The sequence below is a fragment of the Staphylococcus sp. GDY8P45P genome (genome assembly GCF_017892745.1).
GTDB lineage: Bacteria > Bacillota > Bacilli > Staphylococcales > Staphylococcaceae > Staphylococcus > Staphylococcus cohnii.
The window spans coordinates 1-57671 of record NZ_JAESLS010000005.1 but is presented as its reverse complement, the minus strand read 5'-3'; the positions used below and the strand labels follow the sequence as shown (position 1 = coordinate 57671).

Annotated in this window: 52 protein-coding genes (1 of these 52 running past the window's edge); 20 read left to right on the top strand and 32 right to left on the bottom strand. The window is 32.2% G+C overall.

Annotation, left to right across the window (positions count from 1 at the left end; genetic code table 11):
* Positions 1–164: the 3' portion of a YjzD family protein gene (locus tag KA873_RS03795; protein WP_046208047.1), read on the top strand. It extends 31 nt beyond the left edge of the window; the window shows 164 of its 195 coding nt (coding positions 32–195); its start codon lies off the left edge, out of view; the stop codon is at positions 162–164.
* A 276-nt stretch (positions 165–440) separates the two neighbouring features.
* Here KA873_RS03795 and clpB read toward each other — a convergent pair whose 3' ends face one another.
* Positions 441–3050, bottom strand: coding sequence for an ATP-dependent chaperone ClpB (gene clpB, locus KA873_RS03790; RefSeq protein WP_107504546.1), 2610 nt, complete (start codon positions 3048–3050; stop codon positions 441–443).
* Positions 3051–3367: 317 nt separating this feature from the next.
* Here clpB and KA873_RS03785 point away from each other — a divergent pair, with 317 nt between their 5' ends.
* Positions 3368–3787, top strand: a complete 420-nt coding sequence (locus KA873_RS03785; protein ID WP_107504545.1) for a nuclear transport factor 2 family protein — start codon at positions 3368–3370, stop codon at positions 3785–3787.
* 275 nt (positions 3788–4062) lie between these two features.
* On the opposite strand, the gene KA873_RS03780 is transcribed toward KA873_RS03785, so the two are convergent.
* Positions 4063–5886 (bottom strand): acyltransferase family protein, encoded by a 1824-nt coding sequence (locus KA873_RS03780; RefSeq protein ID WP_107386142.1) that lies wholly within the window; start codon positions 5884–5886, stop codon positions 4063–4065.
* A gap of 231 nt (positions 5887–6117) precedes the next feature.
* Entirely contained in the window at positions 6118–6426 is a 309-nt protein-coding gene (locus tag KA873_RS03775) for a metal-sulfur cluster assembly factor (protein WP_019469047.1), read from the bottom strand.
* 113 nt (positions 6427–6539) lie between these two features.
* Here KA873_RS03775 and KA873_RS03770 point away from each other — a divergent pair, with 113 nt between their 5' ends.
* Positions 6540–7382, top strand: coding sequence for a Cof-type HAD-IIB family hydrolase (locus KA873_RS03770; RefSeq protein WP_107386141.1), 843 nt, complete (start codon positions 6540–6542; stop codon positions 7380–7382).
* 28 nt (positions 7383–7410) lie between these two features.
* Entirely contained in the window at positions 7411–8733 is a 1323-nt protein-coding gene (locus KA873_RS03765) for a CoA-disulfide reductase (protein WP_107504544.1), read from the top strand.
* A 279-nt stretch (positions 8734–9012) separates the two neighbouring features.
* Here the strand turns inward: KA873_RS03765 and KA873_RS03760 are convergent, their stop codons facing one another.
* The 9 genes from KA873_RS03760 to KA873_RS03720 form a co-directional block, all read right to left on the bottom strand.
* Positions 9013–9402 carry a YisL family protein gene (locus tag KA873_RS03760; protein WP_019469044.1) on the bottom strand — a complete coding sequence of 130 codons (390 nt, stop codon included), beginning with the start codon at positions 9400–9402 and terminating at the stop codon, positions 9013–9015.
* Positions 9403–9632: 230 nt separating this feature from the next.
* Positions 9633–10538 carry a fumarylacetoacetate hydrolase family protein gene (locus KA873_RS03755; protein WP_107504543.1) on the bottom strand — a complete coding sequence of 302 codons (906 nt, stop codon included), beginning with the start codon at positions 10536–10538 and terminating at the stop codon, positions 9633–9635.
* A gap of 120 nt (positions 10539–10658) precedes the next feature.
* Positions 10659–11798 (bottom strand): DUF418 domain-containing protein, encoded by a 1140-nt coding sequence (locus KA873_RS03750; protein ID WP_107504542.1) that lies wholly within the window; start codon positions 11796–11798, stop codon positions 10659–10661.
* Between the two features lie 25 nt (positions 11799–11823).
* Positions 11824–15495 carry a helicase-exonuclease AddAB subunit AddA gene (gene addA, locus KA873_RS03745; protein WP_107386137.1) on the bottom strand — a complete coding sequence of 1224 codons (3672 nt, stop codon included), beginning with the start codon at positions 15493–15495 and terminating at the stop codon, positions 11824–11826.
* On the bottom strand, positions 15492–18956 hold the full coding sequence (addB, locus tag KA873_RS03740; protein ID WP_107504541.1) for a helicase-exonuclease AddAB subunit AddB: 3465 nt from the start codon (positions 18954–18956) through the stop codon (positions 15492–15494). The genes addA and addB overlap by 4 nt, the downstream gene beginning before the upstream one ends.
* A 230-nt stretch (positions 18957–19186) precedes the next feature.
* Positions 19187–19759, bottom strand: coding sequence for a signal peptidase I (gene lepB, locus KA873_RS03735; RefSeq protein ID WP_107504540.1), 573 nt, complete (start codon positions 19757–19759; stop codon positions 19187–19189).
* Between the two features lie 18 nt (positions 19760–19777).
* The gene (gene lepB, locus KA873_RS03730; protein ID WP_107504539.1) at positions 19778–20296 is read right to left on the bottom strand and encodes a signal peptidase I; all 519 of its coding nucleotides are present in this window, start codon (positions 20294–20296) and stop codon (positions 19778–19780) included.
* 4 nt (positions 20297–20300) lie between these two features.
* Positions 20301–20876: a TVP38/TMEM64 family protein gene (locus tag KA873_RS03725; protein ID WP_107384477.1), complete on the bottom strand. Its 576-nt coding sequence runs from the start codon at positions 20874–20876 to the stop codon at positions 20301–20303.
* A 236-nt stretch (positions 20877–21112) separates the two neighbouring features.
* Positions 21113–22444, bottom strand: coding sequence for a glucose-6-phosphate isomerase (locus KA873_RS03720; protein WP_107386134.1), 1332 nt, complete (start codon positions 22442–22444; stop codon positions 21113–21115).
* Between the two features lie 354 nt (positions 22445–22798).
* Here KA873_RS03720 and KA873_RS03715 point away from each other — a divergent pair, with 354 nt between their 5' ends.
* The 6 genes from KA873_RS03715 to KA873_RS03690 all read left to right on the top strand — a co-directional run bounded on the left by KA873_RS03715 (position 22799) and on the right by KA873_RS03690 (position 29082).
* Positions 22799–24001, top strand: a complete 1203-nt coding sequence (locus KA873_RS03715; RefSeq protein ID WP_107384479.1) for an argininosuccinate synthase — start codon at positions 22799–22801, stop codon at positions 23999–24001.
* Positions 23994–25376 carry an argininosuccinate lyase gene (gene argH, locus KA873_RS03710; RefSeq protein WP_107504538.1) on the top strand — a complete coding sequence of 461 codons (1383 nt, stop codon included), beginning with the start codon at positions 23994–23996 and terminating at the stop codon, positions 25374–25376. The genes KA873_RS03715 and argH overlap by 8 nt, the downstream gene beginning before the upstream one ends.
* Positions 25377–25793: 417 nt before the next feature.
* On the top strand, positions 25794–26108 hold the full coding sequence (locus tag KA873_RS03705; RefSeq protein WP_107384482.1) for an ArsR/SmtB family transcription factor: 315 nt from the start codon (positions 25794–25796) through the stop codon (positions 26106–26108).
* A 2-nt stretch (positions 26109–26110) separates the two neighbouring features.
* Positions 26111–27400, top strand: coding sequence for an arsenite efflux transporter membrane subunit ArsB (gene arsB, locus KA873_RS03700; RefSeq protein WP_210140168.1), 1290 nt, complete (start codon positions 26111–26113; stop codon positions 27398–27400).
* 17 nt (positions 27401–27417) lie between these two features.
* Complete coding sequence (arsC, locus tag KA873_RS03695; RefSeq protein WP_210140167.1) at positions 27418–27813, top strand: arsenate reductase (thioredoxin); 396 nt, start codon at positions 27418–27420, stop codon at positions 27811–27813.
* 285 nt (positions 27814–28098) lie between these two features.
* Positions 28099–29082 carry a glycerophosphodiester phosphodiesterase gene (locus KA873_RS03690; protein ID WP_210140166.1) on the top strand — a complete coding sequence of 328 codons (984 nt, stop codon included), beginning with the start codon at positions 28099–28101 and terminating at the stop codon, positions 29080–29082.
* 66 nt (positions 29083–29148) lie between these two features.
* On the opposite strand, the gene KA873_RS03685 is transcribed toward KA873_RS03690, so the two are convergent.
* The 5 genes from KA873_RS03685 to KA873_RS03665 form a co-directional block, all read right to left on the bottom strand.
* A complete protein-coding gene (locus tag KA873_RS03685) occupies positions 29149–30393 on the bottom strand; it encodes a Glu/Leu/Phe/Val family dehydrogenase (protein ID WP_107384486.1) in 1245 nt (414 codons plus the stop codon).
* Between the two features lie 107 nt (positions 30394–30500).
* Positions 30501–31691, bottom strand: coding sequence for an ornithine--oxo-acid transaminase (locus KA873_RS03680; RefSeq protein WP_107386656.1), 1191 nt, complete (start codon positions 31689–31691; stop codon positions 30501–30503).
* Between the two features lie 564 nt (positions 31692–32255).
* Positions 32256–33389 carry an NADH-dependent flavin oxidoreductase gene (locus tag KA873_RS03675; RefSeq protein WP_107505430.1) on the bottom strand — a complete coding sequence of 378 codons (1134 nt, stop codon included), beginning with the start codon at positions 33387–33389 and terminating at the stop codon, positions 32256–32258.
* A 186-nt stretch (positions 33390–33575) separates the two neighbouring features.
* On the bottom strand, positions 33576–33977 hold the full coding sequence (gene ygs / locus KA873_RS03670) for a S1 domain-containing post-transcriptional regulator Ygs (protein WP_046208025.1): 402 nt from the start codon (positions 33975–33977) through the stop codon (positions 33576–33578).
* Between the two features lie 431 nt (positions 33978–34408).
* The gene (locus KA873_RS03665) at positions 34409–35005 is read right to left on the bottom strand and encodes a peptidylprolyl isomerase (RefSeq protein ID WP_107505098.1); all 597 of its coding nucleotides are present in this window, start codon (positions 35003–35005) and stop codon (positions 34409–34411) included.
* 67 nt (positions 35006–35072) lie between these two features.
* Here KA873_RS03665 and kapB point away from each other — a divergent pair, with 67 nt between their 5' ends.
* The 8 genes from kapB (at position 35073) to KA873_RS03625 (ending at position 41346) form a co-directional block, all read left to right on the top strand.
* Complete coding sequence (gene kapB, locus KA873_RS03660; RefSeq protein WP_107386489.1) at positions 35073–35453, top strand: sporulation phosphorelay system protein KapB; 381 nt, start codon at positions 35073–35075, stop codon at positions 35451–35453.
* 128 nt (positions 35454–35581) lie between these two features.
* Positions 35582–37999 (top strand): Na+/H+ antiporter subunit A, encoded by a 2418-nt coding sequence (locus KA873_RS03655; protein ID WP_107505099.1) that lies wholly within the window; start codon positions 35582–35584, stop codon positions 37997–37999.
* The gene (locus KA873_RS03650; protein WP_080760407.1) at positions 37980–38408 is read left to right on the top strand and encodes a Na(+)/H(+) antiporter subunit B; all 429 of its coding nucleotides are present in this window, start codon (positions 37980–37982) and stop codon (positions 38406–38408) included. The genes KA873_RS03655 and KA873_RS03650 overlap by 20 nt, the downstream gene beginning before the upstream one ends.
* On the top strand, positions 38408–38755 hold the full coding sequence (gene mnhC1 / locus KA873_RS03645; RefSeq protein ID WP_040030166.1) for a Na+/H+ antiporter Mnh1 subunit C: 348 nt from the start codon (positions 38408–38410) through the stop codon (positions 38753–38755). Before KA873_RS03650 ends, mnhC1 begins: the two co-directional genes overlap by 1 nt.
* Complete coding sequence (locus tag KA873_RS03640) at positions 38742–40238, top strand: Na+/H+ antiporter subunit D (protein WP_107386491.1); 1497 nt, start codon at positions 38742–38744, stop codon at positions 40236–40238. Before mnhC1 ends, KA873_RS03640 begins: the two co-directional genes overlap by 14 nt.
* A gap of 1 nt (position 40239) precedes the next feature.
* Positions 40240–40719 carry a Na+/H+ antiporter subunit E gene (locus KA873_RS03635; protein ID WP_107384606.1) on the top strand — a complete coding sequence of 160 codons (480 nt, stop codon included), beginning with the start codon at positions 40240–40242 and terminating at the stop codon, positions 40717–40719.
* On the top strand, positions 40719–41012 hold the full coding sequence (locus tag KA873_RS03630; protein ID WP_046208018.1) for a Na(+)/H(+) antiporter subunit F1: 294 nt from the start codon (positions 40719–40721) through the stop codon (positions 41010–41012). The genes KA873_RS03635 and KA873_RS03630 overlap by 1 nt, the downstream gene beginning before the upstream one ends.
* Entirely contained in the window at positions 40990–41346 is a 357-nt protein-coding gene (locus KA873_RS03625; protein WP_107386492.1) for a Na+/H+ antiporter subunit G1, read from the top strand. The genes KA873_RS03630 and KA873_RS03625 overlap by 23 nt, the downstream gene beginning before the upstream one ends.
* Before the next feature lie 981 nt (positions 41347–42327).
* On the opposite strand, the gene KA873_RS03620 is transcribed toward KA873_RS03625, so the two are convergent.
* From KA873_RS03620 to KA873_RS03595, 6 genes are all read right to left on the bottom strand, one after another.
* On the bottom strand, positions 42328–42708 hold the full coding sequence (locus KA873_RS03620) for a PaaI family thioesterase (protein ID WP_107384604.1): 381 nt from the start codon (positions 42706–42708) through the stop codon (positions 42328–42330).
* 30 nt (positions 42709–42738) lie between these two features.
* Positions 42739–44055 carry a Na+/H+ antiporter family protein gene (locus KA873_RS03615; protein WP_210140165.1) on the bottom strand — a complete coding sequence of 439 codons (1317 nt, stop codon included), beginning with the start codon at positions 44053–44055 and terminating at the stop codon, positions 42739–42741.
* A gap of 233 nt (positions 44056–44288) precedes the next feature.
* Positions 44289–45764 carry a M17 family metallopeptidase gene (locus tag KA873_RS03610; RefSeq protein ID WP_210140164.1) on the bottom strand — a complete coding sequence of 492 codons (1476 nt, stop codon included), beginning with the start codon at positions 45762–45764 and terminating at the stop codon, positions 44289–44291.
* Between the two features lie 183 nt (positions 45765–45947).
* Positions 45948–47156 carry an NAD(P)/FAD-dependent oxidoreductase gene (locus KA873_RS03605; protein ID WP_154409348.1) on the bottom strand — a complete coding sequence of 403 codons (1209 nt, stop codon included), beginning with the start codon at positions 47154–47156 and terminating at the stop codon, positions 45948–45950.
* A 236-nt stretch (positions 47157–47392) separates the two neighbouring features.
* Positions 47393–47752, bottom strand: coding sequence for a HesB/IscA family protein (locus KA873_RS03600; protein ID WP_107384600.1), 360 nt, complete (start codon positions 47750–47752; stop codon positions 47393–47395).
* A 13-nt stretch (positions 47753–47765) separates the two neighbouring features.
* Positions 47766–48002, bottom strand: coding sequence for a YuzB family protein (locus KA873_RS03595; RefSeq protein WP_019469672.1), 237 nt, complete (start codon positions 48000–48002; stop codon positions 47766–47768).
* 439 nt (positions 48003–48441) lie between these two features.
* On the opposite strand from KA873_RS03595, the gene KA873_RS03590 reads away from it, so the two are divergent.
* Positions 48442–49506: an NAD(P)/FAD-dependent oxidoreductase gene (locus tag KA873_RS03590; protein ID WP_107384599.1), complete on the top strand. Its 1065-nt coding sequence runs from the start codon at positions 48442–48444 to the stop codon at positions 49504–49506.
* Between the two features lie 91 nt (positions 49507–49597).
* Here KA873_RS03590 and KA873_RS03585 read toward each other — a convergent pair whose 3' ends face one another.
* Positions 49598–49909, bottom strand: a complete 312-nt coding sequence (locus tag KA873_RS03585; protein ID WP_107384598.1) for a YuzD family protein — start codon at positions 49907–49909, stop codon at positions 49598–49600.
* A gap of 106 nt (positions 49910–50015) precedes the next feature.
* Here KA873_RS03585 and KA873_RS03580 point away from each other — a divergent pair, with 106 nt between their 5' ends.
* Positions 50016–50258: a NifU family protein gene (locus tag KA873_RS03580; protein ID WP_019469675.1), complete on the top strand. Its 243-nt coding sequence runs from the start codon at positions 50016–50018 to the stop codon at positions 50256–50258.
* Between the two features lie 364 nt (positions 50259–50622).
* Here the strand turns inward: KA873_RS03580 and dltD are convergent, their stop codons facing one another.
* The 8 genes from dltD to KA873_RS03540 all read right to left on the bottom strand — a co-directional run bounded on the left by dltD (position 50623) and on the right by KA873_RS03540 (position 57489).
* Entirely contained in the window at positions 50623–51768 is a 1146-nt protein-coding gene (gene dltD, locus KA873_RS03575; RefSeq protein WP_210140163.1) for a D-alanyl-lipoteichoic acid biosynthesis protein DltD, read from the bottom strand.
* Positions 51765–52001: a D-alanine--poly(phosphoribitol) ligase subunit 2 gene (dltC, locus tag KA873_RS03570; RefSeq protein WP_107505385.1), complete on the bottom strand. Its 237-nt coding sequence runs from the start codon at positions 51999–52001 to the stop codon at positions 51765–51767. The genes dltD and dltC overlap by 4 nt, the downstream gene beginning before the upstream one ends.
* Positions 52002–52018: 17 nt before the next feature.
* On the bottom strand, positions 52019–53233 hold the full coding sequence (gene dltB, locus KA873_RS03565; RefSeq protein WP_210140162.1) for a D-alanyl-lipoteichoic acid biosynthesis protein DltB: 1215 nt from the start codon (positions 53231–53233) through the stop codon (positions 52019–52021).
* The gene (dltA, locus tag KA873_RS03560) at positions 53230–54693 is read right to left on the bottom strand and encodes a D-alanine--poly(phosphoribitol) ligase subunit DltA (RefSeq protein ID WP_210140161.1); all 1464 of its coding nucleotides are present in this window, start codon (positions 54691–54693) and stop codon (positions 53230–53232) included. Before dltA ends, dltB begins: the two co-directional genes overlap by 4 nt.
* A 14-nt stretch (positions 54694–54707) precedes the next feature.
* Positions 54708–54854 (bottom strand): teichoic acid D-Ala incorporation-associated protein DltX, encoded by a 147-nt coding sequence (locus KA873_RS03555; RefSeq protein WP_019469681.1) that lies wholly within the window; start codon positions 54852–54854, stop codon positions 54708–54710.
* A 444-nt stretch (positions 54855–55298) separates the two neighbouring features.
* Complete coding sequence (locus KA873_RS03550) at positions 55299–56258, bottom strand: 2-hydroxyacid dehydrogenase (RefSeq protein WP_107504617.1); 960 nt, start codon at positions 56256–56258, stop codon at positions 55299–55301.
* Between the two features lie 10 nt (positions 56259–56268).
* Positions 56269–57048, bottom strand: coding sequence for a TIGR01457 family HAD-type hydrolase (locus KA873_RS03545; protein ID WP_107386381.1), 780 nt, complete (start codon positions 57046–57048; stop codon positions 56269–56271).
* A 6-nt stretch (positions 57049–57054) separates the two neighbouring features.
* Positions 57055–57489: a DUF86 domain-containing protein gene (locus tag KA873_RS03540; RefSeq protein ID WP_107384281.1), complete on the bottom strand. Its 435-nt coding sequence runs from the start codon at positions 57487–57489 to the stop codon at positions 57055–57057.
* Positions 57490–57671 lie beyond the last annotated feature (182 nt).

Below are 57671 nucleotides of genomic sequence, written 5' to 3'. Positions count from 1 at the left end.
TTGTCTTATTACAAATGGTAAATTTCGTACTTAACAGTCTTTCAGGTGGGGGCGCACTTAATTTAATTACCCCTATTATTGGTGCTATTGTATTTACAATCATTGTCGTATTATTTGACTTGATTATTAAACCTTCAAAGCATGAGACGAAAGAACAACATTAAATTTTTATCACATACAAATAAAAAAGTTCAGAACGTAAAATACCTCGAACTAACAAAAAATGACAATTTCTNNAGAAATTGTCATTTTTTGTTACTACATCCTATCTCAAATGACCTATATGTCATGACGGTTTTGCATTGATACCATTTGTTAATTAGCACTCTGAACATTCAAAATTCTGAATTATTATAATAACAGCCCGTAAAAGAACTGCTTAGTTCACTTACGGGCTTATTTTATGAGAGTTGATATCTCAAGTACTATTTATTTTCAGTTTATATTATTTCTGGTCTGATTTCTTCAAATGTTAAACCATCATCTGATAAATCTATTTTTATTAACGTACCTTCTGGTAAATTCTCTCTAATCATTTTGCGTGCAAGTGGTGTTTCAATTTGTCTTTGAACAAATCTTTTTAGTGGTCTTGCACCAAATTGAGGTTCATATGCTTCCTCACCTAACCATGCTTTAGCTTTATCAGAAACGTCAATGGAAATACGTTGTTCCATCAATCTAATGTTTAATTGTGTTAAAATTTTATCAACAATTAAACTCATATCATTTACGGATAATGGTTTAAATAATACGATATCATCCATACGATTTATGATTTCTGGTTTGAAGTATTGGTTTAAACTATTCATTACTGATTTTTCTGTTGATTCAGTAATCACGCCTGTATCTTTTACATTTTCTAATAATATTTGTGAACCAATATTACTTGTCATGATAATAATAGTATTTTTGAAGTCTACTTCTCGTCCTTGTGAATCAGTTAAACGACCTTCTTCTAATATTTGTAACAACACATTAAACACATCTGAATGTGCTTTTTCTATTTCGTCTAACAAAATAACTGAATAAGGATTACGACGAACTGATTCTGTCAGTTGTCCACCCTCTTCATGTCCAACATAGCCGGGAGGGGCACCTATTAAGCGAGAGACAGAGTGTTTTTCCATATATTCACTCATATCAATACGAATCATATGTTTTTCTGAATCAAATAAAGTTGATGCTAATGATTTCGCTAATTCTGTTTTACCTACACCTGTTGGACCTAAGAATAAGAAGCTACCAATTGGTCTATTAGGATCTTTAATTCCAGCACGCGCTCTGACAACTGCATCAGCAACTAGATCTACAGCTTTATCTTGACCTACAACACGTTCATGAAGTATATCAGATAAGTTTAGGAGTTTCTCTCTTTCGGTTTCAACTAATTTTGATACTGGAATACCTGTCCAAGAACTAACAATATCGCCTATTTCTTCATCAGTAACAATTTCACGAATGATGCGATCATTTTCTTCACTTTGTTCATTTTGGAAAGCGTCTTCTAATTCACGTAATTCTTTTTCTAGTTGTGGAATTTTACCGTGCTGTAATTCAGCAGCTTTTTCTAAATTGTAGTTATTTTCAGCATCTTCTAAAGCTTTTCGATTTTCATCTAATTCTGAACGTTTCTCTTGCAGTTTAGCTATTTTTTCTTTTTCTTCTTCAACACGTGATTGAATAGAACTTTGTTTTTCCTTTTCGTTTGCTAGTTCCTCTTGTAACTCTTGCAAACGTTGTTTACTGGCATTATCAGATTCATTTTTCAATGCTGACTCTTCAATTTCTAACTGCATAACACGACGATTCACTTGATCCAATTCTGTTGGATTTGAGCCCATTTCAGTACGTATCGTCGCACATGCTTGGTCTACTAAATCTATTGCCTTATCTGGTAAAAATCGATCAGTAATATAACGGTCTGATAATTCAGCTGCTGCTACCAATGCTTTATCCTGTATACGAACACCGTGATATACTTCGTAACGTTCTTTTAAACCACGTAAAATAGAAATAGTATCTTCTACATTAGGTTCAGATACATTTACTTTTTGAAAACGACGTTCTAAAGCTGAATCTTTTTCAATATATTCTCTATATTCATTTAAAGTTGTCGCACCAATACAATGTAGCTCCCCACGAGCCAACATTGGTTTAAGCATATTACCTGCATCCATAGCACCTTCAGTTTTACCAGCACCTACAAGCATATGAATTTCATCAATAAACAAAATAATTCTTCCGTCTGATTCTTTGACTTCTTTAAGTACTGCTTTCAATCTTTCTTCGAATTCTCCACGATATTTTGCACCTGCTACAAGTGCGCTTAAGTCAAGTTCAAAAATTGTTTTATCTAACAGTGATTCTGGCACGTCTTTACGTACGATACGCTGCGCCAATCCTTCGACAATTGCTGTTTTACCGACACCAGGCTCACCTATCAAGACCGGGTTATTTTTGGTTTTTCTACTTAATATACGGATTGAATTACGAATTTCTTCGTCACGTCCAATGACAGGGTCCATATTACCTTGACGAACTTCTTCAACTAAATCACGCCCGTATTTTTCTAATGCTTCATAATTTGCTTCTGGATTTTGTGATGTCACGCGATTGCCTCCTCTAACTTTTTTTATAATTTCCTCTATTACTTCTTTTTTATTTTCTACAAATTGTTTGGTCGTATCATCTATATCCATAGCAGCTAATACGATATGTTCCATGGATATATATTCATCTTCATATTTTTTCATATAAGTTTCAGCTTTATTTAATAAATTGTTAGCATTTTGACTTATATATTGACCATATTGAATATTATCCCCTTGGACCGATGGATATTTTTTAAGTTTTTCTTTATATGATTGATCTAATTTTTCTGTATCAATATGCGCTCTATCGAAAATACTTTTAAATAAACTTTCATTTTCTGTTAATGCTGCTGATAATACAGCTTCAATTTCAATATTTTGATTTTCATTTGTTTTAGCTAATTCAATTGCATTCTGTAATGCACTTTGAACTGCATAGGTCATTTGATTTATATCCAAATTGATTCACCTCACCATTTAATGATTGATCAATAAAGTAAGTTTGACTTTGACTTTCTTTGACCTTATCTATATTATATTACGCTTCTTGACAAGAATCAACAATAAAGGGTTCGTTTTTCAATTATTTTTTAAAGTTTTGAACGCTTACCATATCATAACATTTGCCCAACACACATTTGTTAAAACATCCATATAGATTACATAAAAACTGTTAAATTAACAGCGATTTTTATACTTCCAACGATAGCACATATCTCATTACGTTAAAGTTATGTTAGCATTATTGTAAATATACAACAATGGAGGTTAAATATATGAATAATGTAATCAAAAGACCAACGCCGCCGTTTAATAAACAGACAGCTTTAGAAAAAGTGAAATTAGCGCAAGATGCATGGAATACCAGAGATCCTGAAAAAGTATGTCTTGCTTATACACAAGATTCACAATGGAGAAATCGTAGTGAGTTTTTTGAAGGTCGAGAAGCAATCAAATCCTTTTTATATAGAAAATGGCGCAAAGAACTTCACTACAAGTTGATGAAAGAATTATGGTGTTACACCGACAACCGTATTTCAGTTAGATTTGAGTATGAATGGTATGATGCCTCTACAAATCAATGGATGCGTACACACGGCAATGAACATTGGGAATTTAATAATAATGGCCTCATGACGAGAAGAGATATGAGTGCAAATGATTACCCAATCAATGAGCGTGATAGAAAATATTGAGTTCACTTTACCTAACAATTGCAACTCATAAATAATAAATACTTGTCATTTAATATATTCTCAACTTAATATGAGTACAGACATAGTACAAGGTTAGTAATATCGTTTCAAAACGCATAAAGACGATTGTGAATTTTCATTTAAAACACAAATAAATTCAAGCGAAAGTTTTTCGAAAAATTGTATCAATAACAAAGCAAACGCCAATTTCAATTGAAATTGGCGTTTGTGTATGATCAAACTACAATAATATCGTGTTTCTCTAACCTTCTGATTTATTTTGAATCGTTTGCTATATGTTTTAAAATCTCATCTGTTAATGCCTCTACACCTTTTGTTTCTAAATGAATACCATCTGGCGCAAAATATTCTGTATGATCTTCAGAGCGTTTGTACCAATCAATAAGCGTTACATTTTTATGTGCTTTAGCGGCATCTGCCATCAATTTATTCACGTGACCTTCATAACTTCTCGGAACGCGTGTATTCACTAAATAAATTTGTGCATTTCCGAATTTATTGATTAACGTATCTAATTGTTCTTTACTAAAGTCACCATTTGTACCTAGTTCTAGCACAATTTTATCGGAACTTTTATTATATGATTGATAGTGTTTTTCTACAAGTGGTGCAACATCATATAAATTACGTCCAACCTCACCATCAATTTTTGCGTTGGGCACCCTTTTTTTAAAATTTTCACCTATATCAACCATCACTGAGTCTCCAATAAGCAATGGTTTAATATTTGTATATACTTCTGATTTTGTTGTTTTTTTAGAATTTGATTTATCAAAAAAGTTTACTTCATCAATTGGTATAGGCCGCACTAATTGTTTATCAAATTCATCTGTTTTAAACGTTGTTTTTTTATCCGTAATCATATCTTTCCCTAATTTATCAAAGCTACCAGCTAAAACAAATAGGCTTGGAATCATAAATATTAACAAAATAGCTGTTCTTACTAATGGTAATTTTTTATTTAATTTTATAGAAAATGCTTTAAAACCTTCTTTTCTAAAAGGTGTTTCAATATAGCGATACGAGAGTTCAGCTAAAATGATTGTCAATATGATATCTAAAAAGTACACATAATTCGGTAATTGCCCAGCAACATAATATGAATGTACAAAACTAATAACTGGAAAATGCCATAAATACAAACTATAAGATCTCTTACCAATAATAACAAAAATAGGATTACCGATAACTTTAGCAAAATAACCTGATGGATGAACAGCACTCATTATGACAAATAACGTCATTGCAGATATTAAATAAAATCCACCGTTATAAATCCAATCACTATTATCATTAACTTTATAAAAAAGTAAAAGTAAGATAAAAATACCAAAAACACCAATACCATCTATGATATGCGTTAGTGTCTTTTGAGGATTTTTCTTCAACTTAAATGGCGGCCATAAAAACGCTAGTATAACACCCAATAACATTGTTTGAAGTCTCGTATCTGTACCAAAATAAACTCGAGAATGAGACATATGCGGTTGTGAAATGATAATCATCACAAGTAAAGAAATTAATGAAATTATCCAAAATATCAAAACAACATTGCGGTATTTTTTTAATGCTAATAAAAGGAATATAAAAAGGATTGGGAATACAATGTAAAATTGTTCTTCAATTGCTAAGGACCATAAATGTTTTAATGGCATAAAAGCAAATTGTTCAAAATAATTTACATCTGAAGCGATGTACCACCAATTAGAAAAATAAAAAATTGCTGCTATTGCATCCTTTTTTATATTAACAATTTCTTCTGGTTTTAATACCAATGTTGCTACTACTACAACAAATACTAAAGTTAGTACTGCAGGTATCAATCTTTTGAAACGTCGTACCCAAAAGTTTTTTAAATTAATTATCCCTGTTTCTTCATATTCTTTTAAAAGTAAGCTAGTAATTAAATATCCAGAAATAACAAAAAATGTATCAACACCTAAAAATCCACCAGTTAACCATTGCTTATTTAAATGGTAAATAATAATACCAATTACTGCAATTGCTCTTAAACCATCTAAACCAGGCATATAGCGCGTGTTACGTTTCACACGATTATTTTCAAGATTATTGTTCATTTCCCCACAAACTTTCCTAAAATTACGTAAACATCTAATTTATTCACCTAGCTATTGTAATATTAATGTAATACAACTGCAATTATTTTAATGAATTGAACGATAGAAATAAAAAATTTTAAAATAGCCTGACATAAAGCGTCCACATGTTTTCTAAAATTAAAAAAACTAGCTTAAGTTAGCAATACATATTCAAACGTATTGTTACTTAAACTAGTTATCTATCTTTTATTAACCTATGCCAAGCGCAATTTTAGCATAACGTGACATCATTTCTTTACTCCATGGCGGACTCCAAACAATATTTACTTCTGTATCTGAAATCTCAGGAATTTCTGCTAAGACCATTTTTACTTGGTTCATAATCTGTGGTCCAAGCGGACAACCCATAGAAGTTAATGTCATTTCCACTGTACATAAGCCTTCATCATCAACATCTACATTATATACTAAACCTAAGTTTACGATATCGATTCCTAACTCAGGGTCAATTACCATCTCTAAAGCATTTAGTATGCTATCTTTTAATCCTTCATCCATACATTTCACCTCTTCGTATTTAATCATACTAACAATATATCAAATATCTTACAAAACGCCAATAAAATGCTATGATATTCATACATCATTTATTAAATTTAAAGGAGATTTACATGAGTTCTTATTTAATTTGTTTAGACTTAGACGGAACACTGTTAAACGATGACAAGAAAATTACACCTTATACTAAAAAGGTTTTAACTACATTACAAAAGCAAGGACACAAACTAATGATAGCAACTGGCAGACCATACAGAGCCAGTCAAATTTATTATCATGAACTAAATATGAATACACCTGTAGTTAATTTTAATGGTGCTTTCGTGCATCATCCAAAAGATGATCATTTTAAAAATAAACATGAAGTACTAGATTTAGACTTATCACATGAGATTATTCAGTCACTAAACAACTTTGGTGTTTCCAATATTATTGCTGAAGTAAAAGATTATGTCTTTTTAAATAATTTTGACCAAAAATTATTTGATGGTTTTTCAATGGGAAACCCTAAAATAGAAACCGGCGATTTACTTAATTCTTTAAGTGAATCACCTACTTCAATTTTAGTCGAAGCTGAAGAGTTTATGATTCCTAGAATTAAGCAAATGCTTACACGTTTCTATGCTGAAAACATTGAACACCGAAGATGGGGCTCACCTTTCCCAGTTATTGAAATCGTAAAACAAGGTATTAGTAAAGCAAGAGGTATAGATTATGTAAAATCCTATTTAGATGTGGATAGAAATCATATTATTGCATTTGGTGATGAAGATAATGACTTAGAAATGATAAAATATGCCAAACATGGCATCGCTATGGAAAATGGTTTAGATGAACTAAAACATGTCGCAAATCATGTAACTTATTCAAATAATGACGATGGTATTGGTCGCTATTTAAATGATTTTTTCCATTTAAATTTATCTTATGAAACAGTAGTAGAATCACATATTTAATCATTAAATTTATAGGGGGCTATATACTATGAATAAAATTGTAGTGGTTGGGGCTGTTGCTGGAGGTGCAACCGTTGCTAGCCAAATCAGAAGATTAGACAAAGAGAGTGAAATCACCGTCTTTGAAAAAGATAGAGATATGAGTTTTGCTAACTGTGCACTGCCTTATTATTTAGGAAATGTCGTAGATTCTAGAGACAAAGTATTAGAAGCAACGCCAGAGTCTTTCTATGATTCTAAAAAGATTGTTGTTAAGCCCTATCACGAAGTAACTGCAATTAACGACAAAACTCAAACAATTACCGTTTTTAACAAACAAGACAAGACGACGTTTAAAGAAGACTATGACACTTTAATTTTAAGCCCTGGCTGTAGCGCGAATTCTTTAAACTTAAACAGTGATATCAGTTTTACATTAAGAAATATGGAAGATACTGATGCCATTGAAAACTTTATCGAGCGACAAAACGTTAAAACAGCACTTGTCGTTGGTGCGGGATATATTGGATTAGAAATATTAGATAATTTACATCATAGAGGGATTGATAGCACATTAATACATCGTTCAACTCATGTGAACAAATTAATGGATAGTGATATGAATCAACCCATTTTTGATGAAATGAAAGCAAGAGATATCAACTATCGTTTAAATGAAGAAATTGTAAAAGTGAATGGTCATGAAGTTCATTTTAAATCTGGTAAAGTTGAACACTATGATTTGATTATTGAAGGGATTGGCGTTAAACCTAATTCAGAATTCATTCAATCATCAAATGTAACTTTGGACAGTAAAGGTTACATTCCAGTAAACGATCATTTCCAAACGAACATCGAAAACATTTATGCTTTAGGTGATATTATTACTTCTCATTATCGTCATGTAGACTTAAATGCACATGTACCTTTAGCATGGGGTGCTCATAGAGCAGCAAGTATTATAGCAGAACAACTAGCAGGAAATACTTCTGTACACTTTAAGGGTTATTTAGGCGCAAATATTGTAAAATTCTTTGATTATACCTTTGCCAGTGTTGGCGTAACGCCACAAGAATTAGATAACTTTGATTATGAAATAGTAGAAGCTAACCAAGGAGAACATGCAGGTTATTACCCAGGAAATACTAAGTTACATTTACGTGTCTATTTCGATAAATCTAGCAGACGAATCATTCGTGCTGCTGCTGTAGGAAAAAATGGCGCTGATAAACGTATAGATGTTTTATCTATGGGCATGTTGCATAAATTAACCATTGATGAACTTACTGAGTTCGAAGTTTCTTATGCTCCACCTTATAGTCGACCAAAAGATATTATCAATATGATAGGCTATAAGGCGCGCAATAAATGATTTTTAGGAACTAATTCAGAGATAGAAATCACTTCATATTGATCTATTTTGTTAATTGATTTATTCAATATAATAAACACCACCACTGTATAATATATATATTATACTATTTTCAGATTAATGGTGGCAGTGATTTGGGCCGTCTCATGCTGGAAACGCACTAGCCGAAGACTACAGGCTAAGGCAGTGCCCGTGGAAAGCGTGCACAAAAAAACTGCCAACAAAGTCAGAGACTTGGTCGACAGTCTGAGCGGAGACAATTTAATGTCTCCGTTTTTTTTACATACCAAACATTTGAGTGATTGGGCCTTGCGGTAAAATAACACCAATAATCATAGTAATTATAATTAATGCAATCGTGCCCCACATCATACCATTGCTTGATTGTCCTTTTTTTCGTTTTGTAACTGTAACTTCCATTAACGCAACTACAGCAACACCACATATCATTTTCAATGTTAATAACATGTGTCCGCCTGAATTTCCATCACCAAATGCTTGAATCCAAATCCAAAATCCTGAAATTAAGACTAAAACCATGAATAATCTTAATAGCATATGAATTGGTTTAAAATAAGGTGTTGCACCTTGTTTTTCTGAGAAATTAAAGTAAGCTGCGAAAAACAAGATAATTAATAATACCCAACTTGCAATATGCATATGTAACATATATGATACCCCCACACTATTTTTACTTTTTATAAAAAATATAAATACATAATTGCTTTTAATTACAAAACTAAAAGCGTACTTCTCTAATCATACTGAAAAAGTATATGTTTTTCAAAAAAAGTTCTGCACTTCACATTTTATCTTTAATTTCAATTTAAAGCAATATCACTACTTTATTTCAAAAAAATTAGGCTAACTTTATTATCATTAGCCTAATTCGTTTATTTTTATTTTTCTGATATGAAATTTGTTAAAGTACCAATATTATCAATCGTTACTTTCACTTCATCACCTGGCTGTAAGAACTTAGGAGGTGCCATACCTGCACCCACACCAGCTGGTGTACCAGTAGCAATAATATCACCAGGATGTAATGCTACATATTTTGAAATCTCTTCAATCAATTCATCGATTTTAAGAATCATTTCTCCTGTATTACCATCTTGACGAATTTCATTATTTACTTTGGTTACAATATTTACATCTTCAGGTGTTGGTAATTCATCTTTTGTTACAATATATGGACCAACTGGGCAACCACCAGTTAAACTTTTAGATAAGAATGCTTGGTCCTGTTCGTTTTGAGCTTTACGGTCAGTAATGTCATTAATAATTGTATAGCCATATACATAGTCAAGTGCTAAAGCTTTAGGAATTTTTTCACCTGATTTACCTATTACAATACCTAGCTCACCTTCATAATCTAACTGATCTGTAATATCTTTATGGTTTGGTATTACACTATTATCACCCGTTAACGATGAAGCTGCCTTTGTGAAGACGTATAAACGTTGTACCTCATGATTCAATTCACTTGCGTGGTCTTGATAGTTACGTCCAAAAGCAATCACATTATTTGTTGGCGTTACTGGAGGTAAAAACTCAATATCTGTAAATGCAACTTTATATTCTTCAGCTCTGCCGCTATCTTCTGCCGCTACGACTGCTTTACGTACTTGTTCTTGGAAATCTAATATTTGGTTTTGTTGAAGACCATTCAATAATGTCTTAGGATGAAAGTCTCCTTCCGCAAAATCTGCAAAGACTTTTTTCAAGTCCCAAGCAGCTTCTTCTCTTTTAACTTTCACACCATAAGATGTCTGTTCATTATGTCTGAATGATAAAAATTTCATTCAATATCAGCTCCTCATCTATATCTTATTACATATTATAACTATATTTAGTAACAAATCACAAATAAATACCCATTATTTTCAAAAAATTCAATAAACACCGTCTTGGATATCGCATCATTATTTTAAATAAGTCACTTTACGCCACAACCATTCAATAGGTCCATATCTATAAAATTTCAGATACATATAACAGAAAATAAGTTGCAAACTGTATACAATAAATACGATAATATAAGATTCATAAAGTGGCAGCTTATTATAAAAACCTAAGCCTACAAAAATAAATGTAAAAATAAAACTTTGCATTAAGTATACTGTTAAACTTAATTTTCCTGGATACTTAAAAATACGCACTACTTTAGAAAACTGGTTAAATTGACAACAATAAATAAACAATAATATGTAACTAAATGCTACAAGCGGACCACCAATCATAGCGCTAATGATAGCAAAAGCTTGGTTTCCATAATCAATTACATATGGCATTTTAAAAGCATATCCTACAACTAACATAACAAATACGTATAAAATATGACGATGACGACTTTGATTGGATTGTACTTTTTCAATCAAGTTGTATTTTTGTGCTGCCATTCCTAAGAACACATACGGTAAAAATTCAAAATATGCAGAAAAAGTTACTGTATCTATAATATTATAGATATTTTCAGCAACATTTATTTTTAAATAGTTAAAATATTCACCACTTTGCTTTAAGTTGACGATTTCAGAAACATTATATCCGCTTATGTTAATAGTACTGTATGGATCATCGAAGAGTGTCACTAAAAAAGTAGGTAAAATCAAGATAAATACTTTTATTACATACAAAACAATTCCTATCTTAAAAAGTTGTTTTGCATTTTTTTTAATAAATAATACTGCAATCATCCCAGTAAATGCATAGCTGAATAAAATATCACCTGAAAAAAGTAAAAAACCGTGTAATGCACCTAATATTAATAAAAATATTAATCTCCTATAAATAAAAGGATAGTATTTCATTGACCTTTTTAGACTATGCTTATACATTATGGCTAAACCATAACCAAATAAAAAAGTGAAAATGGGATAAAAAGAACTAATTACAAAAAGCGTAACACCTCTTAATAAACTTTCATCTATACCCTTCACTAAATCAGGAAGAAATGATTCTTCATATGGCAGACTAAAAGTCAAAATATTCATCAATACAATGCCTAACAAACTGAACCCACGTAAAGCATCCAATTCAAATATTCTCTGCTGTGTCGACACTGTTTAGCACTCCTTTATCAAAGCATTATTTTATCGACTTATCATCTATTGAAAGTTGACCAAACTTAAAGAAATATAGATAGCCTTTAACAGATTCACCAAGGATGGTCTGTAAGGTGTTTCTATAATATTCCATTTGTATTTTATAACGGGTGCGTAATTGATTTCCGACTTCTTCATCTGACATATGCAAACGTCTATTAAAAGCATCTGTTTTATAATCAACGAAGTAATATTGATCATCTGTAATAAAAATCAAATCAATCATCCCTTGAATAATTGATGCATCTGTTTCTACATCTTGCAACTGGTCTACCTTTGCTTGATTAACAACGAAAGGTAATTCTCGATAAATATAATCACTTTGCGCTATCGTAAGATACAAATCGCTTTCAACAAATTTATGAATATCTTCAAATTGAATATCAGCTTTTGCATCTTTAGGAATGATAGATTTAACAATTAACTGCTCAACCAATGCTTCAATTTCTTCTGAAGTTAACCTTTCTTGTTTAAAAGGCAAATGCTGCATTACTGTATGCATTAATGTCCCAACTTCATTTGCTTTTCTTTTAGTTTGATGACTTAAAAATGCAGGTCTTTCGTATGCAGTAGTACCAATACGATACTGTCGAACTCTATCATAATTTGTATCCGCTTGTTCCGTTTCTAATTGTCGTTTTAATTCAGAAACAGACTGTTTTGAAGGTTTTACCATGGCTTCCTGATATGGATAGACGTAACTTAATTGTTGATGTATTTGTGTTTTTAAGGTGTCATTGCCACTATTCATATTCTCAATGTCACTAACAGTTCGCTGTTCACTATCTGAAATAACTTGTTCTGAAGCAACATCTTCATAAAATTCTGTAGTCAATTTCACATAAGGTTTCATCGTAGCATCAATATCATCTATCGATTGCTCGAATCGCATTTCACTTGGTAATGACGATGATTGATATTTTGCTAATATTGGATATATCATATCAATCGGTCTTTGAGCTGTAATTCTATAACTTACTGGTAAATGTGTTTCCGAGACAGAAACCTGCTCAAGTTGTGTTAATTCTTTCTCATCTTTAACACGACCGATCAAAAATAATTGTTCCTTAGCACGCGTCAATGCCACATAAATCAATCTCATCTCTTCTGAAACCATTTCTTTTTCTGCGATTGCTTTCAAAGTGACTGAAGATAATGACGGATACGCTAAATTTGACTCAACATCGTAATACGTCATACCAAGTCCATAATTTTGGTTTAGAATTACAGGTTTGTGTAAATCGTCTCTTCTAAATTTACGTGATAAACCAGAGTAAATAACAAATGGAAACTCTAACCCTTTACTACTATGAATTGTCATCATTCGCACAACATCGTCATTAGGACCTATAATATTTTCTTCGCCGAAATCTTTTCCGCGATCCATAAGTTCATCAATAAACCGAATAAATTGATATAAGCCGCGAAAACTAGAATTTTCAAATTCTACTGCTTTATTAAACAATCCATATAAATTCGCACGTCGACCTTTGCCGCCAATAAGTCCACTAAAATATTGAATAACATAATGATCATTGTAAAATTTATCAATAAGTTGATATACAGGATGATTTTGACTGTAGTCTTGATACATAGCTATATCATTTAAAAATGATTTTAATTTTTTGACTAGTTTTTTATTGGCAACATCATTATCCATATAATGTTGTATAGATTGGTAAAAATAATCATCATGAGGACTAAACACTCTAATGTTTGATAATTCATCTTCTGTAAATTGATAAATAACGGAACGCATTAAACCAACTAAATAAATATCTTGTAACGGGTTGTCAATTGTTCTTAAAAAGGACAATATCAATTGTACTTCTGTTTGTTCAAAATAGCCTTCCTTACTATTCACATGAAACGGAATATTATGATCTTTAAATGCTTGTTGTATTTTTCGCGCTTGCCCATATGACCTTTCTAAAATAACGATATCTTTGTAATTAGGCTTTCGATATTGTTGTGTTTTAATATCATAGATTTCATGATTATTCATTATTTTTTCAACTTGTTGCACAATGTATTCTGCTTCTTGTTCTGAACCATTTAAATCAGAAGATGCATCTTCTACTAACATATTTAAATTCACATCATGTGGCTTGTTGTCAAAGGGAGCTCCATAATACAATTGTGCTGCATCATCATAGTTAATCTCTCCTACAGATTCATCCATCATATGTTTAAATAAGTAATTAGTTGTTGTTAACACTTCTAATCTTGAACGGAAATTTTGAGATAAATCTATACGTAAACCATATGATGAACCATCTTCAGTAAAGCGATTATATTTTTCGATAAACAAACTAGGATCTGCTTGTCTAAATTTATAGATCGACTGTTTTACGTCCCCTACCATAAATAAGTTGCCATCATGTTCTGCACCACGTTTAATACAAGACAAAATCTTTTCTTGTACTCTGTTTGTGTCTTGATATTCATCTACTAATATTTCTTCGAACTGTTCACGATAAGCTTGTGCAATGATTGAAGGTGAACCATCATCATTTGTTAAAATTTTCAAAGCAAAATGTTCATAATCTGAGAAATCTAAAATATTTCGACTGCGTTTTTTTTGATTAAAAAGTGTTATGACATCTTTGGTAATAAGACTAAGATAAGCTACTCTAGGTGCTAAACGTTGCATATCTGCTTTTAGATTTTCTGAAGATCTTGAAAAATAATCATTTTTAACTTTTGACACTAATTTTTTATAATTATCATAATATGCTTTACCATCGTCATAAGCATCTATCATCATTTCATTCGCTTCTTTAATCTTTTTATCTTTTCGAGGAAATGTTTTTTCGAATTCGTGTTGCACGATTGTTTCATGATTTATATGGCCATTTTCCATAGCTTTAGCTAAAAATTGTTGTTCTTTTTCGATAACTGCAATTTGCTTATCTACTTGCTCAAGCATCATAAATAAATCATAACTTTTATTTAATGACTCTAACGCTGACTCCATAAATATCATAGCCAACTCATTAAGCAATTTTAATAATGCTTCCTGTTGTGCTTTATCTTTATATGGTGTTGAAAGATGACTTAACCAATTCAAAGGATCGGGATTAGCAACACTAAAGAAATACATTTTTTTTACAATATCTCTAAGTTGCTCATCATTTCTATCTGAAGACAATTGTTCAGTCAAATCAACAAAATGAGGATCTAATATATCGTAATGTTGTTCTAAAACTTCATCAATGGTTTGTTCAAGTAGCAAAATATTTTCCGCTTCACCACTTGTTTTAAAGTTTGGATCAATATCTAATACATCGTAATGTTGCTGAATTAACTTTAAACAAAAACTGTGAAGTGTAGAAATTTGAGCTTGATGAATTTTAATGCGTTGATTCTTTAGATGTGTATTATCAGGTGATTCAATAAATGCTTCTTGAATACGTTGGTCTACGCGTTGCTTCATTTCTCTTGCACTAGCATTAGTAAATGTTACGACTAATAAACGATCTACGTCGATTTTATCTCTAAGAATGCGTTGAATGATACGTTCAACTAAGACCGCTGTTTTACCAGAGCCTGCAGCTGCTGCTACAAGTATATCTTGATCTTTTGCAAAGATACTTTTCCACTGATTATCGGTCCACCTTGTATCAGCTGGTTTTACAGGAATCTCACTTATCATTCTTCTTCCTCACTTTCTAACTCCAAATTTTGTATCGCTTCAATTGGGTTAATTGTTTCATCTACAGTTCTATAGCGTTTACTATCAATCATACCATCAACATGACAGACTGGTTTATAGCTACAGAAATCACATGGCAGTGTTTGATTATATTTCATGGGTGCTACTTCTGTATGACCGTCCATAATATTAGATGCTGTTTCTATAAAATTTTGTTTATTATGCTGGATTAATTTGTAAATAGTCTTTTCGTCCGCAACTTTACTATTAGACTTAATACCACCGTCTTTTTTCAAACCTAAAGGTACAATATCTGAATTATAGCTTGGTTCTATTCGAGTATCGAAAGCGTCTAATACTGCTTCATCACTATTTAATAAGCCACTTAATTTAAAAGATTGAATAAATTCTAAATCTCTTTTCGTCTCATTTAATTCATTCCAAGCAAGTTTTATACGTGGTTCATGAACATGAAAATACAATAACCCACCTGGTTTAGTCATATTAGTTAGCCCGAGTCTAGATTTATTTTGTAATACAATATCCATATAGGTCATCATTTGCATTTGCATACCATAATAGACTTTTGTTAAATCTAAAGTTCCACTATATTTTGATGATTTATAATCAATAATATTTACAAAACTTTCATCTCCATGGTTATACGTATCTATCCGGTCAATTTGTCCTCGAATATTGATAGGAACCCCTTGTGTTGTTTGTAAAGGCTGAGCATATAGCTCTTGATTGTCCCTTGGTTTTTTTCTGAAGCTAGCTTCAAAGCGTTGCGGCGTAAATTTACTGTAACTACCTTGATATTTTAACGCAGTTAAAGTTGTTTCTACTATTGAACCTATGCGCTGTGACAAATAGCGATAATAAGCTGTTGAATTTAATAAATTAAATTGTATCTCTGGGAGAATTTCAGATAATGCGTCACTCGTTAATTTTTGAATTTGCTTTACGTTTAAATTTTTGAAGTCACCATTAATTTTTTCAGAGATAAATTTTAATACTTGATGGAATATATCACCTAAATCAAAGTTTTCTAGTTTATATTTTGTACGTTCATTAAGTCGTAAACCATGTGAAGCAAAGTGTTTGAATGGACATGATTGATACCCTTCAAAACGTGATACGCTAGCATTAATGGTCGTACCATATAAATCTTTTGATAATGCTTCACTTAATTGTACTGTTTTATTATCGTAAGTGAGTGCTGATAATAAATAACTAAGTCCCGTATTTAATTTCTCATCATCTCTCATAACTTGATATGTATCTAACCATGTATCTGCGACAATTTCTTCATCAAGCCACGCTTTGAGTGATTCAAATAATGCAATTTTTGTTTGATGTGGATGTTCCATTAATGTTAGTGGATTTGCTTGATGTTGACGATGGATGTTTTGTACTTCAAGATTTGTAAACAGTTGCTGAATTTGACTTAAAAATGGACTTGCTTCTTTTTCATCTCCACTTGCGCCCATTAATGAATACGAGAATGTCACTTCTGAACGTCCTCTCGTCATAGCAATATAGCATACAAATGCTTCATCCATTTGTAATATGTCTGATGTTGGACTTAATTCAATCGCAGATTGTTCTTCGAAGTATTTTTTCTCTTCATCTGTAATTAAGCCTGAAGCACTAACAGTCTGAGGTAAAATACCGTCATTTACACCAACTAAATACACATGCTGCTTATTATCAACTTTTGCTAGGTCCATGGTACCAATGCTAACTTGATCAAGTGTTTGAGGAATCATTACAAATTCCAATTGATCCAAACCAATATCTAACAACTCTAAAAATCTACTTTTTGTTAAATCTTGAGTACCAAATACTGTCACTAAATCATCTAATGTTTGAATAAAACCGTGCCATATTTGATCAATTTCTTCTGCTTTACGGTGTTCGCCTTCAGCGTCTAACGTATCACGTTCTGTCATTAACTGGCTCGGTAAATCAAATGATTCGATTGCTTCGTAAAATGCCGTTGCAAAATCAACAGCTGTTGTTGCATTAGCCATTTGATTTTCAAAGCGCATAATTTTATCTATCACATCTACTTTTAATTGGATGACCCTCTCAAATGTTTCACGTTCTTCTTCTGTTAAAGGTTGTCGTTTTAAACCCATTTTTCTAAATTGTTCAATTTGGAAATATTTATCATCTATCCAACGTTTTCCATAAATACCACGTTCTAATACAAAATTTTCTAAAATATCAATTAAGTATTGGCTGTCTTTAAATTTTTTAGTTAAAATATTTGTTTTAAACAAACGCATGAGCGGTTCAAAGTTCCAATTTGTCTGAAGTACTTCAATTAATGAACGGAACATTTCCATTATAGGATGATGTGTCATTGATGACTTGACGTCAATATTATACGGGATGTCATATTGGGGTAAAATAGATTCCATTAAATATGCGTATGTCTCATCTCTATATAAAATAGCAATATCTTGAAACCGTCTACCCAATTCACGATTTTCTTTTAGAATGCGTCTTGCAACTTCATTTATTTCTTCTCGCATCACTGATGATTCTATGATAGAGATGTGTCCTTTTGACGCAATGGGTTCAAATTGCAATGCATTAAAGTTTTGTTCCAAATGTTTTAAATCATCGTGAATGAATCTTTGTTGTTGATAAAATTGCTTAATATTTAAATCAATATTTAATTCACTTGCAATATCTTGCATATGTGTTAAAGATTCTGATGGCTTTCTAAATAAACTAAAAACATCTTTATCTCCATCAGTAGTTAAAGCAACCGTAACTTTTTTAGTATTTTGAACTAATGACCGAATGATTTGATATTCGATTGTAGAAAAGTTATGAAATCCATCAATGTAAATCTCAGCACGTTGCAACCATTCAGACTGATTCATCACCTTAATAAATCGTTGCAAACTATCCTCAGTAGAAACATATTCACCACGAATTCTATCTTCCAATTGTTTATATATTAATGCAATGTCTTCTAATTTATGCTTAGTTCTCGTTTGTAAATGATTGGTTGCTATATACTCTTCAATATGTTGTGGTGAAACCGCATATTTCTTAAAATCTTGTATTTGTTCATATAATTTTTCACTGAAACCATAGTATTTCACTTGTGATTGATACAATTTCAACTGTGACTGATGTTGTTGAATAATGTCATAAATCATCATTTCAGTACCAACTTTGGATAACTGTTGTTCTGTTAATCCTCCAACTTCTTGAAAAACACGATGACTTAATCGTTCAAAATGGAGCACTTCAGTTCTCAAACTACCATATAATAATGGATCGTTTACGAAAGCTTGTTCTAACTGAAAAGTGTTTTGGGTAGGTGCGATTAATATAATAGGATCCCCTAACGGATTTTGTTTCATTTTCGTTTTTATTTCTTCTATTACACTGTATGATTTACCAGTGCCAGCTCTCCCAATATAAGCATTGAATTCCATTGCATACAACAACTCCTTTGATTTATATTTTAACATATTAAGCATTGTACTTTGTTTATTAGTCTATGTGATTTACCTACATTTAAGTTCATATATATTAATTAAATACTGTATTGTTTTCATGTTTATAAAACATTTCTCAAACGGTTAACAAACCACAAATTGTACAATCGTTCTATATAGAAAAAACCTGAGACATTTGTATGTCTCAGGATATATGCATATATTATCTATTCATAACTGACATCTGGATTAAATCCAAATGTCATTTTATTTAGTGGCCAATATCTAAACGAAACTTTACCTACTACCTTATCTTCATCAATTAAACCAAATGAACGACTATCTTTACTTACTTCACGATTATCACCTAATACTAACAATTTCCCTTCTGGAATTTTGTTTTTACCACTAGCCTGATTGAAATCTTCTGTTTTATAAGTACCTGTAATATATTCACCTAATTTATGTTTTTCATTGTAATCTAAATAAGGTTCATCAACTTTTTTACCATTAACATATAATTGGTCTTTTTTATATTCAATGTTATCTCCAGACGTACCAATGATACGTTTTACATAATCTTGTTCTTTATTAGCGTGGAATACAATGACATTTCCCTTTTCTAAATGTCCTAGTTTTTGACCAATCATATTTACAACTACACGTTCACCATCTTTTAAGGTTGGATCCATAGAATCCCCTTTGACTGTGTATGATTTTGCAACAAAATTTGTAATCAATAATACTAACGCTACTGCGACAGCAATTGACACAATCCATTCTAGTATTTCTTTTTTCACTTTTTACACCTCGTCTATTTATTTAAAGTTTACTGTGAAGTTGCTTAAAGGGTAATACCTTAAACTTACATCACCAATAACGTCTTCTTGTCGAACAAAGCCTTCTGTTCTAGAATCATTTTTTATTTCACGATTATCATTCAGTACAAAGTATTCGTCTGGTGGAATAACATCTCCTTCAGAACCTTTAATATTTCTGAGGGACAAATCATCAATACTTGACTCAGTATACCTTTCATCTACTTGTCTGTCATCTCTATACAATTGATTATTTTTAAAGGTTATAGATTGGCCGGGCTTCCCGATAATTCTACCAATATGTACATCGTCACCTTTATGGTACATGATGATATCGTTTAGCTTTAACATGTTAAAAGTTGTTTTGATTTTATTAACAATCACACGATCGTTTTGTTTCAACGTCGGCGTCATACTTTTATCTTGTATAACTGCTCCTGTAACAATAAAAGTCTGAATCAATATTACAATAATAATCGCAAATATTATAGAAATCAAATGTTTTACTATCTTACCCAAATTGTCACTCCTCTGGAGAATGCATAAAATATCGTTCAAGTTTTCTACCTATAAACCAAACGACAATAATAACAATAATAATGATAATCAACCTTAACGGCTCTGTAAATAGTGTCGTAATATCATTACCTAACCATCCAATCAAACCGATCATTACCAATTTCGAACTGAACAATACTACAAGATAAACGTGTGCTCTGATATGCGACAGGCTTACTACCAAGTTCACTAATGCACTTGGTGTAAATGGAAAACATAATAGGATAAAAATAGGGATAACCCCTTTTCTATCTATAAAATGAATTAACCTCTGAACTGAGGTACGTTGCTGTAGCTTTTTCATATAACGTGTATGGTTCAATCTGCGGAAGCCTAAAAATACAAGATAGCTCCCTAAAACAGTACCCAACCATGCTAATAATGTTCCCATCCACAATCCGAACGCATTCACATTAACAATCACAAATACAATAATAGGTAGTACTGGGATAAAAGCTTCAATAAAAGGCAATAAAAACCCTACGATATAACCTAAACTGCCAAATAAATCAAACCAATACTGCACTTGTTCTTGAGTCATTTCATCAGTCCCTACCATTGTTAGTCAACGATAATTATAAGTGTATTATAGCGATTTTAAAACAATTATGTATGCTTTTGTACAAATATCAGTCTCAAGTACCAAAAAGGTTAATAACATCTCACAGAAATGATGATGTGCATTGATAAAATAAGGCACATACAAAAAATGATTCCCGCCTGATTAGTGCGGAAATCATTTTGTCAGTCATTTTTTAAATTAATAAATAGATAAAATTATAAACGTTTTTCTAATGCTTCTTTTTTATCTTCAAAACCTGGCTTACCTAATAACGCGAACATATTTTGTTTATATGCTTCTACGCCTGGTTGGTTAAACGGATTGACTCCAAGTTGGTAGCCACTCATCGCACAAGCCATTTCAAAGAAATAAACAAGATAACCAAATGTTTCTTCATCTAATTGAGGAACATTAATCACTACATTCGGTACGCCTCCATCAGTATGTGCTAATAAAGTACCTTCAAAGGCTTTAGTGTTCACTTCATCAATTGTTTTGCCTGCTAAATAATTTAATCCATCTAAGTTTTCACTATCTTCTTCAATAGTAATGTTATGTTTCGGTGTATTTACTTTGACAACCGTTTCGAATAAGAAACGACGGCCCTCTTGTACATATTGTCCAAGTGAGTGTAAATCAGTTGTATAGTTTGCACTGGATGGATAGATGCCCTTGTAATCTTTACCTTCTGATTCACCAAATAATTGTTTCCACCACTCGTTGAAATATTGCATTGAAGGTTCATAGTTTATTAACATTTCAGTGTCATAGCCTTTTGCATATAAAATATTACGAATACTGGCGTATTGATAAGCAATATTATCTTCTAGGTTTTCAGAAGAAAGCTCTTCTCTAGCTTTAGCAGCACCGCCCATCATAGCTTCAATATCAATACCTGCAACAGCTATTGGTAATAAGCCTACTGCTGTTAAAACGGAGTAACGACCACCAATATCATCAGGAACTACAAACGTTTCATAGCCTTCATTTGTTGCTAATTGTTTTAAAGCACCTTTTTCTTTATCAGTAGTTGCAAAAATACGCTGTTTGGCCTCTTCTTTACCATATTTATTTTCTAAGATTTGTTTAAATAGTCTGAATGAAACTGCTGGTTCTGTTGTTGTACCAGATTTAGAAATAACATTAACTGAAAAATCTTTACCGTCTAAATAATGAATTAGTTCTTGTGTATATGTCGAAGATAAATGATTACCTACAAAGACAATTTCAGGATATTCATCACTATTTCTAAAAGCTGGTGTTAACATTTCAATTGCAGCACGTGCACCTAAATATGAACCACCAATACCAATCACTACAAATACATCTGAATTTTTTTTAACACGTTTAGAAGCTTCTAAAATACGTGAAAACTCTTCTCTATCATAATTAATAGGTAAATCAATCCAACCTAAGAAGTCACTACCAGCACCTGTTCCTTCATGAATTGTGTTATGAATTGATTTAACAATATCTTTTTGTTGCTGTAATTCATGTTCGCCGAAAAATTCTAAAGTTTTACCATAATCTAATTGAATATGAGTCATCTAAATTGCCTCCAGTGTTTTTGATTTCATATATATTTTACTAAGTTTATTTTGACTATTCAAACAACTAGCCTATAAAACAAGATTTTTTATAAATATTTTAGCTTATTCTTTTATTATATAACAAACAGAACATCTAATTATATATTCATCAATATATACATTTCTATAAATCCGACAAAATCTCAAACAAACCTATAAATAAGTACTATAAGTAAAATTTAAATTGTAAGAAATTTCTACAATTTGCATAATTATGTATAAAAATGGTTTTATTTTCATAATTCTTCTGCTATACTTACTAATATCAAATTTATAAACAACATATTAAAAAATTCAATTGAGGTGTAATATATGAAGGAAAAAATAGTTTTAGCATATTCCGGCGGTTTAGATACAAGTGTGGCAGTAAAATGGTTGATAGATAAAGGCTATGATATCGTTGCTTGCTGCTTGGATGTTGGTGAAGGTAAGGACCTAGACCTAGTTCATCAAAAAGCTTTAGATATGGGAGCAATTGAATGTCATATTATTGATGCCACTGAAGAATTCAGTGAAGATTTTGTTTCATATGCAATCAAAGGCAATTTGATGTATGAAGGCACATATCCCCTAGTCTCCGCATTATCAAGACCTTTAATTTCAAAAAAATTGGTTGAAATTGCAAGTAAAACAAATGCAGTAGGTATTGCACATGGTTGTACCGGAAAAGGTAATGACCAAGTTCGTTTTGAAGTCGCGATAAAAGCGTTAGACCCAGAGTTAAAAGTATTTGCTCCAGTGAGAGAATGGGCTTGGAGCCGTGAAGAAGAAATTGATTATGCAATCAAACATAATATTCCAGTACCTATCCAACATGATTCTCCGTATTCTATTGATCAAAATCTATGGGGAAGAAGTAATGAATGTGGTATTTTAGAAGATCCATATGCCGCACCACCTAAAGATGCTTTTGACTTAACAAATGAAATTGAAGATACACCTGACGAAGCTGATGAGATCGTACTTACGTTCGAACAAGGCTTACCTATCGCTTTAAATGGTAAATCTTATAAGTTAAGTCAATTAATTTTAGATTTAAACAAATTAGCTGGTAAACATGGCATTGGTAGAATTGATCATGTGGAAAATAGACTCGTTGGTATTAAATCAAGAGAAGTATACGAAACGCCTGCAGCAGAAGTCATAATGAAAGCACACAAAGCACTTGAAACGATTACTTTAACTAAAGATGTAGCTCATTTTAAACCTGTTATTGAAAAACAATTTTCGGAACAAACATACAATGGTCTTTGGTTCTCTCCACTAACAGATAGCTTAAAAGCTTTTGTGGATAGTACACAAAAATTCGTTTCTGGTGATGTACGTATTAAATTATTTAAAGGCAGTGCTGTTGTAAACGGCAGAAAATCACCTCATACACTATATAACGAAAAATTAGCTACTTATACTAAGGAAGATGCATTTAATCAAGAATCTGCAGTCGGTTTTATTGATATCTTTGGTTTACCTACAAAAGTTAATTCTATGTTACATGGTGGTTACTTAGATGAGTAATAAAGCTTGGGGAGGAAGATTTAGTGAGCAGCCCGAAGATTGGGTCGATGAATTTAATGCCTCCATTCACTTTGATAAAACACTCATTCAATATGATGTGCAAGGAAGTATTGCTCACGCTAAAATGCTAGCCAAACAAGATATCATAACTGATGAAGACTGTAAGCAAATAGTTAATGGTTTAACAGCGATTTTAAATGATTATGAACAAGGAAATTTAACGTTCGATGTTTCTTTAGAAGATATTCATCTCAACATCGAACATGAATTAATTAAACGTATCGGTGATGCAGGTGGTAGATTGCATACAGGACGTAGCAGAAATGATCAAGTCGCTACTGATATGCACTTATATACAAAAGATGAAGTTACTCAGATTATTGAGCTCGTCAATGATTTGCAACAAACCATCGTCAATATCGCAGAACAACATGTCAATACAATTATGCCAGGTTATACGCATTTACAAAGAGCGCAGCCCATTTCATTTGCACACCATATACTAACTTATTACTGGATGTTAGATAGAGATAAATCGCGTTTTCAGGATAGTTTGAAGCGTATCGATATTTCCCCACTTGGCGCTGCTGCACTAAGTGGAACGACTTATCCAATCGATCGTCATGAAACGCAATCTTTATTGAATTTCAATTCTGTTTACGAAAACAGTATAGATGCTGTAAGCGATAGAGATTATATTGTAGAAACATTGCATAACATATCATTAACAATGATACATTTATCGCGTTTTGCTGAAGAAATTATCTTTTGGTCATCAGCAGAAGCCAATTTTGTAACTTTATCGGATGCGTTTTCAACAGGCTCGTCAATCATGCCTCAAAAGAAAAACCCTGACATGGCAGAGTTAATAAGAGGTAAAGTAGGACGTACGACAGGAAACCTAATGAGCATATTAATGACGCTCAAAGGTTTACCCTTAGCATATAACAAAGATATGCAAGAAGACAAAGAAGGCTTGTTTGATGCTGTTCACACGATAAAAGGTTCCTTGCGTATTTTTGCAGGTATGATAGATACAATGACTGTGAATGTCGATCGTCTACATCAAACTGTTTATAATGATTTTTCAAATGCTACTGAACTGGCAGATTACCTAGTCAATAAAGGAGTTCCGTTTAGAACAGCACATGAAATTGTAGGGAAAATCGTACTATGGTCAATTCAACATAATGTCTATTTATTAGATGTGCCATTGGAAGAATATCAAAATGCGCATACAAGTATCGATGCAGATATTTATGATTTCTTAAAGCCAGAAAATTGTGTTAGCCGTAGAATTAGTTATGGCTCAACTGGACAAGCAGCTGTGGAACACCAATTATCAGTCATTAAGCAGCAACAAGATACAAATTAAAAAACTTTATAACAGAATATGAGACATAAATCTCAGAAAAATAGCACTCAGATGATTTAATTCAATTCATCTGAGTGCTCCTTTTTATTCAATACTTCTTTTTGTTGGCTCGCTTTCTTAAGGGACAACTTCAGCCTGTAGTCTTCAACTTGCCCTATTCCCACAAGAGTCTCGCCAAAATACGTCACATTTGTTCAAAACTTTTTGTCGCAGACTCTTTTTTACACTATCCAAACCACTTCGCTTTATTACATTTCACTTACTTTACTCGATATACCATTATATAAGTTTAATAAATTATTCAACATCACCTATTTTTGAATAAAATCAATAACCCCCCTTTACTATTTAGCTCAAAACTATATAGACGAATTTCTATATAGATGTTAATCTATTTATTGTTTAGGAGGTATACTTATGTCTTATAAAAGACTTTCAGCATTGCTTAAAGTTTTATCGGATTCAAGCAGATTAGAAATATTAGATTTACTTTCTTGTGGTGAATTATGTGCATGTGATTTGTTGGAACATTTTCAATTCTCACAACCTACACTAAGTCATCATATGAAGTCATTAGTAGATCACGAGTTAGTAAATACACGTAAAAATGGCAATAAACGTATGTACCAGCTTAATCATGCTATTTTAGATGATATCAATCAAAGTCTCAATATGATTAACACATCTAACCAACACTGCGTATGCAAAAATATGAAATCAGGTGAGTGTTAAACATGACTATTTTAGCAATTATAATTTTTCTTTTAACATTAACTTTTGTCATATGGCAACCTAAAGGATTAGATATTGGTATTACGGCTTTGGCTGGGGCTATCATAGCTATTATTACAGGTGTAGTTAGTTTTTCCGATGTAATAGAAGTAACTGGCATTGTTTGGAACGCCACATTAACATTTGTTGCTGTTATTCTTATTTCATTAATATTAGATGAAATTGGATTTTTTGAATGGTCTGCAATACATATGGTTAAAGCTTCAAAAGGTAATGGCTTAAAAATGTTTGTTTTCATCATGTTGTTAGGGTCCATAGTAGCAGCATTTTTCGCCAACGATGGCGCAGCTTTAATTTTAACACCTATCGTATTAGCAATGGTAAGAAATTTAGGATTTAATAAAAAAGTGATTTTCCCTTTTATTATCGCCAGTGGTTTTATTGCTGATACAACATCACTGCCCTTAATTGTAAGTAATTTAGTAAATATTGTTTCTGCTGATTACTTTGATATTGGTTTTATTGAATATTTTAGTCGTATGATAATCCCTAATATATTTTCTTTAATAGCTAGCATTCTCGTGTTGTGGCTTTATTTTAGAAAATCTATACCAAAAACATTCGATACTGAAAATCTTACAACGCCTAGAGATGCAATTAAAGATCCCAAATTATTCAAAATTTCATGGATTGTATTAGCCATATTGCTCGTTGGCTATCTTGTAAGTGAATTTATTCATATCCCTGTATCAATTATTGCTGGTATCATTGCTTTTATCTTTGTGCTCTTAGCTCGTAAATCTAAAGCAGTTCATACCAAGCAAGTGATTAAAGGCGCACCTTGGAACATTGTGCTATTTTCTATTGGTATGTATTTAGTAGTGTTTGGATTAAAAAACGTTGGTATCACCACAATTTTAGCAGATATATTATCCAACGTTTCAAGTTATGGATTATTTAGCAGTATCATGGGTATGGGCTTTATATCAGCCTTTTTATCATCAATTATGAACAATATGCCTACTGTATTAATAGATGCTATCGCTATTGGGCAATCTAATGTAATAGGATCGATGAAAGAAGGCATGATTTATGCAAATGTTATAGGGTCTGACTTAGGTCCTAAAATCACTCCTATCGGTTCTTTAGCAACGTTATTATGGCTACATGTTTTAACACAAAAAGGTGTAAAAATTTCATGGGGAACATATTTTAGAACAGGTATTATCATTACCATTCCAGTATTATTTGTAACATTGTTAGGTTTATACCTTACACTCATCATATTTTAAGAAAAGAGGTATTTATAATGGACAAACAAACAATTTATTTTATATGTACGGGAAACTCATGTCGTAGCCAAATGGCTGAGGGTTGGGGAAAGCATATATTAGGTGAAACGTGGCATGTCTATTCTGCTGGTATTGAAGCACATGGTGTCAACTCTAAAGCTGTAGAAGCTATGAAAGAAGTAGATATTGATATTTCAAATCATACATCAGATTTGATAGATAATGAGATCTTAGCGCAAGCAGATTTGGTCGTAACATTATGTAGTGATGCAGATAAGAATTGTCCAATATTACCGCCAAATGTCAAAAAAGAACATTGGGGTTTTGATGATCCAGCTGGTAAATCGTGGTCAGAATTCCAACGTGTTAGAGATGAGATTAAGTTAGCTATTGAAAATTTTAAAAAAAGATAAAACAATTAAATCACTAACATAGTAACTTTAACTACATGTAAACGTCAATTTCTATAGAAATTGACGTTTATTTTGTTGATTTGGAGTCTTATATGAAGATAGCGTGATACAAAAAATAATATTTCCTATTATATTTATACTAGAAAGGTTTTAATTGTTTTAATATATTGTTATAAAAATATTAACTTTATAAAACTTAAATTTTAATCTTGTAAATGTTATTCTCAAACACACTTTTATTTTGTAGGGTTGATATGTAAATACATATCGAGGAGTGACCCATTCTTGCAAAATTTTAAAAAAGTACTATCCACGAGTATAGCAATGTTTTCTTTAACTTTAATTGGAACGACATCTATAACATCAGCTAACGAAAATAACCACAATGTTCAAACACAACAACATGCCACACCATCAAACCAAAAGGATAATAACTCACATAATCCAAATAGAGCACAAAATCTAACGGGCGAGAAATATACAACGGTCGCGCATAGAGGTGCAAGTGGCTATGCGCCAGAACATACTTTTTATTCATATGATAAAAGCCATAATGCTATGGGTGCTTCTTATATCGAAATCGATCTTCAGATGACTAAAGATGGTCATCTAGTTGCAATGCATGATGAAACTGTAGATAGAACAACAAACGGTACTGGTAGAGTTGATTCATATACACTAAAGGAACTGAAACAATTAGATGCTGGAAGTAAATTTAATGCCGCAAATCCTCAGTATGCTAATTCAAATTATGTAGGTGCTAAAATCCCTACATTAGATGAAATATTAGAACGCTATGGTACAAATGCAAATTATTATATTGAAACTAAATCACCAGATGTTTACCCAGGGATGGAAGAAGCAGTATTAAAAACACTAAACAACCACAATATGCTTAATGAACAATCACTGAATCAAGGACATGTCTTATTACAATCATTTTCACCTGAAAGCTTAAGTAAATTGCATCAGTTAAATAGCAATGTCCCGTTAATCAGATTATTAGATAAAGGTGAATTACTCTCTTTAACCCAACAGGATTTTAATCAAATTCGTCAATACGCAATTGGTGTCGGCCCTGAATATACAGATTTAACAAAACAAAATGTTAAAAATCTTAAAAGGGCTGGTCTGCTCGTACATCCTTTCACCGTTAATAATGAAGCTGATATGCACCGCTTAAATCAATATGGGGTAGATGGTGTTTTCACAAATTACCCTGATTTATATAAACAAGTGATTCAAGATGATGAACAAAAAAATAAATAAAATAAAAATAAGAAGAAGTTCTTGCGTACAAGAACTTCTTCTTTTTCTACAAATTAAAATATTTAATTAAGCCCAACCACGATAACGTGCAGCTTCAGCAGTACGTTTAATACCCACAATATAGGCTGCTAAGCGCATATCAATTTTTCTATTTTGTGATAACTCATAAATTGTATCGAAGGCTGTGATAAGTTTTTCACGCAATTTTGTATTTACTTCTTCTTCTGTCCAATAATAACCTTGATTATTTTGTACCCATTCGAAGTAAGAAACTGTTACGCCGCCTGCACTTGCTAACACATCAGGTACAAGCAATTTACCACGTTCAGTTAAAATACGTGTGCCAGCTGGTGTTGTTGGGCCATTAGCCGCTTCAACAACTATATCAGCCTTAATTTCATTTGCATTGTCTTCAGTGATTTGATTAGCAATCGCTGCAGGTACAAGAATATCACAATCAAGTTCAAACAATTCTTTATTAGAAATTGTTTCCTCGAATAGATTTGTTACAGTACCAAAGCTATCTCTTCTATCTAAAAGATAGTCGATATCAAGACCATCTGGGTCATGTAATGCACCGTAAGCATCTGAAATACCAACAATTTTTGCTCCCATATCATATAGGAATTTAGATAAGAAACTACCCGCGTTACCAAATCCTTGAATAACGATACGTGCACCTTTCAATTCTAGACCTCTTCTTTTAGCAGCTTGTTCTATTGCAATTACTACACCTAGTGCTGTAGAGCGATCTCTGCCTTGTGATCCACCTAATACAATCGGTTTACCAGTAATAAACCCTGGTGAATTAAATTTATCTAATGAACTATACTCATCCATCATCCAAGCCATGATTTGTGAGTTAGTAAATACGTCTGGTGCTGGGATATCTTTTGTAGGTCCAACAAATTGAGATATCGCACGCACATAACCACGAGATAAACGTTCAACTTCATGTATACTCATTTGTCTAGGATCACAGATGATGCCACCTTTACCGCCACCATATGGCAAGTCGACGATACCACATTTTAATGTCATCCACATAGATAATGCTTTAACTTCCTCAACGTCAACGTCTGGATGGAAACGTACCCCACCTTTTGTTGGTCCAACAGCATCATTATGTTGAGCACGATAACCTTTAAATGTTTGAACAGTACCATCATCCATACGTACAGGAATGCGTACTTCAAGGAATCTTAATGGTTCCTTTACTAAATCATACATCCCATCATCAAATCCCAATTTATGCAATGCTTCTTTAATAATTTGTTGCGTAGAAGTAACTAAATTATTATTCTCAGTCATGATTCATTTCGCCTCTTTTTCGTTACTAATGATTTCGCTTTCACGATAATTGTAACATAAGATTTTGCTTTTTAAAGGGTTTTCAAAACTTAAGTTACAGAACATTTTTATTTAAAAACATTTCTTACTTTATCCAATGCAAAGTCTAATTCTTCTTTGGAAATAATAAGAGGTGGTGCAAATCTAATTACTGTATCATGTGTTTCTTTACATAATAAACCTTCTTCTTTTAACTTTTCACAATAAGGTCTAGCATTTTCATTTAGTTCTATACCAATAAATAATCCACGACCACGTACTTCTTTAATTGCTGGATGATTGATTTTTTCAAGTTCTGATTTAAAGTACTCACCTAATTCTAAAGAACGTCCTGCTAAATCTTCATCAACTAATACATCTAAGGCTGCAATTGATACAGCACACGCTAATGGATTACCACCAAACGTTGATCCGTGTGAACCAGGCGTAAATACGCCCAATACTTCTTCATCAGCTAATACAACTGATATCGGGAATACACCACCGCCTAGAGCTTTACCTAAAATATATACGTCTGGTTTTACATCATCCCAATCAGTAGCAAATAATTTTCCTGAACGTCCAAGTCCTGCTTGAATTTCATCAGCAATAAATAATACATTATGTTCATCACATAATTCTCTAATTTCTTTTAAATAACCTTCTGGTGGGACATTGATTCCTGCTTCTCCTTGAATAGGTTCAATTAAAATAGCAGCTGTATTTTCATTGATTGCTTCTTTAACAGCATCTATGTTACCAAAATCGACTTTTCGGAACCCATCTAATAATGGACCATAGCCTCGTTGATATTCTGGTTCAGATGACAATGATACTGGCGCCATTGTTCGACCATGGAAGTTACCATTGAATGCAATAATTTCAGCTTGATCAGGTGCAATATCTTTCACATCATAAGCCCAACGTCGCGCAGCTTTCAATGCTGTTTCAACTGCTTCTGCACCTGTATTCATAGGTAAGGCTTTGTCTTTACCAGCTAACTTACATATTTTTTCATACCATGCTCCTAAGTTATCACTATGAAATGCACGTGATACTAAAGTCACTTTGTCAGCTTGATCTTTTAAAGCCTGAATAATTTTAGGATGTCTGTGACCCTGGTTCACTGCAGAATAAGCAGATAGCATATCCATATATTTATTTCCTTCAGGATCTTTAACCCATACACCTTCAGCTTCTGAAATTACAATTGGAAGCGGCACATAATTGTGCGCACCGTAATGATTTGTTAATTCAATGATTTCTTCAGATCTTGACATAATATCTCCCCTTTGTATGAATTATATAATAATTTATTGGCAATACTCATTCATAGCATAACGTATTTATTCACTTACGAAAACTATTTTCCGAAAATACTATAAAATCGTAGATACAGAACTCACATGGCAACTTTTAAATATTAAATTTAGAATATAGCTATCAAAATGTAAGCCTTTACATTAATATAATGACACATTCCCGACTGTTTACACAAGCCAATTTTAATAAATTTATTAATTCTTCTTGATTAAAATCACTATCACAAGATTTATGCTAATTTTAGTGTCTGAAATTTATAATATTTTATATAAAAATCGTTAAATATCTCCGACATATATGCTATATCTGCCTAAAAAACGTCAGCAGCAACAACCATTGACTGTTATAAATATAAAAGGTTACTTTAACGTTCATCAAAATTTTATACGAACAAAAAACGTCAATTTCTATATATATTCAATAGAAATTGACGTTGCTTCATTAGTAAAATGTTTATACTTACCTTCATTATGAAAATATAGTGGTGTTAAATACTATAAACATCTTCATATTCAAAGATTTTATTTATTGTCTGTTCTTGGTAATGGGTAAAAGCCTTTATTAAATTGTTCCCATAATTTTGGTGGCAGATGGTGTTTATCTGCTCTTTGTGGATCAAAGTGAGATAGAATTTCATCTTCTTTTCCATCTTTAATTTTACTTACAAAATTATGATCCAACAAGATTTCTCGTCCTAATGCGACGAGTTCTACACCTGTTGATTCAATTGCTTCAATAGCCTGTTCAGCCGTAAAGATAGATCCTATACCTATTAGTGGCATGCGTCCATTAATCCACTCTAAAATGAGTTTAATACGTTCTTGCCCTTTGTACTGGCCTTCACGTGTTTGAGAGTGAATATCCATTAATGAAACATGTAAGTAATCTAAAGGTTTTTCTATTAATAGCTCAATTAGTTCTTTTGTAATTTCCATGCTTATACCCGGAGATTCAGCTTCTTCAGGAGAAAATCTATATCCAACGATAAAATCTTTACTACCATATTTTTTAACAGTTTCAGTTACTTCGTCTACTACACTTGTAGCAAATTTATAACGGTCTTCTCCCCATTCATCATTACGACGATTATAATATGGAGATACAAATTGATGGATTAAATAATGGTTTGCACCGTGAATTTCAACACCATCAAAGCCAGCTTCAATGACTCTGCGAGTTGCTTCACCAAATGCTTTTATTGTTGATTCAATTTCATCATTAGTAATTTCACGTGCTTGATGGACTTCTTGCTCACCGAAACTTTTTAATGATATAGGGCTTGGTGCCGCAACATCACCATCAGGGGTTAAATTAGGTAAAGATTGTGCACCACCGTGATGTATTTGGACAACCGCTTTCGCACCATTTTTCTTCATAGCTTTTGCCAAACGTTTTAAGCCTTCTAAATTAGAATCATGCGCTACTGAAGGTTGTCCAGGAAAAGCTTTACCTAAATCTGTAACATTGCTTGCTGCTGAAATTGCTAAACCAACATCTTTAGAACGTTGTTCCATGTACACAACCTCTTCATTAGAAATCGTACCATCATCATTAGATGAAACATGCGTTAATGGGGCTAGTACAAATCGATTATCTAAAACAACTTGATTTGGTAATTTTAATTTTTCAAATAACGGTTGAAATTTTTTGTCCATTAAATTAAATCCTCCTAATATACAATATACTTAAGTGTCATTGCATAATCACTTTAAGCGATTTTAATTCTAACTTTCCTGATTTTAAATATAAAACTATATGCTCACGCATATAGTTTTATAGTGTTATCTTAACTTACAAATTTACCTTACAAATAAAAAACACTAACATCTTAAAATAAGATGTTAGTGTTTTTTAAAAGATGATTGTTCATCTTTTATCGCGTTTTTGGACTGTTTAATCCAAACCGGTAAGCGTTCTTTAATTGTTTGAAACCCATACTTTTCGGTTTCTTTAATTTCATCTAATACTGATTGCTTTTCTTTTTTACGTTCATAATTTTTAAAATAGTCGTTATCTTTTAAAGAAAGATTTAACTTTCCTTCTTTATCAATTGAAATGACTTTCGCTTTGACAATTTGTCCTTCCGATAAAAACTTTTTTAAATTATGGACGTAATCATCCATAATTTCAGAAATATGGATTAATCCTTCAGTATTGTCAGGGGTTTCTACAAAAGCGCCATACGGTTGAATACCAGTCACACGAACTTTGATATGTTGACCTACTTTATAGTGATTATTCAACGTGATAACCCCTTATTTCGTTTTACTTAACATGTTCATAATAGCATAAATCATTCAATGGTACTAATATTACCTAGAAAAATTTCACGATTTTTCAAAATTCAGTTATACAATACTTGCTTGAATTGGGATTGCATCTCATTATACAAAGGTATTTGAACAACTCCTAAGAATGTTACTTGATTCAATCCTTTCAAAATAAAAAATATCAAATGATTGGTCAGAAAGTGATTTTATTTAATGTGTTTGCATCGCCATGTTCTGACAAAGATAACTAAAAAATATCAATATAATAGTAAGAGGCTGGAACAATTAATTTGTCCCAGCCTCTTAGACTTCTCTATATTTTTAATATAATCGATTAATGTTTCATTAAAATTCAAAACGATAAAAGATCGTTTTACTTACTACCGTTCAAACTACGTTTTATATTATTTTTCAATAATGTCTATCGAATCAATCGTGATATCATGTAAAGGTTTATCTTGCGGTCCTACCTTTGTTGCAGCAATATCTTCTAACGTAGATTCACCTTCTAATAATTGACCAAAAACAGTATGTTTTTGATCTAACCAAGGTGTACCACCCTTTTCACCATAAGCTTTGACAATTGGTTCCGGCCAACCACCATCTGCAAGTTGGCTAAGCATAGATTCTGGTACTTCCTTCATTTGAACAATAAAGAATTGTGAACCGTTAGTATTCGGACCAGAATTTGCCATTGATAAAGCACCGTATAGATTGAATGCTTCAAGTGAAAATTCATCTTCAAACGGACCTCCATAAATACTTTCACCACCCATACCAGTTGCAGTTGGGTCGCCTCCTTGTACCATGAAGTCATTGATGACACGATGGAAAGAAATACCATCATAGTAGCCATTTTTCGCATGTGTAACAAAGTTCTCTACTGTTTTAGGTGCAATATCAGGTAATAATTTGAAAGCCATATCACCCTTATTCGTATGCATAACCATTTTTATTTCATTTTCGTTTACTTCTGAATTTAGCTGAGGATAGTTCGACATTTTTATTCTCCATTTCATGTTAAGATGATATATGTATTCTAACATAAAATGAGGGGTGTATTGAATTATGTTATATCGTTTTGCACATAAAACTGGAAGTTATGGTGTATCTGTTATAGAAGAGGATGACAATCAAGTACTTGTTCAAATTGAACAGGTCATTAAACATCCAAAGCAAGGTGACTTGCACCATCCAAATGAAACGAAGAATGTATTTTTTCACGAGCGCAAAGCTTTAAGTCAATTTGAAAAACGTTATACGTCAAAATCCAAACTTAGACCATTTAATGTAGAAGAACTGGATTATATACAATCTTTACAAATTGCAATTACAAATTTAGAGAATAAATTAAAAGAAGAAAATACTGAATATGCTAATTGCTCACTTGCTAATTTAGCACAATTAAAAAAAGATTATTCAATTCAATATAAACAAAATTTTGAATAAAAATACCGTGTTTCTTCTTATTTAAAACAAACTTTAAATTAAAGCTCCACAAGGGTTAACGTGGTTTTTCAGAATAGTCTTATTCATGTATAATGACCTTATACTATTTTAAAAAGGAGGATAAAATAATGAGTTTGATACATATAGCGGTATTATTACCGTTAATATTTGCACTCATTATTCCAATTGTATATCGCATACATAAGCGTATACATTTAGGATGGTTTGTGTTACCTATCCCCGTCGTCTTATTTATATATTTTCTATCAATCATTTCGACAACAATGTCAGGCAAAAGCGTAGTACATAAAGTAAATTGGATGCCTCATTTTGGCATGAATTTCGATTTATACGTTGATGGCTTAGGCTTATTATTCAGTTTACTAATAACTGGTATCGGAAGCTTGGTTGTATTATATTCCATTAGTTATTTAAGTCGACAAGAGCAATTAGGTCATTTTTATTGTTACCTTTTGCTTTTTATGGGTGCCATGTTAGGGGTCGTATTATCAGATAATATCATTATCTTATATCTGTTTTGGGAGTTAACTTCCTTTTCAAGTTTTCTACTCATTTCATTTTGGAGAACAAAACAAGCATCTATTTATGGTGCACAAAAATCAATGCTCATAACTGTGTTGGGTGGTCTTTCTCTGCTAGGTGGACTTATTTTACTATCACTTGCAGGTAATTCTACTAGTATTCAAACGCTCATTAATCATGCGTCTGAAATCCAAACAAGCCCTTACTTTATATTGTCTATGATCTTTGTAATCATAGGAGCGATGACTAAATCAGCTCAGTTTCCATTCTATGTTTGGTTACCAGATGCAATGGAAGCGCCAACGCCAGTTAGTGCTTACTTGCATTCAGCAACAATGGTTAAAGCTGGTCTTTATTTAGTTGCACGTATGACACCAATATTCGCGCTTTCACAAGGTTGGATTTGGACGATTACTGCAGTGGGGCTAATCACTCTGTTTTGGGCATCGTTAAATGCAACAAAGCAACAAGACTTAAAAGGTATCTTAGCTTTTTCAACTGTCTCACAACTTGGCATGATTATGTCAATGTTAGGTATCGGAGCAGTTAGTTATCATTTCGAAGGCTCAGACAGTCAAATTTACGTTGCTGCCTTTACCGCAGCTGTGTTTCACCTTATAAATCATGCTACTTTTAAAGGTGCATTATTTATGGTAACTGGTGCGATTGATCACAGTACGGGAACACGTGATGTCAATAAATTGGGTGGCTTAGTAACCATCATGCCAATTTCTTTTACCATTACGTTAATTACATCATTGAGTATGGCAGGTATTCCTCCATTTAATGGTTTCTTATCAAAAGAGAAATTTCTTGAAAGTATGATTGAAGTTACGCACGCTAATATCTTCAGTTTAAATAGTATTGGTATACTCATACCAATCGTGGCAATTTTAGGTAGCGTATTCACTTTTGTCTATGCTGTTAGGTTTATTGGTCAAGTATTCTTAGGTAGCTATAAACCAAATAATTTACCAAAATCAGCTCATGAAGTTTCAAAATTAATGCTAATTTCTCCAGGTATATTAGCAATACTCGTCATTGTTTTTGGGTTCTTCCCTTCAATATTGACTGGGACAATCATTGAACCAGCAGTAAACGCAATCAGTCATAATACTAACGCAACAGCTGAGTTTCATATGTTCCATGGATTTACACCAGCCTTTTTCTCAACATTAGGCATTTACATCGCTGGAATTTTGTTAATACTTAGCTTTGGTTATTGGATTAGCTTATTAAAAGCACAACCTACAAAACTAACAATCAATTATTGGTATGATAAATTTGGAACGGTATTCCCAGGCTATTCAAGTCAATTTACTAACACTTACGTTACTGGGTTTACTCGTAATAACTTATTAATCATCTTCGCGTCTTTAATCGTAATCACACTTGTGACATTATTAGTAACACCATTCAGTGTTAACTTCAAAGATGTTAGTGAAATCAGACCATTTGAATTGATCATCGTAGTCATTATCATTACAGCAGCATCTATGATTATATTTGCACGCTCTCGCCTATTCAGTATCATCATGGCAAGTGCAGTAGGATATGCAGTAGCGATCTTCTTTATTTTCTTTGGTGCACCAGACTTAGCATTGACGCAATTTGTTGTAGAATCTATTTCTACTGCATTGTTCTTATTATGTTTCTATCATTTGCCAAATTTAAATCGACACAACGAATCAACTTCATATAAATGGCTGAACATTATTATTGCCATCGGTGCTGGTACCGTTGTAACAGTATTAGGTTTAATCACTTACGGTAATAGACACTTTGGCTCAATTGGAGAATTTTATAAAGCGCATGTATATGATTTAGCACATGGTACAAACATGGTCAACGTTATTCTAGTTGATTTCCGTGGTACCGATACTTTATTCGAATCCTCTGTACTAGGTATTGCAGGTTTAGGTGTTTACACAATGATTAAACTTCGTTATAAAAACAAACCAAATGATGAAGGAGGAACTCACATTGAAAAGACAGAAAAATAATTTAATTTTCCAATACTCAGCTATCGTGATTTTCTTCTTAATCGTTATGTTTGGTTTACACCTATTTTTAACAGGACATTATACACCTGGTGGCGGTTTCGTCGGTGGCCTACTACTATCAAGTTCACTTGTGATTGTAGCAGTGGCTTACGATATTAAGACTATGCGTAAAATATACCCATGGGACTTCAAGAAACTCATTGGTATCGGGTTATTCTTTTGTTTAGCTACACCTATGGCGAGTTGGCTATACAATAAAAACTTCTTTACGCATACGCCATTTGAGATTCCATTAGGTATTTTAAAACCTATAGAAATGCACACTGCCACATTTTTCGATTTAGGTGTTTTATGTGCGGTTGTTGGCACAATAATGACTATAATATTAGCGATTGGAGAGAATGAGTAATGGAAATAGTGATGATTTTTGTTTGTGGTATTCTCACTGCAATGAGCGTCTATCTCATTCTTTCTAAAAGTTTGATACGCATCATTATTGGGACTACATTACAAACACATACAGCTAATTTATTCTTAATAACTATGGGTGGTCTTAAGAAAGGTGAAGTCCCTATTTATGAAAAAGGGTTCACTTCATATGTGGATCCAATTCCACAAGCACTCATATTAACAGCAATAGTAATTTCATTTTCTGTAACAGCCTTTTTCTTAGTATTGGCTTTTAGAAGTTATAAAGAACTAGGTACAGACAACGTAGAAAGTATGAAAGGGGTGCTAGATAATGATAGAGAGTAATCTTATTATTTCATTACTCGTCATACCAATGTTAACAATTATTGCATTAATTTTTATTGGTAAACGCCCTAAAATTAAACGCTACGTTGCATTAACAGGTACTGCAATTACATTAATTTTTGCTTTTATAAATTTAAAAAATATTCTCAGAGATGGACCTATAAAACTCGAACTTGGTTCATGGGATGCACCATATAGTATTGTTTTTGTTACAGATATTTTTAGTATTTTACTTGTGATTACAAGTTTAATTGTAACGATGTTGATTATTTTATATTCATATCAATCTGTAGGTATCGAGCGTGAAACATATTACTATTATTTTGCCATAATGTTTATGCTCACTGGTGTTATAGGGTCATTTATAACTGGTGATATTTTCAACCTTTTCGTATTCTTTGAAGTATTTTTAATGGCATCTTATATTTTATTAGTTATTGGTGGCACACAAGTTCAATTGAGTGAAACGATAAAATATGTACTTGTGAATGTGACATCTTCTGCTTTCTTTGTTATAGCCGTCGCAATGCTTTATTCTGTTGTAGGCACATTGAATTTAGCAGATATTAGTGAAAAATTAAGTCAACTGTCAACACAAGATAAAGGAATTATCAGTATTATATTTATTATGTTTATCTTTGTCTTTGCTACAAAAGCTGGTGTGTTCCCAATGTATATCTGGCTACCAGGCGCTTATTATGCGCCACCTATAGCAATTATTGCCTTCTTTGGTGCATTGTTAACAAAAGTTGGCGTTTACGCAATAGCTAGAACAGCAAGCTTATTCTTTGGTGATTCTTCTAACTTTTCACTGTACACCATTTTATTCTTAGCCTTACTTACAATTATTTTTGGTTGTGTAGGCGCAGTTAGCTACTTTGATACTAAAAAAATCATAATTTATAATATTATGATTGCTGTTGGTGTCATTTTAGTAGGTGTAGCAATGATGAATCAGGCCGGTATGATGGGAGCAATTTATTATACATTACATGACATGTTGATTAAAGCAGCACTATTTTTCTTAATTGGTGTCATGTATAAAATCACCAAGACACACGATTTACGTAAGTATGGTGGTTTAATCAAACATTACCCTGTATTAGGCTGGTCTTTCTTTATCGCTGCTTTGAGTTTAGCCGGTATACCACCGTTAAGCGGTTTTTATGGAAAATATTACATTGTTCAAGCTACTTTCGAAAAAGGATTTTATTTAAGTGGTATGATTGTTTTATTATCTAGTTTAGTTGTACTTTACTCAGTTATTCGTATTTTCTTAAAAGGTTTCTTCGGAGAATCTGAAGGTTATGAAGTCAACCCTAAACTGCAATACAAAGGTATTTTAACAGTAGCTGTTATTGCAGTTGCTATATCAGTAATATTTGGCCTATCCGCTGACTTTTTACAACCAATCATAAAAGATGCTGCCGAAACATTCTATAATCCTAGTGTTTATATAGACAGCGTATTGGGGGGCAAATAATATGGCAATTCAAATATTAGTAAATTTAATTTTATCAGTGTTTTGGCTATTTGTAACAGGTAGCTATACATTTAATAATTTCCTATTAGGTTATATATTTGGTCTATTGTTAGTATTCCTGATGCGTGGTGTCTTACCCGGTAGATTTTATATTATTACTATTTATAAAATTATAAAATTATTTATCGTCTTTTTAGTAGAATTAGTTAAAGCAAATATTGATGTTATTAGAATCGTTACTAAACCTAAAATTAACAATGAACCCGCCTTTTTTACGTATCCAACAGATTTGAAAAAAGATTGGCAAATTGTGTTGTTATCAAACTTGATTACACTCACACCTGGTACGATTGTTCTAGGTATCAGTGATGATCGCAAACAAATATATATTCACAGTATTGATTTCAGTACTAAAGAAGAAGAAATTGAAAGTATTAAATCATCACTTGAAAAAGTGGTAAGAGAGGTAGGCGAGTATTAATGAACTACAACGTGATATTAATCGTGGCATTAGTTATTGTAACATTGTCAATGTTTGGTATGCTTGTTCGTGTCATTATCGGCCCTTCTCTTGCTGATAGGGTTGTGGCACTTGATGCAATGGGTATCCAACTGATGGCGATTGTAGCACTATTTAGTATTTTCTTGGGTACTAAATATATGATGGTTGCCATTTTATTAATTGGTATTTTAGCGTTTTTAGGAACTGCAGTGTTTGCAAAATATATGGATAAAGGTAAGGTGATTGAGCATGATAACAACGATCATCATTAGTATAGCTCTTATTTTGGTTATCCTTGGCTCACTCATAAGTGCACTAGCTGCGATTGGCCTCTTACGTTTAGATGATGTATATGCACGTGCGCATGCTGCTGGTAAAGCTGCTACACTAGGAGCAATGTTACTTATAAGTGGTGTTTTCTTATATTTCATAGGTCGTGAAGGTTATGTAAATATGCAATTACTTATCGGTATATTATTCATTTTGATCACGGGGCCGTTAGCAAGTCACCTTATTATTAAATCAGCATATAATTTGAAGACACCCGCTTCAAAAAGAACAAAACGTGATGACATACAAAAAGACTTAAAAGATACAAAATTGTAATATCATTTAATTACGCATTCCAATATCAGGAATGCGTATTTTTTATTCCATAACAGGTTTCAAAGATACATTAATGCAACAGCTGATTATCAAACAAATCATTACAAATGATGACGCAACTGTGTCACATTCAGGGCTGCCTTCTACTTCTGCTCATTTAGAATAGTTACCCTATTTATTTGTATCAGGTGGTCTAGCCGACTTAAAACTCAGCCCTTTTGAATGAAATATCATGGGTGCCTGTGAAGCAGCATCAAAAATTTCAAATACTATGTTATCAAAAAGGACCGTTGACAAAGTCTCTGACTTTGTTGGCAGTTTCTTTGTGCACGCTTTCCGCGGGCACTGCCTTAGCCTGTAGTCTTCGGCTAGTGCTATTCCCGCAGGAGTCGGCATAAATCACTGCCAATATTATAATATATGTAAATTAAGCAGTGGTCGTGATTATTCTGATGAATAAATCAATTGATAAAAGAGAACAATATGAAATGATTTCTATCTCTGAATGAGTCCTTAATAATCATTGATTACGTAAAGTCGATGCGATATTAGATTTGAAATTTGTATATGAACTTGTCGAAGACAAACATTTAAGAAAATATTAAAAATAGCTATCAAAAATAATTTAATAGATCAGTCATCTTTATTTATTGATGCTACGCATATTAAAGCAAATGCAAATAAGAATAAGTATACAACTGAATTAGCTGAAAAGGACACACTCCATTTTCAAGAAGATTTAATAATGAAAATAAGAGCAAAGATTAGTTCAAGGACAAAATCCTATTTGGAAAAATTATATAAATAAAAAATAGACAAACCCTTCGTAAATTAATACGAAGGAGGTTTGTCTATTTTCTGAAAGGACTCATCCGCTAACTGTGAATGAGTCCTTTTTATATGATTTATTTTAAGACTTAATTAGCATTTAAAAATCTGATTTCATTAAAGTAAATATCATTAATCTAATACTTCAATGCCTTACTGTCGTTTACGTGGTTTAATGGCAATTGTACCTCTCATAACACATATCAGTCTATCATTTTGATCTTTGATATCTATGTTCCAAACTTGGGTTGTACTACCTTCATGAATGATTGTAGCAGTCGCAAATATCGTTCCTTCAGTCGTCGAACCTATATGATTTGCATTCATTTCGAGACCTAAAGGAATAAAATGCTCTGTGTCAATAATGTCAGCAGCTCCCATTGAGCATGCTGTTTCTCCAAGCGCTAAGCTCGCACCACCATGTAAAAAGCCAAATGGTTGTTTCACTTCATCTGTGACTGGCATAGACATAACCATAAGTCCATGTTCTTGTCGCTCTACCTTTATTTTTAAAGCATCAAGCATATTTGCCATTGAAGACACCTCTTTTTCTTATTCTTAGGTCTATAATATCATAGCCGCAATAGTGCCAAAAATGATTAGAGGAATATTATAAAAAACAAAGTTTGGAATACATGTATCACGAATGTGATCATGTTGACCATCAACATCTAAACCTGCTGTAGGACCTAATGTTGAATCGCTCGCAGGTGACCCCGAATCTCCTAATGCACTCGCCGTTCCTATCAAAGCAATTAATGCCATGGTACTTAGTCCCAAAGATTCACCTAATGGCACAAACAACGTTGCAATAATAGGTATTGTAGCAAATGATGAGCCAATCCCTAAAGTCACGACCAAACCAATAATGTACATTACAATAATACTAACTAATTTATTTTCTCCAATAACACCACTAAGCCCACTTACTAAATTACCTATATCTCCTGTTTCATTCATTACACCTGCAAAACCATTTGCTGATAAAATCACAACACCTATAAATGACATGATTTTAATACCATCTACAAATTTTTGATCTAACTCAGTCCACTTATAAGCACGTGAAATGAAGAAAACAAGTACGCCGGCTAAAGCCCCAAATATCATAGAATCAGTGAACATCTGTACTAAAAAAGTAGCAATAATAGAAATAATCGTTACTACGAGAACATAAGGTCTAATTTCAATTTCACTCATATCTTTAATGTCTTTATGTTCAGAGTATTTTCTAGGTTTTCTATAATAATAAATACCTGCGATTAAGCCAACAATATAGCCTAATGATGGAATCAGCATTGCTTTCCATATCATACCCATTTCAATTGGATGATCTGCTTTAGAGAATCCACTTTGAATGATTTGGTGGAAAATCTGACCGAAACCATATGGTAATAAAACATATGGCCAACATAAACCAAAGCCAATAATTATTGCAATTTGTCTTCTATCTATATTAAGTTCATTAAACAAACTTATTAATGGAGGTATTACAATTGGGATAAATGCAATATGTACAGGTATTAAGTTTTGACTCATTACACTCATAATTAATAGTGCACCGATAATAATAACTTTAACTTTAATACGTGACATTTTACTGTTTTCTGCATGAATCGTATTGATAATCTTATTTACTAAATAGTCTGTAATACCACTATAAGAAATCAACGCAGCAAATCCACCTAATAAAGCATAACTTAATGCTACTTCAGCACCATCAACAATATTTTTACCAAATACAGATACAATGTCTGTGACGCTCATACCTGCGATTAAGCCACCAACTAGTGCACTGATAAATAAGCTTATAACAACATTTAATCTACATAAACAGAGTACAATCATCAGTACCACTGCTATAACAACTGCATTTATCACAAAAGCACAACTCCTTTATTACGTTATCGAACTAAAGTATCACGAGATTTATAATAACAATTGCTTATCAAATTGTCAATCCTATCTTTAGATATATTTATTCAAAACTTTATACTAAAATGAGACATGCTTCATAAACTTGCCAACCTTTTTATATAAGTTAAAAAAGCTTCAAGTTAATCTACTAAAAATTAACTTGAAGCATATGTTTTCTTAACTTCAATTTGTTTATTTTACAGGTTACGTAACCATTGTACGATTGTTGATATTAGATAACCTGTAGGCCCAACTGGCCCCTTATAACTTGGTTTATTCGTAGTAGCAGGCCCTGCGATATCAAAATGTAAATGTGGTGTATTACCTGCAAAATGATTGATAAATGTTGCCGCAAACAATGCTTTACCTTGACCATTGGTATGGTTGACTAAATCAGCTACCTCACTTTTTCTTATCAGTCCTTGTTCTGTAGCAGTAATCGGTAATTCAAAGACTTTTTCATCCATAATTTCTGCTTGACTTAGAATAGATTTTAAAGTGTCTTCAGCATTTTGATTAAAAACGGCAGCTTTATCTTCACCTAACGCAGCTACAGCAGCACCAGTTAAAGTTGCAAAATCTAATATTATATTTGGCTGAAATTGATTAGCATAGAATACAGCGTCACCTAAAACAAGACGTCCTTCTGCATCTGTATTTAAAACCTCTACAGACTCCCCACTTAGCGCTGTGTAAACATCATCTGGTTTCATCGCTTCTTCATTCACCATATTTTCAGCAGCAGCAATAATACCAACAATATTTAATGGCAGCGCTAATTTACGAGCAGCTTCAATCATTCCTATTACATTTGCTGAGCCACACATATCAAATTTCATGGTCTGCATACCTGTTTTAGATTTAATTGAATAACCACCTGAATCATAAGTAATGCCTTTACCTACAAGTGCAATAGGATTTTCTCCTGGTTTGCCACCATTATAAGTCAATGTAATTACACGTGGTCCATTTTTAGAACCTTTACCAACTGCATGAATTAACCCAAAACCTTCTTTTTGTAAAGTCTTATTATCTTTGATATCAACAAATACATTAGTGTCATTAAATTGGTTTTCTATCAGTTCTGCATAATAAGCAGGTGTTAATATATTAGGTGGTATATTACTATAATCACGAGCTAAATTAACAGCAGTTGCAATTGCTTCACCATTTTCAATAGATTTTGCAATATCATCTTCTTCTGTATGTATCTCTAATTTTAATTGATAAGGCGCTGATTTATTGGATTTATAACCATCAAAATGATAAATTGATTGTTCACTTTGCTGACCAAGAATTTCAGCGATTATTTCCTTTTCGACTTTTTGAGATTTAAATGAATTAAATAACAGTGAAGCTTCAGTGATTCTACTGCTATTTAAAGCTTGAAATAAATTACCGAATATTTTTAAATAATCATTGTATCCTAATTCCTTAGTATTTCCTAATCCTACAGTAATCAACTTATGCGCTTTCTCTTCTACTTTAAAAAATGTAGTCGATATTATTCCAACATTTGTGCTAAAGACTTGATGTTCCTTTAAAGGTGATAATAAGTCTTTTAAATCTTCTTCACCTATTTTTATTGCCTCTAATTGATTTAAGTGTTCAGATACACCAACAATGATTGTATCTTGTTCAACCTTAGCAGTGTTATTTATAATTGCTTTCATCAATCATCCCTCATTTCAGTTTATTCAGTCACATTGTATCATTTATTAATCCCTATCCATTATTAAAAATGATTTACAGTCTATACTTATAAAAACATACATATAATAATTGAGGCTGAGACATAAAATAGTCTCAGCCTCAATATTTATACTACTAGATATACATCTAGTATTTATCAGTTATTAAAATTTACCTTTTTTAAATGCTAAGCCTACGCCACCAAGTTTGAATACCGCACGTGTATCGATAACTTTTTTCATAAATGCAGCTTTTTTACCTTGGATATCTTTACCATAAACAACGCCAACGCCATCGTTAGCACCTAAAGAACAAACTGTACCACGATCAACATATTCAAACTCTTGAGTTGGTTGACCTTCTAGGATATTTTTAATGTTCTTAGCAGTGTGCTCGCCTTCTTGCATAGCAATTTGTGCTGTTGTAGGTAATGGACGTTCTTCCCCAGCTGGAATAAATGCAGAACAATCACCTATTACAAAAATATCATTATATCCATCGATTGTTAAATCTTGGTTAGTAACGATACGGCCACGTTTCACACCTTCAAATGATTCTTCCATTAATTTGCTACCACGAACACCAGCAGCCCATACAACTGTATTCGCTTCTAATTGTTGTTCTTCATCGTTAACCTTAACTACGAAACCTTTTTCATTTGCAGCAACGATTGGTGTAGCAATTTTAAATTCAACACCTTTGCTTTCTAAATAACTTACTGCATGGTTTACTAATTCATCAGAGAATTGAGGTAACATTTTTGGAGCAGCTTCTACACAAGTAATTTTAACTTTTGTTTGATCTACACCATATTTGTTACATAACTCAGGGATACGATCAGTCAATTCACCTAAGAATTCAACACCTGTAAATCCTGCACCACCAACGATAATAGCTAAATCTTTATCGTCTTTATTTTTTGATGCAGCATAGTTAGCAAATTTATCTTCAATGTGACGCGCTAATTTACGAGCAGTTAAAACATTTTCGATTTGGAAAGCATGATCTTTCATACCTTTAATACCAAATGTTTCACTTTCGAAACCTAAAGCAACAACTAAAATATCAAAATCAAAAATACCCGCATCAGTTTCTACTTTTTTAGCATTGCGATCGATTTTTGTAACTTCTGCTTTGATGAAGTTTACTTTATTCTTATTGATCACACTTGCAACTGGGTATAAAACATCTTCATAACTAATTGTTCCAGCTGAAGCTTCATGTAACCAAGTCGCTTCATAGTGATAATCATTCTTATTAATTAATGTAATTTCAGCCTCATCAGCCGAAAGTTGCTTTTGTAATTTGGTAATAGCTTGTAACCCAGCGTAACCAGCGCCTAAAACTAAAACTTTTTTACGTTCTTGAGCCATTTCATTCACCTAAGCTTTCATAATTTTTTTGTTGCGATCGTCTTTTTTAATATACTGATTTTCATAGAAATTCACAAAAAAGACATTTTTCATCCAACACTAATTTTATAGTTTTTATAGTTTATTTTCAAGCCGAAACGCATATATTGTTTGTTTTTTCACATAAACAGATAAAAGACTATAGTTCTCACCTCACTTAGTCGAACTATAGTCTATAAAAACTCTAATTACAATTATTAACAATCTTCTGGTGACCCAGAAACTTTTGCAGTTCTGAATGAACTACCACAACCACAAGATGCAATTGCATTTGGATTGTCGATTTGGAAGCCACCGCCCATTAACGATTGTTTAAAATCAATTTTTGTACCTTCCAATACTGGTATGTCATATTTATCAATCAGCACTTTCACACCGTGAAATTCAAATATTTCATCATTCTCACTAGGTTCAGCTTCTGCAGACATACCATACGTTAATCCAGTACAGCCGCCACCATTGACTTTAATTTTCAAAAAGCCATTCGGCATATCATTTTGTTCCATCATATCTTTAACTTCGTATGCTGCCGCTTCTGTCAGTTCAACTACTGCCATTAAAATTACCTCCCTAAAAAATCCATGTTTCTTCTATATGTGAATAAATATTTTGTAATAAGTCGTCTGGTGATTCTCCTTCAACAATATCACCGTTTACTAATGCATACAAGCCACTTGAGCAAATACCACAATTTTGTAGACAACCATATTCTAAAACGTCTACACCTGGATCATTTTCAAGTTGATTATATACATAATCTCCACCTTTCGCTAAATTCGAAATGCAGAACTCAACTATTGGATTCATATTACACCCTCTCAATTAATTATCAGTTTATCAATTATAACAAAATCACACCGCTTTTGACCAATTACTAGCTTATATTATTTATTCATTTATTTTGCCGTTTTTTGTTACAAATCAATTAAAACAAAACTTATTTTCGTATGAAATGTCATTCACACAATATTTTTATATTGTTATAATCATATTGCATTTAAAAGATATATATTTACAAATTACAATTCATCATGTTTATTTGTAGAAGTATATAAAAAAGCATATAATATATCTAAGTAAGCTTATTATGAAATGGTATTTCGTTCAATGAAGACGAATATGATTTAACCACATTATATTTATTGACTTACATTGACGACAAGAGATAAAGATATTATTTATTAACGAAAATAAGTTGTATTTTTATCAAATTGCTCAATACATTTTTACTAAAGGGGTATCATAAATGAAAAATTTAGTTCTATTGGGTGGCGGATACGGAAATATGCGCATTATGTCTCATATTTTACCATCTGCACTTCCTGAAAATTATTCTATTACATTAATTGATCGTATGCCTTATCATGGTTTAAAACCAGAATTCTATGAATTAGCTGCTGGTACTAAATCAGACAAAGATATTCGTATGAATTTCCCTGATTCAGAACGTATCAATATTGTGTATGGAGAAATTAATGATATTAATTTGGAAGATCAAATTATTTCAGTTGGCAACACAAAAGTAGATTATGATGAATTGGTTATTGGACTTGGTTGTGAAGACAAATATCATAATGTTCCAGGGGCTGCAGAATATACTCACAGTATCCAAACGTTATCAAGTTCACGGGAAACATTTCATCATATTAGTGAACTACCCAACGGAGCAAAAGTAGGTATTGTAGGTGCAGGTTTAAGTGGCATCGAACTAGCGAGTGAACTCCGTGAAAGTCGTAAAGACTTACAAATATACTTATATGATCGTGGAGAACGCATTTTGCGACGTTTCCCTGAAAAATTAAGTCGTTATATAGAAAATTGGTTTAGAAAGAACGATGTAACAGTAGTACCAAACTCTGATATTAATCGTGTGGAACCTGGTAAAATTTTCAATAATGATGTACCTGAACCATTAGATTTAATCGTTTGGACAGCTGGAATTCAACCTGTGGAAATTGTTAGAAATTTACCAATTGATATTAGTAGAGATGGCCGTGTCATCCTTAACCAATACCATCAAGTTCCAACCTATAAAAATGTTTACGTAGTAGGAGACTGTGCAGATTTGCCTCATGCACCTAGTGCACAACTTGCTGAAGTTCAAGGAGACCAAATTGCAGATGTTATGAAACTACAATGGCAAGGCAAGCCTCTACCAGAAAAAATGCCAGAACTTAAAGTTCAAGGTTTCTTAGGTTCTCTTGGCGATAAAAAAGGTTTTGCCTACATCATGGACAGAACAGTTACTGGTCGTTTAGCTTCAATCTTAAAATCTGGTGTGCTATGGTTATACAAATATCACAATGGATAAATCTTAAACAAAAATAACAAAGACACGTCTTCATATACTTTACTAACTTCTGTTAAAAGTATATGAACGTGTCTTTTTCTAAATGATTAAATTAATGCGCATCCATAAATTTAGTAATATCTCTCAATTGTACATATCCATCAGAAACATATTCATCATTCATCGTTACAAGTGGATAGAACAATTCATCTTCCTGAATACGCTCAATATATTGTTGGTCATGATCAGTTAAATTTTCAGTATCCTTCTCGATATCGATATACGTAAATTCAAATTGTGTATCTGGATACTTTCTTTTGAGCAATGGTTGCAGCCAATCAAAAGTATTTCGAGCAGTTGGTGCATTAACACAGCTTGCACAAACAACATCTGCACCATAAACGACTACACTTACTTTATTCATTTTAACTATCCCCTTTTGTCTTGATTGATAGATTTTTCTTTATATATCTATTATAATAAAAAGATAGACAGAAAATGAAATAATATACTTGAAAGGAGGCATTTCCATGCCAACTGAAAACGTAACAATGTTTGATCAAGTAGCAGAAGTAATTGAAAAACTACGTCCATTCTTACTACGTGATGGCGGCGATTGCTCGCTAGTAGATGTAGAAGATGGAATTGTTAAGCTTCAATTGCACGGTGCATGTGGTACATGCCCAAGTTCAACAATCACATTAAAAGCAGGCATCGAACGCGCTTTACATGAAGAAGTACCTGGAGTAGTAGAAGTAGAACAAGTATTCTAGTTGATCAACTTATATATAAATTAAACAACAAAAGCGTCAAATTTTATAGAATTCTTTGTTTATGAATTTGTTATATAATAACCGATTCATAACAAAATGCACTTTCATGTTCAATGAAGGTGCATTTTTATATTCAAATCAGTAATAAAATCGATGTATGCACGATGTGAAATACATTTGATTTTGTTAGTTAATTTTATTTAAGTCATCTTTTTCCTGAACAATATACTGTCTGGACTTATGTAAAGATTGGATTCATGAATCACGTCCATAAAAAAATGATAGGAAATCTATTGTTGCGATTTCCTATCATATGCTACATTTCATATATTTTTCAAATCATCCACGTTCAATTTTAAAATAACTATTTACGCATGTGCTGCGCAATGTGCTCACTAATATAAACCCAGCCTTTCCATCCTATATGGACGGCATCACTGATAACATAAGGTTCATAATCTTTATCTGTCATATCATAAATTTTCCCACCACGATTAACAACAGTTTCTCTAATTTTGTTATATACTTTCTGACGTTTTTCTTTATTTACACCTATATGATCGTACCACTTTCCATTTGATGGAAGACTGATATATTCTATATCAGCACCAGCTTCTCGCATAGTATCTACCAATAACTCCAAATCTTTAAACTCTGGAGAATTACTATTAAATTCATAATCTCTATTCACTTTACGCTTATGTTTTTTTATTAATTGCCAATACTCATCTCTAATTTTAAACATATTTGATTTTGAATGTTTAGCGCCATATTTTTCAGATTTATTGAGAAGCATTTTCCAACTTTCATCTTGAGCTGTTACTGGTTTAATATCTTCTAGCTCAGTATTTGAAAGTGGGAAATTCGACTTTATCGCTTCAATTTTTTCAAATTGATTCATTTTAAACGGTGATAAATATTGGTCTTTATTGTTGGTTTTACCTTTAGCTACTTTTTCTAAATATTTTCGGTTTTCTACATTTTTAAATCTCAATAAACGCTTTGCATAGCGTTGTTTAAGCTCTGGACTTAAATAATTTTGATTAAATAAACGATTCAATTGTGCTTTAGATATACGTGCATCAAAATTTTTATTAGTTAATCCATGGTCCGTAAACCATTGTGGTGATATGATAAGTGCCATTTTCTTTCCTTTTAAATGATCATATTGTGAAGCTAATTCCACAGCATTAATCAAATCTGTAGAACCACCTGTGCCAATTAGAAATGGTTGTTTAGCATACGTATTTTTGTTGCGCAATAACATAGATGGATTAAACGGATCATCCTTTCCAAGTTCACTAGAACCATAAATAGGATAAAAATGATTCGATTTAAACATCTTATCTTGTATTAACGTACCTTTTAATACTTGATGTGATAGTGAAGTGCGTTGATTTTCTATAGTTTTCGGAGTAATTAATCCACTAAACCAGCTAGAAGGTAATATTAAGAAAATCCCAAATAAACATAGACTGATAATAATTGGAATAAAGTGTTTTAATTTCATTTTAATTCTTCTAATGCCGTTACAATCTTATTAGGCGTTGCCCATTCATCTCTGTCAAAATCCATAATTGAAACTTCTATATCTAATTTATTTTGAATTTCTAATAATAAACCAACCGTTTGAAATGAATCTATAATACCTTCTTCAAATAATTCAACGTCAGGGTTTTCTTTCACGATATTATTTTCAGTTACTTCAGCTAATAGATCTAACACTTGTTCTTTAAATTCCATTATAATTCCTCCTCATTTTAAAAAAGTTTTCCAGAAAAAATCAGAAAACCAAATGTTACAAAGTGAAACGTTACAACAATACTTAAAGCAGTTGTAAACTGGTTCTGCCAACGTGGACGATGGTTTTTTCTCCATTTTTCATAATAACCATATCCAATAAATAATGCTGCATGGTACAAACCATACAAAATATAATAAATTTCAATACCATGCCAGATGCCCATTATTAAAAAGTTTAAGAAAAATGCTATATTCGACATTGCAAATTGACTTTTCAGTAATTTTTTCTTTGACATAAAGAATAATGAACGCATATAAATACAATCTCTAAACCAGAATGAGAGTGACATATGCCATCTATTCCAAAAATCTTTAATATTTTTAGCTTTAAATGGTTGGTTAAAGTTTTGCGGGGTTTGAATACCATAAATATAACTAAATGCTATAGCAAAAAGTGAATAACCGGCAAAATCAAAAAATAAATATAAACTGTAAGCATACATATATAGCCATTTTGTGATAACACCAGAAAAATCCAGCATTAATGGATTAATTGCAAATGTTTGTATTAAATAAGCAATAATGTATTTATATAAAAATCCGAGCATGATGTAATGTATTGCTTTGACTAATAAATGACTATAGTCACTTCCACTCAGAATTTTATTGTCATCTTTTACAAAACGTTTGTAACGGTCAATCGGTCCTGAAGAAATGGTTGGAAAAAATGATATAAACTGTACTACTTTCCAAAGTCTTACCTCTTTGATTGAGCCATCTCTAATTTCCATTAATAGTTGAACACTTTTAAAAGTTACATATGAAATGCCTAAAAACCCTATAAATTCAATGAATTTACTCTCATGTAGTTTTAACTGCGCAGTACCAAACCACGAACTTTGCATAACTTTCACAATAATCAGTGGCAAAATAGAAAGAAAAATAACTGATATAAATTTTGTTGTAGTATTATTTTTAGCTCGAGAATGCCAATAATATATAATAATCATCACTTGCCAAATCAGATAAAGTATAAAATTTATCAATTCTAAGCTTAAATACGTTTGTCCAAATAAGTTATGCTTAGTCGATGAGAATATTAATATAATCATAACGGCTGTACTAAGACCATTATAGATTTTGCTCTGTTTGCCCATAAATCCTAATATGATAACTGGTAATAATATTACTAATGCTATAAAAAAGAATGTAAAATCGCCATATGGAATCATTTCAATATAGCCTCAGCAATCTTCTTACGATCCAATTTCCCATTCATCGTAAGCGGTAATTTCTTCATATATATTATCTTTTTGGGAATCATATATTCAGGCAGTACAGGTTTCAACTCAGTTTTGATATCATGTGTCAAAGTTTGAACTTCTTTTACCTCATCACAATGATTCAATATTACTGCGGCATTTAAATGAGTGACTTTGTTATTTTTATAAGTTGGTACGACAATCGCATCTCTAATCTTTTCTAATTTTCGCAATTGAAATTCAATTTCTTCTAATTCCATACGATAACCGTTTAATTTAATTTGATAATCTATTCTCCCATTAATAAACCATTGATTATCAATAAATTGTGCTTTGTCACCAGTGTAATAAGATTTCTGACCGTCTAACTTGTTAAATACTTTTTTAGAACGTAGTTCGTCTTTGACATATCCTTCACTTACGCATTTCCCTGAAATAATAAGTTCGCCTTCATGGGTCAAAGATAACTTAGTTCCCGGTTGCGGTAATCCTACTGGTAAAGGATTGTACTGATTTATCACTTCTTCTGTAACTAATATACTTGTAACTGCTACCGTAGCTTCTGTAGGCCCATAAGTGTTGTAAATATAAGCAGATGGGAAACGTTGTAGCAATAGTTCTGCAGTTTTATTTGCCAATATCTCGCCGCAAAAGAAAAATTCCTTTAAATTACTGTAATATGCTTCTGTCAAGCGAGGTAACATGAGACACATTTCCATAAATGAGGGTGTAGATACCCATACATTTATTTTTGATTCTTCTAACATTTCATTTAATAATTTTGGTTTATTAATCATTGTCTTATCAACTAAGTTCAAAGTTCCAGCAGTCATTAAACATGGATATATAGACATGACAGACAAATCAAATGAAAAAGGCGCTTGATTTAACCATTGTTGATTTGAACCAACTTGATTAAGTTCTAACATCCAATTTGTAAAAAGATTGAGGCTCTCATAACTGATTTGTACACCTTTGGGCTCTCCAGTAGAACCTGATGTGAAAATAGTATAAGCAATATCTGAATCTTTAATTTTACTTACTGTGTCCTCATTTTGTTTTACGCCTGTTAATAAATCTTTTGAAATAAAGGAAATATCCTCAATTTCTAGTTGTTCATTAGTAGTATTAAATATAAATTGAGGCTCTATTTTATTTATAATAGATAGAATACGATCTTGAGGGATAGAAGTATCTAGGGGAACATAGCCACAACCTGCTTTCATACTACCTATCATTCCCACAATCATAAACGGGGACATGTGCCCATATAAAATTAGTGGTGTTTTAGCATCTTTCAATAGGATTGCAAGTTGATTAGCAAAGCGATTGAGCGCTTCATATGTCAGAATTTCGTCATTATGTTTAACTGCAACTTGATTTGGGCAGTTTTCTCCATGCTCTATTAAAGTTCGAATGATGTCTTTCATGATAGTCTCCTTAATTAAAATTCATTGTAAATAAAGTTATTGTGTGTATCTCCTGTACCATAAATTAAATATAATGCAATTAATATAGCTAAGTACATTACTATCAATAACCATGGTTTGAATTTTTGTAAAGCAGTACGTTCTTTATCGTTTTTTTGCATATTTCACCTCTAGCATTTATGTAAATTCAACATTAATTATCTTCATTAAATTATTTTTTATATTTTACGCTTTATTGTATATAAATTATTCAACTTTTTCACCAATTAATTATACAATTTTTCCTACATCATTACAATTAAATATTTGTGCATCTATATAACAAAATTGTTAGGTAGAATATAAATAAATAGAGCGTTATTTTAAAAATCAAAAAAATACACATTAAATTCTTTTACAAAATTTAATGTGTATTCAATAAAACATTTCAAACCAAGATATAATGATCTAATAATGCAACAACCACAGTTATCATATGTGGCAATCATCTTTTAGTAATAATGCAAATTTAAATGACTGATATTCATTGTAAATATTTCTAAAAATTAAGCTACTCTTCACTTGGGTTAATCAAGTAATGAGTAGCTTGACATGGTATAAGTAATTTATACCACGGGCGTCTTAGGTTCTTTTTCACTTAATACTAACTTTATATTATCTACACAAAGTTGTATCATTCGGTCTCTTGTTATCACCGATGCACTTCCAATATGTGGGAGTATCGTTGCATTGTTCATTGAAAGTAACGGATGTTTCATATCAATGGGTTCTTCTCTTAAAACATCCAATCCACATGCTTTAATTTCACCATTTTGTAAAGCCTTCACTAATGCTTCCTCGTCAACGACAGCGCCCCTACCGATATTGATAAAAATCGCATCATTTTTCATCATTTTAAATGCCTTATCGTCAAACTTATCACGTGTTTCTGGAGTTAATGGTACCGTACAAATCACAAAGTCGCTCTCTTTTAATAATGTTTCAAATGAAACGTATAATGCGCCAAGCGCTTCTTCATCATCTTTATGTCTTGTTCTGTTATGATACATAATATTCGTATTAAAACCTTTTAGACGTCTCGCGAATGCTTTTCCAATATCGCCCATACCATAAATGCCGACGTTAGCATGATATAAATCTTTACCAGCAAATAAATACGGCCCCCAACTCTGCCATTCACCATTTTGAACATATGTTTCCGCTTCAACTACACGTCTTGCCACTGCAAGCATTAAAGTAAAGCCTAATTCTGCCGTTGTTTCAGTTAAAACGCTTGGTGTATTCGTCACAACAATACCCTTACTTTGCATCAAATCAACATCTATATTATCATAACCTACTGCCATGTTTGCTATGACTTTCAGATTTGGTGCAGCTTCAATGACTTCTTCATCCATTGTTTCACTTAATGTCACAAAACAAGCTGTCGCGTCTTTTAAAGCAGTTAAAAATTTCTCTCTTGGCATAGGGGTCAACGATGCATCCCAAACTTCTACTTCACCGATGTCCTCTAATTGTTTGATAAATTTCTGTGGAATTTTTCTACTTACTACGATTTTTTGCATTCAATCACTCCTAAACTTCGAGTTCTTTGATTACCTCGTTTAAATCTTTAAAACTATATGTTGGCGGTATTTCTTTTTGGTTTACATCATCTAAAGTTGATACACCTGTTTGAACATGTATTGTATCAACATTAACATTGATTCCAGAAAGTATATCTGTATCATATAAATCACCTATCATTGCAACTTCAGAACAATCTAATCCCAAAATTTCTAAGGCTTTATTCATAATAATAGGTTCCGGTTTACCAATGAATGTTGGTTCAACGCCTGTAGATACTGACACAACACTTGTAATTGCGCCATTACCAGGTAAGAACCCACGTTCTTTTGGAATGGATACATCTTTATTTGTTGAAATGAATTTTGCTCCGTTTCGAACACCTAGTGTAGCAGTTGCTAGTTTTTCATAAGTTACAGCTTCATCCAAACCAATAACTACATAATCTACAAACTCATCATCTTTTATTTTTAATTGATGTTGCGTTAACGCTTTTTCTAAACCAGCGCCACCTAACATATAGATTGAAGCACCTGGTTGTTCATCAGCAATATACTCTGCAGTTGCCAGTGCTGATGTAACTACTTCATCTGCTGTAGCATCAATTCCCATCACTTTTAATTTTTCTGCTACTTCTGATGGTTCTTTAGTAGAGTTATTCGTGACAAATAAATGAGGTATTTGATGCTTGTTTAAGTATTCAATAAACTGTGCTGCACCATCAATTTTTTCATTCCCTTTGTACATCGTACCATCCAAATCAATGAGATATGCTTTGTACTGTTTCATCAAAAATTACTTCTCTCCTTTTTGACCAAATGCTGTTATAGGTACATTTTCATTATTCAAAAATTGTATTACTTCATCGATAAATTGTTGATAATAATCAAGTGTTTTATCAAAAAGTGGTTTCAATTGAATCGTATCAAGTTCATCATAAAAATGAACGAATTGCTTTCTGACATCAACAGTTTGGTTAACATTATTTTGAGTATCTTTAGAAATTACATTTTCTAATTCTAAAATATCAATGACATCTTTATAATTTCCTGGATCTCTCAAAATAAAGCCATCAATGATCATATTACCAATATCTACCGATGATTCAATCAACATTTGTGAAATTCTTTCAAATGCATAGTGATTATCTCTATAATCTGGATAATCATTAACTAATTGTTGTAAATAGTTTAATTTTTTATCTAACTTTTCTTTATTAACAAAATACATCTATGTCACCCCTATCACTCTCATCATACCATACCTTTGCAGTCGAATTCATTTATGGTTATACTGTAAATTAAGACTTTTTAAGTTCATTGAATGATTCGAATAATAAAAACTTTAATATCTCAATGATGCACTAACCCCATGATGTTTGAGTAAAATAAAAACACTTTCGTTGAATTCAT

What these genes read in the sequence shown, in the direction of transcription:
- KA873_RS03785 (WP_107504545.1), top strand. Translation starts at nt 3,368, where the DNA reads ATGAATAATGTAATCAAAAGACCAACGCCGCCGTTTAATAAACAGACA.
- KA873_RS03780 (WP_107386142.1), bottom strand. Translation starts at nt 5,886, where the DNA reads ATGAACAATAATCTTGAAAATAATCGTGTGAAACGTAACACGCGCTAT.
- KA873_RS03775 (WP_019469047.1), bottom strand. Translation starts at nt 6,426, where the DNA reads ATGGATGAAGGATTAAAAGATAGCATACTAAATGCTTTAGAGATGGTA.
- KA873_RS03770 (WP_107386141.1), top strand. Translation starts at nt 6,540, where the DNA reads ATGAGTTCTTATTTAATTTGTTTAGACTTAGACGGAACACTGTTAAAC.
- KA873_RS03765 (WP_107504544.1), top strand. Translation starts at nt 7,411, where the DNA reads ATGAATAAAATTGTAGTGGTTGGGGCTGTTGCTGGAGGTGCAACCGTT.
- KA873_RS03760 (WP_019469044.1), bottom strand. Translation starts at nt 9,402, where the DNA reads ATGTTACATATGCATATTGCAAGTTGGGTATTATTAATTATCTTGTTT.
- KA873_RS03755 (WP_107504543.1), bottom strand. Translation starts at nt 10,538, where the DNA reads ATGAAATTTTTATCATTCAGACATAATGAACAGACATCTTATGGTGTG.
- addA (WP_107386137.1), bottom strand. Translation starts at nt 15,495, where the DNA reads ATGATAAGTGAGATTCCTGTAAAACCAGCTGATACAAGGTGGACCGAT.
- addB (WP_107504541.1), bottom strand. Translation starts at nt 18,956, where the DNA reads ATGGAATTCAATGCTTATATTGGGAGAGCTGGCACTGGTAAATCATAC.
- KA873_RS03725 (WP_107384477.1), bottom strand. Translation starts at nt 20,876, where the DNA reads ATGACTCAAGAACAAGTGCAGTATTGGTTTGATTTATTTGGCAGTTTA.
- KA873_RS03720 (WP_107386134.1), bottom strand. Translation starts at nt 22,444, where the DNA reads ATGACTCATATTCAATTAGATTATGGTAAAACTTTAGAATTTTTCGGC.
- KA873_RS03715 (WP_107384479.1), top strand. Translation starts at nt 22,799, where the DNA reads ATGAAGGAAAAAATAGTTTTAGCATATTCCGGCGGTTTAGATACAAGT.
- argH (WP_107504538.1), top strand. Translation starts at nt 23,994, where the DNA reads ATGAGTAATAAAGCTTGGGGAGGAAGATTTAGTGAGCAGCCCGAAGAT.
- KA873_RS03705 (WP_107384482.1), top strand. Translation starts at nt 25,794, where the DNA reads ATGTCTTATAAAAGACTTTCAGCATTGCTTAAAGTTTTATCGGATTCA.
- arsB (WP_210140168.1), top strand. Translation starts at nt 26,111, where the DNA reads ATGACTATTTTAGCAATTATAATTTTTCTTTTAACATTAACTTTTGTC.
- arsC (WP_210140167.1), top strand. Translation starts at nt 27,418, where the DNA reads ATGGACAAACAAACAATTTATTTTATATGTACGGGAAACTCATGTCGT.
- KA873_RS03685 (WP_107384486.1), bottom strand. Translation starts at nt 30,393, where the DNA reads ATGACTGAGAATAATAATTTAGTTACTTCTACGCAACAAATTATTAAA.
- KA873_RS03680 (WP_107386656.1), bottom strand. Translation starts at nt 31,691, where the DNA reads ATGTCAAGATCTGAAGAAATCATTGAATTAACAAATCATTACGGTGCG.
- KA873_RS03675 (WP_107505430.1), bottom strand. Translation starts at nt 33,389, where the DNA reads ATGGACAAAAAATTTCAACCGTTATTTGAAAAATTAAAATTACCAAAT.
- KA873_RS03665 (WP_107505098.1), bottom strand. Translation starts at nt 35,005, where the DNA reads ATGTCGAACTATCCTCAGCTAAATTCAGAAGTAAACGAAAATGAAATA.
- kapB (WP_107386489.1), top strand. Translation starts at nt 35,073, where the DNA reads ATGTTATATCGTTTTGCACATAAAACTGGAAGTTATGGTGTATCTGTT.
- KA873_RS03655 (WP_107505099.1), top strand. Translation starts at nt 35,582, where the DNA reads ATGAGTTTGATACATATAGCGGTATTATTACCGTTAATATTTGCACTC.
- mnhC1 (WP_040030166.1), top strand. Translation starts at nt 38,408, where the DNA reads ATGGAAATAGTGATGATTTTTGTTTGTGGTATTCTCACTGCAATGAGC.
- KA873_RS03640 (WP_107386491.1), top strand. Translation starts at nt 38,742, where the DNA reads ATGATAGAGAGTAATCTTATTATTTCATTACTCGTCATACCAATGTTA.
- KA873_RS03635 (WP_107384606.1), top strand. Translation starts at nt 40,240, where the DNA reads ATGGCAATTCAAATATTAGTAAATTTAATTTTATCAGTGTTTTGGCTA.
- KA873_RS03630 (WP_046208018.1), top strand. Translation starts at nt 40,719, where the DNA reads ATGAACTACAACGTGATATTAATCGTGGCATTAGTTATTGTAACATTG.
- KA873_RS03625 (WP_107386492.1), top strand. Translation starts at nt 40,990, where the DNA reads ATGATAACAACGATCATCATTAGTATAGCTCTTATTTTGGTTATCCTT.
- KA873_RS03620 (WP_107384604.1), bottom strand. Translation starts at nt 42,708, where the DNA reads ATGGCAAATATGCTTGATGCTTTAAAAATAAAGGTAGAGCGACAAGAA.
- KA873_RS03610 (WP_210140164.1), bottom strand. Translation starts at nt 45,764, where the DNA reads ATGAAAGCAATTATAAATAACACTGCTAAGGTTGAACAAGATACAATC.
- KA873_RS03605 (WP_154409348.1), bottom strand. Translation starts at nt 47,156, where the DNA reads ATGGCTCAAGAACGTAAAAAAGTTTTAGTTTTAGGCGCTGGTTACGCT.
- KA873_RS03600 (WP_107384600.1), bottom strand. Translation starts at nt 47,752, where the DNA reads ATGGCAGTAGTTGAACTGACAGAAGCGGCAGCATACGAAGTTAAAGAT.
- KA873_RS03595 (WP_019469672.1), bottom strand. Translation starts at nt 48,002, where the DNA reads ATGAATCCAATAGTTGAGTTCTGCATTTCGAATTTAGCGAAAGGTGGA.
- KA873_RS03590 (WP_107384599.1), top strand. Translation starts at nt 48,442, where the DNA reads ATGAAAAATTTAGTTCTATTGGGTGGCGGATACGGAAATATGCGCATT.
- KA873_RS03585 (WP_107384598.1), bottom strand. Translation starts at nt 49,909, where the DNA reads ATGAATAAAGTAAGTGTAGTCGTTTATGGTGCAGATGTTGTTTGTGCA.
- KA873_RS03580 (WP_019469675.1), top strand. Translation starts at nt 50,016, where the DNA reads ATGCCAACTGAAAACGTAACAATGTTTGATCAAGTAGCAGAAGTAATT.
- dltD (WP_210140163.1), bottom strand. Translation starts at nt 51,768, where the DNA reads ATGAAATTAAAACACTTTATTCCAATTATTATCAGTCTATGTTTATTT.
- dltC (WP_107505385.1), bottom strand. Translation starts at nt 52,001, where the DNA reads ATGGAATTTAAAGAACAAGTGTTAGATCTATTAGCTGAAGTAACTGAA.
- dltB (WP_210140162.1), bottom strand. Translation starts at nt 53,233, where the DNA reads ATGATTCCATATGGCGATTTTACATTCTTTTTTATAGCATTAGTAATA.
- dltA (WP_210140161.1), bottom strand. Translation starts at nt 54,693, where the DNA reads ATGAAAGACATCATTCGAACTTTAATAGAGCATGGAGAAAACTGCCCA.
- KA873_RS03555 (WP_019469681.1), bottom strand. Translation starts at nt 54,854, where the DNA reads ATGCAAAAAAACGATAAAGAACGTACTGCTTTACAAAAATTCAAACCA.
- KA873_RS03550 (WP_107504617.1), bottom strand. Translation starts at nt 56,258, where the DNA reads ATGCAAAAAATCGTAGTAAGTAGAAAAATTCCACAGAAATTTATCAAA.
- KA873_RS03545 (WP_107386381.1), bottom strand. Translation starts at nt 57,048, where the DNA reads ATGAAACAGTACAAAGCATATCTCATTGATTTGGATGGTACGATGTAC.
- KA873_RS03540 (WP_107384281.1), bottom strand. Translation starts at nt 57,489, where the DNA reads ATGTATTTTGTTAATAAAGAAAAGTTAGATAAAAAATTAAACTATTTA.